Below are 57,671 nucleotides of genomic sequence, written 5' to 3'. Positions count from 1 at the left end.
ATATTTAGTTTGAAGTAAGGTACATTCCCGCTCTAGTAGGGCAAGACGTTGTTGGTTAATTTCTAACTGTGCCTTATAGTTCTCTATAACAGTTTCTTGAGTTTGCACTGTTTGTAGTGCAGTTTCCAACTGTTGATATAGGGATTTTATCTGTTCTTGAGCAGCATTTAGCTCTTGAGTCTGTTGGTTAAGCATAGATTCTGCAACAGCAGAACGCTTTTGCTGCCATTGTACAGCCCCTTGGGACTCAGACAAGGCAGTTTTTAAACCTTCTACTTGTTCATATAAATGATTGTTGGCAGAACGCAGTTCTTCATTTAATATCAACAGTTGCTTAAATTCAGAGTCAACCAGTGCTAGTTTTTCTTTTTCAGGCTCCGCAACCCAATCTAGCTCAGGTTTTAACTCCTCTAGTTGTTGCTGATTTAACTCTAATACGTATTCAGAATTACTTGTTTGCTCTATCTGTTGGTTCGTTTCTGTCATTGAGTCTTGACAAGATGCATCTTCCTGATACTCCTGATCTTCTGGCGCCGGGGCTAACAATGGCAATTGCGAAATTGTTCTGTTTTCGAGAGGTAAAACAGAATAAAAAGGACAACTTGCTTGTTGCGGTTGTGGCGCATTAGCAGGATTTTGGGGTTCATTAAAAGCCCCGTTGTTTGGGGTGTCTGCTTCATTCATTACTTTTCACCCACCAGCTTAAACTTATGATTGGTGACTGCGATCGCATTACGTATCAATGCTGTCTTATCAAAATCTACTCCATTCGGCAAGTTTGTCACCTACCCAAGGAGAATCATTCGTGATTATTTTGTTATAACTTTTTGCTACCCTACAGTGCGAAGTTGTTCAAAAATTAACAAGCAATAACTTTTCCTCCCCACCCGACTTATCTCAATCAAGGCAACCAACGAGGATAAAATCCTGTTAACGGTAGTTGTTCTGGTTTAAGGTCTGCATTGTCCTGGGCATCAGCTATTGGTAATAATGGCATTAACCACAAGTTGCTAGTAGCGATCGCCTCTCCATCATCAGTTGTCAACAAAGGTGCATTTATTGGTGGGTTTGGGTTTGTCTGGATCTGGTCAAATAATAAACCCAAACCATCAGGAGATAAACTCATTTGTATATTTCGTTGATCCGGAGGTAGCACCAATAATGGTTTCTGTTCCCCTGTTTTGAGATCAATGGCAATTAGATATGGTTGTTCTTGATAAGATTCCCCTGGTAATAGCTGTGTTAGCAAGCAGTAAAGCGTTGGGGACGCAGTATCAAATTGACAATTAACTATCGAACCTGTGGTGGATAGGAGTTTTTTCTGAACGCCCTGGTTGGTGACTAAAAACAAGTCTCGTGTATAGTCTGTATTAAACTTAACCATTGCTGCTTGTGAACCGTCTACAGAGAAGGCTTGTACTAAACCAAATTGTGGGAAAAAATCTAGGGGTTTAGTACCATCTTTTTGTAGGGGTAAAATAGCTGTTCCTTGTCCTTGAGCAAGCGCTACAGCTTTACTATCGGGTGTAATCATAAAATCTCCTCCCGGTTGACTTTGCAAGCGTTGAGGAGGTGTTTGTTGACCAGAACTATCACTGTTAACTGGCATAAACCACAGCCCAAAGTCGCCAGGATTGTCTTTCTTCCCTCTTTGGACAACAATGGTTTGTCCATCAGGCGATACATCAAATTTCAAGTTTTGATATTCTTTGTTGTCTAGAAGCAAGTCTACTTTAGCTGCTGCTTCTGCTGTTTTTTCATAAGGTGCATTAAAACCGGTTGTGACTATATACAATTGCGCTGATAGTAAGTCTTGACTATTTGCGGGGCGAGCAGCAAATAATATTTTTTGCCCATCTGGAAATGGCTTAAAGTCGGTAATTATAAGGTCTTTGGGAGTAAGTATCTTTTTTTGTTCTTCGGTTAAGTTGTAAAGAACTAATCTTCCTTGGTCTTCATTACTAGCGCCGATATAAAGAATTACGCGATCGCGTGTGCTAAATGTTGTTTGAAATGGTTGTATGACTTTATTAGTTTTTTCTTGGCTAGCGAATTTATCTTTTGCTCCCTCTAACTTCACTTTGTAAGTTGTTCCATAGGGTGCTGGTGTAATAAAACTGTAACCCATGCGTCGCCCCGCCCAACTGAATGTACCTGCTAAGGGAGGCTCTATTTTCAAATTTTCCTCTACACTTTTCGTATCCATGGGACGACTAAAACTGAGGATAAAGGCTTTGTATTCTGCCCCAATTTTTTGATTTTGGTTGGTGAGATTAGTCAAAGATATATCTTTTTCCTCACTTTGTAAGTGTTTCCAAGTAAATTCTCGGACACGAACTCTGACTACATCACCTTGGGATATGATTAGCCCAATTATTAAAATGAGCAGTAACATTAAGGCGATCGCAATGCGATCTAAGGGTTGGAAAAAATTTTTTTTCATGGTCATTAGTCATTGGTCATTAGTCATTGGTCATTAAGTCACTCACAAATGACATAGACGCTTTAGCGGTTTCTCGTAGAGTAAGACAAATGACTAATAACTATAGGGATTTTTTGGTTGAGGAATTTTTTTCAAGGAACTGGCTGCAATGGTAAGTTGACGTTTATCTGCTATTGTTTCGGTGGTCATTTCTCCCTCTACTTCTAACCAGGTATCTGCTGGGTATTGATCGCGAGTTTCTTTTAATTTGACTGGTAATCCTACAGGATAAGCATCGGCGGCGCAGCAAGTCAAAACAAAACGCGCTAAAAAGATATATTCTTTTTCGAGGTCTGGCGGATGGATAACAAATCCCTGTACCTTGACTTTATTACCTTGATATCTATCTGGTTCTGGATAGACGTTAAGCATACGTACCCAGTCTACGAGCGATCGCTCTTCAGGAGCAACAGAGGTGCGGAATGCTTGTGGTTTGACGCGTGTAGAACCTAATAATTCACTGAAATCTCGTTGTAGTGCTTTGTCACTAGCAAATACTTGTGGTGTAAAGGTCAGTCCCAAGATGGCTGCTACTAACAGTAAAGTACTACCCCATCCAGGCGGAAATAAACTGATATGTTGCATGTTACCAGTCATTTCATAACGACGCCGTTGCAAAAGTTCTTTGGCTTTGAAAAAACCGACAATTAACAAGCAGAATGCAGCCACCACAACTAATCCAAAATAATTCGGATGAATTAACAAATTAAGCTTGTCAGTCAACCAATATTTCAACAGCAAAATTCCCCAAGCTGTAATTGCTAATACATCAAGCCAGGGGAGTAATTTTTTTTGAATTCTATTTCTACGGTTTGGATTTTGAGTCATTACTTATTTAGTCAAGAGCCAAAATTTGAGAATTAGTACGCAATAGTCATTGCTTTAGACTATTGGCTTTAGACTATGAACTAAATTTTTAAAGAAAATGCAAATTAATAATCAGGGTGAACAAAAAAGTTAATAATGCAGCTAGACCAAATAGGTAAAAGATTGCTCTAGGTTTTAATATTGTTAACATCAAACCTATACCTTTAAGGTCAACCATTGGTCCAAATACCAAAAATGCCAATAAGGAACCACTTGTAAAAACAGAAGCAAAAGACAGAGCAAAAAAAGAATCAACAGTGGAGCAAATTGACACTACCGTTGCGAGTAACAACATGGTAGTAATTGAACTAATTGGGCCCGAACCCAAGCTGAGAATTAACTCGCGAGGAGCAAGAACTTGAATAGTAGCTGCGATCGCACTACCAATCACTAATATTGCTCCCAATTCCCGCAGCTCCTGCACAGTATTTTCTAATACTAAGCGCAGTTTTGCTCCTAATGGTTTACTCTGAGGTGAATTTGTGGTTGTAGCTTCAGCAGCAGCTTCTAAACGCGTAGTTTGCCCTGCTCCTAACAAAAACGTTCCAGACTGTAATAAAGTGGGTATATTTGCTGGCTGCTGTGCTTGGAAAAGTTGAAGGCGGCGTTTTGTGTTTGGATTCGGGGGTGGGTTAAATTTCAAGTAACGAGCGATCGCAGGTTGAACTATGGGAGTCAAGTCTTCTTGAAAGCTAAACACAAAGCCAATAATAGTGGCGATTAATAGGGAAAACACTACTCGTAATATTACTATTTCTGGCTGGTCGCGAAATGCTGTCCAAGTTGCCCAAATTACAATCGGATTAATTGTTGGTGCTGCGAGCAAAAAGCCAATTGCTACTGATGTAGGTACTCCCTGCATCAATAAGCGCCGTGCGACTGGCACGTTACCACATTCACAGACCGGAAACAAAAACCCGACCATACTACCGACTAAAGCACCTAATAAAGGATTTTTGGGCATTTTCTCTACCAATTTGCGCTCATCTACAAAAAATAGCAGCAAACTCGAGAAAAATACTCCCAACAGCAAAAAAGGCATCGCCTCGACTAGCAGACTCAAAAATAGAGTAAAACCATTGTTAAGTTGATTCATGGGCGTCGCTGTCAAAAGCGGTTTCTAATTATAAGCTTCTGCCACGTCATTTTATCGAAATGGGGATCAAAAATAGGTAAAGACTATCATAAGCGTTCATAAAACATTAAATTCACAATTAATTTGTATGATTGCTTTTGAAAGCTTGCAAACCATTACTGGTGACAGATAAGTATCTTGATTTGGGTTTGTCTATAGGTAATGAATCCTATTCCTAGATAGGTAAACTTCAAAAATAGTTCCAATTTTAGAATTTAATTACTTACCAGCACAATGATTGATCACATTTTTTGATAATTACGTTAAGTTTGCCTGATATGATGCTGTATTTTATGCTTCTTATAAAGTGTTCATAGTTTATTTAAGTTATACTCTCTGGATCTATGCCCAGGGTCCTTAGATGTTCCACAAGCATTTGCACTCGTTGTTCTGCTTCTTGAATGCGTTCTTCTGGCGTCAACAACCTTTGTCCTTGCTCGTTATACCAGTACAACCACTCTCGTGTAATTCTTTGATAGGTTCCCCGTTCTCTACCAAATAAATTGAGTGAGCCTCCAAAAAAAATACCCACACCTGAATTAGGGAGGGCAATATTACTTAAACTGGCAAAAATTTTGTTGTAAAAGTCACCTGTAAAAATACAGTGAATGCAGTTGGATTAAAACATAATCAAAATTGCCATTCGTGGTTTGGATCGTTTAATGCAGCGCGAACAGATGTTAAATTGGCAAGGTCTTTGAATGGGCTGGATTTAGCTATTTCTGTAATTGAATTCAAAGCAAGGGCTAATTGCTCATTATTACCGGATGCGATCGCACTATCAACTACAGCAAATAAAGCACGAAAGTTTTTGGCACGTTCATCAAACGAGTGATCAAGGTACGCCATCAGCAGTTCTCGCTGGGCGTTAGTTCTGGTAATTGTTTCTTTCTCCCAAGCTTCAATTTCGCGCCGCTTAGTCTGTTCTTGTTCGACAATCTTTAGGTAATCGGTGTAAGCTGTAACCATTTGCTGGAGGGATTCAGCAGGATTTAGCTTTTCGATTATTTTCTGTACTGACACTTTTAATTGCCTCCAAGAGTACGGTACTTGGCTTGAATAGTGGCAGTAGCAGGATTAAGCTGCCCTTCACTATCCAAAACAGGAGTTTTCATGATTTCTGCAAGTGCCTTAACTAGAAGTCCTATCTGTTGAAACTTACTAGCATCTCTGTTTTTGTTAAATGATGGCAGGGATTCAAGTTCATTCAAACCTAAAACAGCAAAGTTGTTGAGAGATTCAAGTAGATTTCTCAACTCAGTAATTCGCCGTTTCACTTGTTGCATGAAGTCTTTTGTAGCATCAATTTTAGCGATGGCAATTTTGACTTCTGCTTCGTACTCTCGCGCTTTTGTTAAAGCTTTTTCTCCCTCACTAGCAAGTACAAATCCACCAATTGCTAAGGCAGGTCCAACCGTAATACCCCCAAGTACAACAGTACCAAGAGCCATACCGCCACCACCAGCAGCTAGTGAACCACCACCCAGCCATGCTAGAGTCGCATTCCATGCTGCGGCACCGCTAAGGCTTCCTATTAATGTTCCCGTACTAGCTACTCCCACAGAGGTAGCAAGACCCATTGCACCCCCGTATCCAGCAGCAGCAGCCCCAACAGCTTTAACGCCTCCTTTGAAAAACTGTTCAGCTTCTAGTGCAGCAGTTTTATACTCCTTCATTTGCTGAACTGAAATTCCATCCAGCCCTTCTAAAAACTCCTTTTCACTTTGTTTAGCCTTACCAATATTCCTCTCAATGAAGTAGACAAAGCGTCCAATTGTACGCATCATTACATCTAGCTGGAAGTGACCATACTCTTCTGCCAACTTATTAGTGCCTTCCCAGTATTCTTTTAACTCGCTGACTGCATTCTCGTGCCGCTTTTGGGCGCGTTTACCAATTTTGCTTGCCTCATTCATGTTGCTAACGCCTTCAGTGCCTTTTAGCGCTCCAAAAGCCGCACTACCTATAGCAACAGCACCCAGTATGAGTGGAATCATTAAATACTCCAGATATTAATTACCTGTTAAAATACTTAAGTAGACTTCACAATTTCTGCTCTCCATTTCGGAAAAGAGTTTAATAAAAAAAGGGTAGATATAAAACCCACCCCTACAGAAATATTATTGTAAAATTCAAAACCTAATTTCCAATTTCCGGCGCACTTAACGATACTTCCGGTGTAATTTGCTGTGCCAATGTCGGTACTGCATCACGCAACCTTTCTGTTAGCTGTACTGTTGTGGCATCGTAAACCTGAGTCAAAATCTTAGGATACAAACCAATGCCAATTATTGGTACTAACAAGCAAGCGATAATGAAGATTTCGCGGGGTTCGGCATCGATGAGTTTTTGGTGAGAAACTAACTCTTTGTTCTCTTCGCCGTAGAAAATTTCCCGCAGCATGGACAGCAGATAAATCGGCGTTAAAATCACACCAACTGCCATCAAGAACACCACAATAATTTTGAAGGTAGAGCTATAGGCGTCGCTAGTGGCAAAGCCGACAAATATCATCAATTCTGCTACGAAACCACTCATTCCTGGTAATGCTAAAGACGCCAAAGAACAAGTCGTCCACATGGCAAAAATCTTACCCATTTTCTTACCGACACCGCCCATTTCATCCAACATCAGGGTGTGTGTGCGGTCGTAAGTTGCCCCTACTAGGAAGAATAAACTTGCTCCAATCAACCCGTGGGAAACCATTTGCAGCATCGCCCCATTCAAGCCTAAATCTGTGAAGGAAGCAATACCAATGGTGACAAAGCCCATGTGGGAAATTGAAGAGTAGGCAATTTTCCGTTTGAGGTTGCGCTGGGCAAAAGATGTTAAAGCGGCGTAGATAATATTAACTACACCTAAAATTACCAATACAGGCGCAAAATAAGCATGGGCATCGGGAAGCATCTGGGCATTCATGCGAATCAAGGCGTAACCGCCCATTTTCAACAAAATACCAGCCAGCAACATATGCACCGGAGCTGTAGCTTCACCGTGGGCATCTGGTAGCCAGGTGTGGAGTGGGAAGATAGGCAATTTGACAGCGTAGGCAATCAAGAAAGCAGCATATAGCCATAATTGTAGATTCAGGGCGATATTTTTCGCCGCGAGCGATCGCATGTCAAAGGTGACTGTATCGCCGTAAAATGCCATTGCTAAGGCAGCGACCAAAATAAACAGCGAACCGCCCGCAGTGTACAAAATAAATTTGGTTGCTGCATATTGACGCTTTTTACCTCCCCAAATTGCTAGCAGTAGATAAACCGGAATTAATTCCAATTCCCACACCAGGAAAAACAACAGCATATCCTGGACGGCGAATACAGCAATCTGTCCGCCGTACATTGCTAGCAGTAGAAAGTAAAACAGTTTTGGCTTGAGTGTCACAGGCCAAGCTGCTAAAGCTGCCAAAGTGGTAATGAATCCAGTCAAAATAATTAGAGGCATAGACAAACCATCTGCCCCTACTGACCAATTCAAATCCAGTTGTGGAACCCAAGGGTAACTCTCAAACAGTTGCAAATTGGGGTTAGAGAAGTCATACCCAAGGTAAAAAGCAGTAACAATTAGTGCAAAATCTATCAGCCCAATGATAAGGGCATACCAACGTACTGTTTTGCCGTCTTTATCTGGCAAGACAGGGATTAGCAGCGATGCTGCTATTGGTAACAGGATGATTGTAGTCAGCCAGGGAAAATTAGCTGTATTCATTGAAGTTGCTCTTAAGGTTCGGCTATCTGCTACTAGCTATTAACTAGCAGTTTTTTCGTGATTCGGTTGTTATTTGTTAGGTTGATTTAACAAAAATCAAAAAATATGAAGGCAGGTGAACCGCTTGCCCTGCCTTCATCTAAATAATCAGTTATCAGTTATCAGTTATCGGTTATCGGTTTGCACTGAAGGCAATGGTTGTGGATTTCATTTACTACCATCAGATCGTTTACTGATAACTGTTCACTGATTGTTAAGTGACACCAAAAACAATCACTAAGCCCAACACGGCGGCAAATACAATCAACGCGTAGAATTGAGCGCGACCGTTTTCGAGGTATTTCAAACCTTCGCCACTCACGAGGGTGAAAAAGCCTGTGAGGTTAACAGCACCATCAACCACTCGGAAATCAACTTCCATGACTTGTCTAGCTAACCGACGCAAGCCCAGGACAAAGACTTGGTGGTAAATGTCATCGAAATACCACTTGTTGAGGGACAGGTTGTAAAGTGGTTTGATTTTGGCAGCGATCGCCACCGGATTGATTTTACCCCACGAATACATCAAGGAGGCGATGGTAATGCCGATCAGGGAAATTGCCACCGAAACACCTGCCATAATGTAAAACTCATGCAGGTCAACCTCAGCAGCTTTGGCTACCACTTCTTCAAGGGTTTCGTTGGGAGAGTAAATAAACTCCTCAAAGTAGTTAGCAAAGGGCGTCCCCACCAAACCAATGAGTATCGAAGGAACTGCCAATAATACCAAAGGCAGGGTCATTGTCCAGGGTGACTCGTGAGGATATTCACTGTGTCCATGACCATGATCATGGTCGTTGTGGTGTGCGGGGTGGGCTTCTAGTTCTCCTTTGGTCATTGCACCAGGGCCAAAAGCAGGAGTTCTTTCAAAACCCGTAACTATGCCCATACCAATAGGAGATTTGAGTTTTTCCCATAACTGGGTTTTATTGCCCCGGAATTGACCTTCAAAGGTGGTGAAATACATCCGGAACATATAAAAGGCGGTAATTCCTGCTGTTAGCCAGCCAACACTCCACAGCACCGGGTTAGAAGCAAACGCTGCACTGAGGATTTCGTCTTTTGACCAGAAACCAGCAAAGGGCGGAATCCCGGAAATTGCTACACAACCGATGAAGAAGGTAATTGCTGTAATTGGCATATATTTCCGCAGTCCACCCATCAAGCGCATATCCTGCGCCAAGTCGGGGTCGTGACCGACAACTGCTTCCATGCCGTGAATTACTGAACCAGAACCTAAAAACAGCATCGCCTTAAAGTAGGCGTGGGTCATAAGGTGAAAAAGTCCAGCACTGTACGCGCCTACTCCCATAGCCATCACCATGTAACCAAGTTGGGAAATAGTGGAGTAAGCCAAGCCTTTTTTGATGTCGTTTTGAGTAATCGCAATGCTTGCCCCTAAAAAGGCCGTGAATGCCCCTGTGTAGGCAATTGTGTCCATTGCTGCTGGGACATGTTCAAATACGGGGTACATCCGGGCAATCAGGAAAACGCCTGCTGCCACCATTGTTGCTGCATGGATTAAGGCAGAAATGGGTGTCGGGCCTTCCATTGCATCGGGTAGCCAGACATGGAGGGGAAATTGGGCAGATTTGGCTACCGGGCCTAAGAAGACCAAAATTGCAAATAGGGCTGCCAGTATATTGCTCAGAGAACCCGTGTGGACGAGTTCGGTAAGGCGATCGCCCATAATCTGAAAATCAAAGCTTCCTGTTGCCCAGAATAGCCCTAGAATGCCCAACAACAAACCAAAGTCACCAACGCGGTTAGTGACAAAGGCTTTTTGGGCTGCGTCTGCTGCTGACTTGCGATCGTACCAGAAGCCGACCAGCAAGTAAGAACACATCCCTACCAGTTCCCAGAAGATATAAATTTGCACCAAGTTGGGGCTGACTACCAAACCCAACATTGATGAGCCAAATAAGCTGAGATAGGCATAAAACCTGACATAACCAGGGTCGTGGGCCATGTAGCCATCAGTGTAAACCATGACCAGGAAGGCTACCGTCGTCACAATCACTAGCATTAATGCTGTTAAGTGGTCAATTGTGTAGCCCATACTCAGATGAAAATTGCCAGCCGCAGCCCATTCTAGGGTGCGCTTAAAAGGGGCGTGTCCTTGTAGTTGGCTCCACAATATGGCAAACGACAGCCCCATAGCCGCTCCCATTAAGGAAATAATAAATGCGGCATTGAGCTGTCGTAGGCGGTTAGTCACCTGATTTAAAGAAATTAATCCCAGCCCTACCAGCATTGCTCCGAGGAGGGGCAATACTGGGATTAGCCAGGCATATTGATAGATTACTTCCATCACTGACGCCTACTTTTAGAATTCTTCATGAGCAAGGATGAAGGCTCAAGGATTAAGGATGAAAGAATGTACTAGTTGCAAATGGCTGTTGAGAGTGTCAACAAAGAGGAACTTTCACACCTTATGTTATGGCGAAGTCTTGTCTCTTGGGAACAGTACAAGTCTCTACATAACTAAGCAATCAAACATTCTTTCATACTTCAACCTACCTGCGGTTAGACGCCCATTAGGGTGTCTACATACTTCAGCCTTGAGTTGATTAACTTGTCGATCTGTTAATAATTGTGACACACACCCTTTAGGATAAAATACCCCACCTAATACTGATTAGGTGGGGTAATTAAGTATAGTTTTAGATTTTGCGATTGGTCATTGGTCATTTGTCAATTGTCCTTTGTCTAAATCCAATGACAAATTACCAATAACTAATGATCAATGACCATTATGCTGAACGGCACCCTAAATCCGCTGTTGTGGGGGTATTGTAACTACGGGAAGACTTGTCGTAGCTGAGTTTAATTTCTTCCAATGCTTGCAGCAAATCTTCACGACCACGAAAACCTTCCAAACGTTTTCTGACAATGCCGTTTTCGATCAAAAGTAAAGTTGGTAGTGATTTGAGCCGATATTTGGTAGACAATTTAAAATTGTCATCGGCATTCACATTAACTAATTTGATTTGCTCGTTGCATTTATCTTTAAATTGCAACAGTAATGGGTGTATGATGCGGCACAAACCACACCAAGGAGCTTCAAAATTTACTAAAACAGGAATAGGGGATTCTAAAACTTCTTGAGTAAATGTCCGCTCACTAACCGACAACACCATGATGCCTCTAATACTATAGGGTTTTTATATCCAACTTGCTATCAGCACAAGGGTAACGTAAGCCAGCAACTGCCGATAGATGCTCTGGTAGGCATAACAGAAGGTATGCAAACTTTCCAGCCTTTATCTTGGTAATTTTGCCGTTGACAAACAAGCCAGCACGGCGTTTACACGCAGTGGCATTTGGGGACTTTGAACTCCAATTTATGCCTCTGCGTGTGGAGGGAAATTAGATGTTCGGTATCATTTACTCCCAATGATGACAATTGACCAGCAACTACTAGGACAAAATCTCAAATTGATTTGACCTACACCTTCCACTGAACAGCTGTTTCCATTCATCGTACATTGATTTGGTAATCTACAGATTGGTCTAAATCCTCATCTGCTGTCTATTTTGTGCTGTTGTGAATTGGGTTTTAGTCTAGGCTACCATTGTACCTTACTAGTTGCCACCAATAAAAGGGGATGCGACCACCACAATAGCAGCACAAACATAGCAACTCCAATATAAGCAGGACGAAGGAATTCTTGCCACCGTAGAGATTGACGTCCATCTAAAATAGCTGCAAAAGGAATTATGCTCGTACGCTGCTTAACTGCTCTAAAAGCCTCGCTATAACGCCATTCAAGTCGGCGATCGCCATGCCATACCCCAAAAATATGATGCAAAATCAAGCCTAAAGAAGTAACAAAGGTAAAAGTCGTACCCAACCACAAAGTATGGGCAATACACCAAATAACCTGTCCAACCATTTGGGGATGACGGGTAATACGAATAATTCCTGTTTCGTAGAGATGGACTTGGGGCTTTTGAATAGCAGCAATTTCTAGTAGATTGAAAGTAGCAGGGTACAAAAAGAAAAAAGAAATTGCCGATAACACCCAAACCAATGGTTTTACCCAGGGTAGATATTGGACTTGCCACATTTGCAAACCATCATAACGGTGGTTAAAAAAGTAAACAATCAATATTACAGCTAAAGGTAAACTAACTAACGCAAAGATAATCCGATAAACTCGTGGGCCAATATATTTTTCTGCCCAAGGTCGCAATGCGGCTCCACCGCTATGAGCAATTGCAAAACTAAATTGTAGTCCCAACATTATAAAATGACTGGGGGTTAACCACGATGGCAGCATCATAATACACAGGTGAAGTAATTTAAAGAAAACTCAATTCAGTACAATCAATACCACAAAGTATTCAAAGGGGGACTTTAGTCAAGATGTTGTGTTACTGTCTTTTTCGGATAAATCCTCCGATTTTAATATGCAACAAATTATGCCCAGCCAGAATACTATGAATCACTGGTTTTTTGCTAATGCTGCTCCTTTCTTGTTTGTGGGTTGAGCCTATATGTCTGACCTTCCATTCACACTAGATCAGTTACGGATTCTGAAAGCGATCGCCCAAGAAGGGAGCTTCAAGCGCGCCGCAGACAGTCTCTACGTTTCCCAACCTGCCGTCAGTTTGCAAGTGCAAAATTTAGAACGGCAATTAGATGTTCCCTTGTTTGACCGTGGAGGACGTCGTGCTCAGTTAACTGAAGCAGGACATTTACTCCTGAGCTATGGAGAAAAAATTCTCAGTCTTTGTCAGGAAACTTGTCGCGCTATTGAAGATTTACAAAATCTCCAAGGCGGTACATTAATTGTGGGTGCTTCTCAAACCACCGGGACTTATCTTTTACCCCGGATGATTGGATTGTTCCGACAAAAATATCCTGACGTGGCGGTGCAATTACATGTCCACTCTACTCGCCGCACTGCTTGGAGCGTAGTGAATGGACAAGTTGATTTGGCAATTATTGGTGGTGAAATTCCTGGAGAATTAGGGGAATCTTTAGAGATTATTCCCTACTCAGATGATGAATTAGCGCTGATTTTACCTGTATTCCATCCCTTTGGCAAACTTGAAACCATCCACAAAGAAGACCTATATAAGTTACAATTCATTGCCCTTGATTCTCAATCAACAATCCGCAAAGTCATAGACCAAGTATTAGCGCGTCATGATATTGATACACGGCGTTTAAAAGTGGAAATGGAACTCAATTCTATAGAAGCAATTAAAAATGCTGTGCAATCTGGTTTAGGAGCTGCTTTTGTCTCGACTTCTGCCATTGCTAAAGAATTGCAAATGGATGTATTACATTGTGCTCCCATTGAGGGTGTTGTCGTCAAGAGGACACTGTGGCTGATTTTTAATCCCAATCGCTATCGGTCTAAGGCAGCAGAAGCTTTTAGCAGGGAAATTCTACCCCAGTTTGCTGCACCTGGATGGAATATAGATGTGTTAAAATCATCACAAAATCACAAGAGTTTAGCAATTAATACCACACTGGACTTAGACACTTCTCACTCAGATGAAAGTTAAGATTTAGTCATCTGTCATTAGTCACTTGTCATTGGTCATTTGTCCTTTGTGAAAAAGCTAATGATTAATGACTAATGGCTAAATGACTATTGACTATTGACAAAAATGGAAATTTACTGTACGCGTCCTGGTTGTCCCCGTCCACGCAACTATTTTCCAGATTTAGATGATCATTCCATTTTGAGAACTGTGCAGCAAAAATACTGTACCACTTGTGGAATGCCGTTGATTTTGGTTGGTCGTTATTTACCATCAAAATTATTGGGACGAGGCGGTTTTGGGGCAGCTTTTTTAGCCTGCGATCGCTATACTCCAGGAATGCGCCAGTGTGTGGTGAAGCAATTCCAACCAGCAGGTAATCTCAGCCCAACTCAACTGCAACTCGCACAAGATTTATTTGAGAGAGAAGCCACAGTCTTGGAAGAAATAGGCTCTCTACATGAGCAAATTCCTGATTTATTTGCTTATTTCCCAATCATAGTTTCTAGCTTTTTTCAACCAGGACAACAAGAACAATTTTTTTATCTGGTTCAAGAATATATTGATGGACAGAACCTAGAAGAAGAATTAGCGCATAAAGGTAAATTCTCTGAGCCAGAAGTATTAGATGTGCTGCAAGATATTCTCAAAATCTTGCAGTTTGTCCATCACAAAGGCATCATTCACAGAGATATCAAACCATCCAATATTATGCGTCATCGTAACGGTAAGCTTTACCTGTTAGATTTTGGCGCTGTGAAGCAGGTAGCAAAAGCACCCCCCGGAGGAGTTCATTCTTCAACTGGCATTTTTTCTCTGGGGTTTGCACCGCCCGAACAGATGTCTGGTGGACAAGTTTTTCCATCTACAGATTTATATGCTTTGGCTGTGACAATTGTGATGTTGTTAACTGGTGAAAAGGATGTAACGCAGCTATTTGATGTTTATAGTAACCAGTGGAAATGGCACGAACGTGTTTCTGTTAGTCCTTTACTGGCAAATGCTCTTGATAGAATGCTTTTACCTGCTGCTAATCAACGCTTTCAGTCAGCACAAGAAGTATTAGATGTTCTTAATTCAACTTTTCAGCCCATAACATCAACACACATTCATCCCCACCAACCCACACAATTACCATCACAAACAAAGTCGCAACCACAGTCTAGACATACTCAACCTCCACAACAAATTCCATTATCTGCGACTTTGCGGATTGCACCGTTGTCTACTTTAGAGTTACTGATAGGATCTGGATTTAGTGGTTTTGAAGGCGGATTGATCGCGATCGCTTTGTATAGTGTGCTGCGTTCGACAAATATGACTTTAGCTGCTTGTGCTGTGATTCTAGCAGTATTGCTTTTAGGACAAAAGCAACGCTGGATTGAAAAAACTGAGATGTTAGTGTTCGTAGCAGGAACATTCGCAGCGATATTTTTTTTCCCCTTTTTGCGAGCTGGTCTAACAATTGAGCAAGTGACGATCATATCTATTGCTGGGGGTTTAGTGGCGATCGCTGTCACGGCTTTATTCCGTCTTATTTATAAATTATTAACTCTATTTTTTTCTAAATAACTAAATAATGTAACTGATGCAAAGTTTATTTGCATTCGTATATTTAGCTAGGATAATCACCGATATAATTCTATGTGAAATTAGAAAATATTAATTTTTAATTGTCTATGTCCCAAAAAAACGAAACTGCTGTTCTATTCCTAGCTTTATTAATTACTGTGGGATTGGTAGGTGGTGGGGCATGGTTCCTAAAAGATAACATCTGGCCACAAAAGTCTCAGAATGGTGGCAATGTACTACAAACTAATAATAAGTCAGTTGCAGATAGGATTAGCTTTGGGGAAAAAACATTATCTCCAATAGAAGCTTCTCCTACAAAAAAAGAAGGTATCACGGCACTAGCATCAGGTAACTATAAAAGAGCAGTTTCTAACTTAGAAGCAGCCCTAAAAGTTAATAAAAATGACCCAGAAACATTAATATTTCTCAACAATGCTCGTATAGGTTCTGCCAAAACTTATACGGTTGTTGCATCTGTACCATTCGGAACTGATCCAAATGGTTCTTTAGAAATTTTACGCGGAATTGCCCAAGCTCAAAATGAAATAAATGCTGCCGGAGGAATTAAGAGAGTACTGCTAAAAGTAGGGATAGCAAACGACGATAATAATCCAGAAGTTGCCCAACAAATTGCCAATACCTTGGTTGAAAATCAGGAGGTATTGGGTGTCATTGGGCCTTATGCTAGTGACGTCACTTTAGCCGCAGGCAAAGTTTATACTTCTGGACAACTTGTGGCTATTTCCCCAATTAGCACTTCTGTCAAAATATCCAACTTTAGCCGCTATATTTTTCGGACGGTTCCTAGTGATTTTATGGCGGCGAGGGCATTGGCAAAGCACATGGTAGAAAATTTACAGAAAAAAAATGCGGCTGTTTTCTTCAATTCTCAAAGTAACTATAGCCAGTCCTTAAAGTCTGAATTTGTCTCATCTGTTTCCCTAGAAGGTGGACAGGTATCAAGTGAATTTGACTTATCTAAAGCCGATTTTAGTGCAGCTAAAAGTGTAGAACAAGCAATTAAACAGGGTGCAGAAGTTTTAATGTTAGCGGCTAGTACGAATACTTTAGATAAAGCATTGCAAGTAGTGCAAGTAAACCAAAAACGGTTAAGTTTGCTTGGGGGAGATGATATCTATACGCCCAAAACTTTAGAAATTGGACAACAACAAACAGTCGGAATGGTGGTGGCTGTTCCTTGGTACATTGATAGCAATCTCGGTGCTGATTTCCCGCAAAAGTCAAGACAGCTGTGGGGAGGTGATGTGAACTGGCGCACTGCTTTAGCATACGATGCTACGCGTGCTTTCATTGCAGCACTAGAACGTAATCCTACTCGTATAGGCATCCAACAAGCCCTTTCATCACCTGAATTTTCTACTAGAGGGGCTTCCGGTACAATTCGGTTTTTACCATCAGGCGATCGCAATGCCCCTGTACAATTGGTGCAAATAGTCAGCAAAAATCGTTCTCGTTCTGGTACTGGGTTTGATTTTGTACCAGTTTCAACGTTAGGTAATTAAAAATTACAGTTATCACTTATCAGCCAATACGCTTGGTGTTAAGCCCACAATCCTTTGTACCAGACGTGTAGCAAGATCCCACAGGGTAATTTCGCGTCTCTACAGACCAAATTTTTATACTAAAAATCCTTAACACCAACCGTATTGACTTATCAGCTAGTTGCAGCCTGTGACAATCTGCTATGCGTCTACACTCGTAACTGAATTTTCTCCTGATTTCTCGATAATTAACCAAATCTTAACCTGGATCGATTTAGATTAAAGTGAGAATTTGCTTTAAGAGCAATAACTAAAAATTTATCATGTCTCAAAAAAATGAAACCACTGTTTTGCTTTTGACTCTAGTAGTTACGCTAGGGCTAGTAGGTGGTGTCTTTTTATGGTTAGCGAATAGTTCAAAAATTAGATTCTTTAATGCTAAAAATAATTTACCTGAACCTATTAAACAGCCTACTACTGAGACTTTTGCACAATTACCAAATATTCCCTCTGGATTGTTTAACTATGGTGGTAGCACCACTTGGGCGCCAATTCGTAACAATGTTGATACAGCAATCCAAACTGTATTTCCGCAATTTCAACTACGCTATACTGATCCAACTATAGGCGCCCCAGGTTCTGGAACTGGGATAAAAATGCTTTTAGATAATCAGCTAGCTTTTTCTCAATCATCACGTCCAATAAAAGACGAAGAATACCAAAAAGCACAGCAACGAGGTTTTAAATTAAAAGAAATTCCAGTAGCAATTGATGGTATTGCGATCGCAGTAAATCCTAATCTCAATATTTCTGGTTTAACTGTTAACCAACTCAAAGATATATACATTGGCAAGATCACCAATTGGGAACAAGTGGGTGGGCCAAATTTAGAGATTACGCCTTACTCCCGCCGTTTGGAAGAAGGAGGTACGGTCGAATTTTTTGATCAGAATGTTTTAGAAGGAGAAAAATTTGGTGCGAACGTTCAATTTATTCCAACTACCACAGAAGCTTTAAAAGAAATAGCAAAAAATCCAGGTGGTATGTATTACGCTTCAGCGCCAGAAGTAGTCGGACAATGTAGTGTTAAACCTTTACCGTTAGGAAAAACAGCAAATAAATTTGTTCCACCCTACAAAGAACCATTTATTTCTCTGCAACAGTGTCCACAACAGCGCAACCAACTGAATGCATCTGCCTTTTCGAGTGGTGAATATCCCATTACCAGACGTTTATTTGTGATTGTCAAACAAAACAATCAAACTGATCAGCAAGCAGGAGAAATCTATGCTAGCCTGCTGCTGACAAACCAAGGTCAAGAATTAATTGCTAAAACTGGATTTGTCAGGATTAGATAATTTATTTAATTTGTTGTTTGTTGGTAGTTGTTTGTTGTTGAGAATGAACAGCTACCAACTACTAACTATCAATAGCTAAATTACTATGTCACAAAAAAATGAAACGCCTATTTTGATATTGTCTTTATTAATAACTGTTGGATTGATTGGGGGTGGCTTTTGGTGGTTTACCAGAAAAACGAGTTTTAACTTTAATCAAGTCACTAAACCTCAACCGATTAATTCTACTAGTCCCAATATCACTCAGCCAAAATCAAGTGGCAATAATTTTGCCTCTATTCAAAATGTCCCTACAGGATTATTTAATTATGGAGGTAGTACCTCTTGGGCGCCAGTTCGTAAAGATGTTGATCCAGTAATTCAAGCAGCACGGTCAGAGTTTCGCTTGCGCTATGTAGAACCTATCAGTGGTAATCCTGGTTCCAGTACGGGTATCCAAGCATTAATTGATGGTCAATTAGCTTTTGCCCAGTCGTCTCGACCAATTCTAGATGAAGAAGTGAACCGTGCTAAACAGCGTGGGTTTACTTTGCAACAAATTCCTGTAGCCATTGATGGCTTGGCAGTAGCAGTAAATCCTAACATTAATATCATAGGACTGACAGTAGAACAGTTGCGGTCTATTTACACAGGCAAAATCACAAATTGGAGTCAAGTGGGTGGGTCTAATATCCCTATAAAGCCATACTCTCGCCGCATCAGTGATGGCGGGACTGTAGAATTATTTGTCCAAGACATCTTGGGTGGTCAAGATTTTAGCTCTAATGTCGAGCTTGTTTCCACCACCACCCAAGCCCTAAAAAAAGTGGCTAGTAGTCCTGGTGGCATATATTACGCTTCTGCCCCTGAAGTTGTTCCTCAATGTTCAATTAAACCCTTGCCTTTGGGGCGAACGCAAGGGCAATATATTGCTCCCTACCAAGACCCCATTGTCCTCCATTCTGAGTGTCCTGGTAGACGAAACAAATTGAACATTGAGGCTTTCCAATCTGGAAAGTATCCGATTACCCGCAATCTGTTTGTGGTGGTCAAACAGAATGATCAAACCGAGCAGCAAGCGGGTGTCGCTTATGCCAACTTGCTGCTGACTGAGCAGGGACAGGAATTGATTTCCCAAGCTGGCTTTGTCAAAATTCGCTGACACCTGTCAAAGACAGACTACAAAGTGGCAAGATTGCCAATAGACACCCCTACAACCCTCTATCGAGATGGTTTTATTCTTTTAGAGGATTACGCCTTCCCGTCAGAATAGCGGTGGTGGACGCTATTCCTATCTGGTAGGGCGACTTCTCATCAAAGAATTTGGCAACTGTGCTTTAGCCGGCTCTGTTAATCGATTCTGCTGGCAAGCAAATCAAATTATCTCCCTGGGTGAGGATTAAGCCACGCTGACGCAACTTGCCCATCAAACGGGTGACGGTAACACGAGTCGAACCAATGGCGCTGCCAATTTGGGCATGGGTGAGGGGGAAAGGTAGACAATAGCCACGAATCACTTCTGGATCGGTTTCACTCATTGCTGGCTCTCCATATTCCTCAATCAACAATGTGAGGAATCCTAAGAGTCGGTCAATCGTGCGACGTTGTCCTAAGGCACTTAGCCACAGCAGTTTACGCTGGTGCTGATACCTAAAGGCATCCATAACTTCACGTCGGAAGTGAGGCCAGTTGTCTAAATCGTGCCAGTACATCCACAGCACCGCAGTTTGGTCCACATGGGCATAAGCCTGGAGCGTGAATGGTGATTGAGCAACAATTTCAAAGGGCTGTCCTGCACCCACAAATCCTAAGAAGGCTTCTTCTGGAGTTCTGTTGATGCGTCGGGACGTTAACTGACTTGCTGTTGCACTCACTTGGGCGGTTCCTACCATGCGGATTGCACCCCTTTGCACTAAATACAACAATCCAGGACGGGCTGGAATGCGCTCATCTTTGCTAAAGGTGCGGCAGCGGTAGTGTTCTTGAGCCCAATCAAGAATGCGTTGCCAAGTTAAGAAAGGGCGTGATGCCTCAGAAAAGGAGGATGGAGATTGCATAGGTAACAAAGAGCGTTCGGCTGAAGACAAAAGAGGTCATAACAAGGTGCAAGGAGTGTCTTCTCGTTGGCAGGTTAGGCTTAACACCTAAACAGTGCCAGCCATGCAAAGAGAGGAATTTTAATTCCTACTCTTTTGTTATACTTCCTACTGTACAATGATGGTAGTAAAATTTACTCAGTTTCAAAAAAAATTTGCATTCTTCTAATTTTTCTTTGATTAAATTAAACTTCAGTCTAAAGACAGATGACACAAAATTAATGGTTTTTGAGTAGATGTCTAACACCTGTATGATAAGTGCATAAAAAGCCACTAGTAAGTAGATATGTAGCTATCAAGCGTTTTTTGTGCAGTTACATAACGTTAAAACTAAGTATTTATACTAAGACTATAAAAAGAGAATGCCCAATAAATCAAAAATTTCCTCTCTCTAAAGGTAGAGATAAAAATCGGGTTTTTTACATCACAGGGTTAGCACTACAACTGGCAAAATATGAGAAAATTCCGTCGATGGAGATTGCCAATGCGATCGCTTCTCATTTATCGGCAAACTCGGCTGGAGTTTTCAGCATTCAAATAGTTCCACCTGGTTGGATTCATTTAAAATTGGCTCACCCTGTGTTGGCTGACTGGTTACAAAGCCTTGCAGAGAGTCGGTGGGGAGCTTATCCTCTTCAAGGGGGACAAAGGACAAAGGACAAAGGAGAGACAGAGAATAACCAATGCCCAATGCCTGATGCCCTATTCCCAGTTCAATATGCCCATGTACGCTGTTGCTCACTCCTGCGGTTGGGTGAGCAAGAGGGATTAATTACTTCTGATAAAGCTATACCTTGGCTTAACAATCAGCAAGAACTGTGTTTTCATCACCCAACTGAACTTTGCTTGATAAATGAGTTAGTAAAAGTAGTTGACGAATTGGAGTGTTCTGACTCTAGTGCTTTGGTGAAATGGGAAAAAGTAGCGCTTGCTTTAAGTCAAGCGTTTGAAAACTTCTGGCGCGACTGTCGGATTTGGGGTGAAATAAAAGCCAACTCACCAGAACTAGCCCAAGCTAGACTGGGTCTAGTTTTAGCCACTCAATCGGTTTTAAGACGACTGTTGGAAGAAAAGCTTAATATTTTTGCTCTTTATGAATTATGAAATTGATTTTGTTTGGAAGTAACAAACAACAAACAACTACCAACAAACATCAAAAAAACCTAAAAATGAAAGAAATCAAAACTTTTGTAACAAGTATTGACTGGCTTAATCACCTAAGATATATTAGCTGGTGTGTGAGGAGCGAACCAGCAAGGGTGCCGAGACGAAACACGGCCAGTCGTCGGCACCCTTTCTGATTTTTTAGTATTTTGTGAGTAGGGGCGTAAACGCGGTTTGCGCTGCTTCAAGGCAGAGTACGGCTGTTCGCCCCTACAGTAGTAGGTGATTCCAACCAAACAACTACTACGATAGCAAAAACTTTTCTATTGCCACTGCTGCCCCATCTTGGTCAATAGTGGGAGCTATCCAGCTAGCGATCGCCTGTATTTGGGGTGGTGCATTACCCATAGCGATACTAATACCAGCATACTCTAACATTTCTAAATCATTAAAGTTATCACCAATAGTCATGACGTCACTAGGTTGTAATCCTAGCAATTCTTCAGCTAGGTAACGCACAGCCATGCCTTTATTCGCAAAAGGATGAGTCGCTTCAAAAAACGTGGCAACGGATTTTGTCAAATATAACTCCGCAGGAGTATATTGAAGGCGTAAAGAACCTAATAAGTTATCAATAATGTCTTTGTCGTCGCACAAAGCCAGAATTTTTGTTGGTTCATTATCGGTTAAAATTTGACGTAAATCACCGACTGCAACGGGTTGAATAGCAGAACGTTGTGAATAGAGTTGAGTTTCGGTTGTGATTTCGCGGACGTAAAGTTGATCGTTGACGTAAAAATGAACAGATAAAAGCGATCGCAATTCTGGTTGTTCAAAATAGTCTAATAGCCGATGAGCCATTTCCCTAGAAACAGACAAATGTTGGTGCATCTGTTGAGAGGCTGGGTCTTGTATCCAAGCTCCTTGATAGGCTATTAAAGGCAGAGTAGAACCAATATCTTGATGGAAGCGCAAAGCAGAACGGAACATTCTACCAGTGGCGATCGCGACTTGAATCCCTTGTGCTTTTGCCGCAGTGATTGCTTCCTTGACTGGTTCATTGATATTGTTAGATTCGCCGGCAATAGTTCCATCTATATCTAGAACCAGCAGTTTAATTTCTTTTGTAGCCATACCCGCAACAGCAGCTGATTTTAATTGAGTAGCAGATGCTTCTTGCATAAATTTGGTGAGCAATAACTGTAAAGTCCCAGTAAGAGATTATCAGTCTCTGGTTAAGAAATCATCTGAAATCCTCCTACTGGTGAGATAAAGCAATCAAAGCTGCTGACTAAAATAATTTTATGTCCCAAACAACACCCTCCAATTCAATCACAACACGTCCCACCTTCATTTTGATAGATGGACACTCTTTGGCATTCCGTTCTTACTTCGCTTTCGCTAAAGGAAGAGACGGTGGACTGCGAACCAAAACCGGAACTCCTACCAGCGTATGTTTTGGTTTTTTAAAGTGTCTGTTAGAAGTAATGACAGTGCAACAGCCACAAGCAATTGCAGTGGCTTTTGATTTAGGCTTGCCAACTTTCCGCCACGAAGCCGATGATACCTATAAAGCTGATCGCCCAGGTACACCAGAAGATTTTGTTCCCGATCTAAAAAACTTACATGAGTTGCTGGATGGATTCAATCTGAAAATTCTCACCGCTCCTGGTTACGAAGCGGATGATGTGCTGGGAACAATAGCACAAAAAGCAACTGCTACGGGATATCAAGTCAAGATTCTCACAGGCGATCGCGATTTATTTCAACTCATCGATCCTGAAAAAGAAATTAGCGTTTTGTATTTTAGTCCAGATGCGCTGAAGCGCTCTACATCTACAAACGGGATCAGCGAATTTGGACCAGAAGAAGTTAAACAAAAACTTGGCATTTTGCCATCACAAGTGATTGATTATAAAGCTCTTTGTGGTGACAAATCAGATAATATTCCTGGAGTCAAGGGAATAGGTGAAAAAACAGCAGTTCAATTGCTAAATACCTACGGTTCCCTTGAGCAAATTTACGCTTCTTTGAGTGAAATTAAAGGCGCAACTCAGAAAAAATTAGAATTAGGTAAAGAAGATGCCGAAAAATCTCGATTCTTAGCTGCGATCGTTCTTGATGTACCTCTTGATATTAATTTAGAAGATTGTAAATTAAAAGGCTTTGATAGTAATGTTCTGACACCTATATTAGAAAACTTAGAATTTAAATATTTTCTAGGAAAAATTAACCAACTCCAGAAAAAGTTTGGTGGTAATGTTACAGAAACATCAGTCATAGAAACAGAAGATAGAGACGTGGAATTACCCTACGGGAACGCTAAAAGCGAACGCGTTTCTACAGATGATGAAGATTTGTGGTTTTTCAGCGCTGCTGAAACAGAACAAGTTCAACAGCAACAAAATACTTCGATAATTCAACCACGCATCATTGATACAGAAGCAAAGCTAACTGAATTAATAAACTTATTAAAAGAATTTACTGACGCAAATTTACCCATAGCTTGGGATACTGAAACTAATGATCTAGAACCACGCGATGCAGAATTAGTAGGAATTGGTTGTTGTTGGGGAACCAACTCAGATGAAATAGCTTATATTCCCTTAAATCATCAAATTGGAGAAAACTTAAATAAAGAAATTGCACTACAAGCCCTAAGCCCAATTTTTGAAAGTATTAATTATCCCAAAACTTTTCAAAATGCTAAATTTGATCGCTTAGTTTTCAAGTGCCAAGGAATTAAGTTAGCTGGGGTGGTATTTGACCCCATGTTAGCTAGTTATGTCCTCAATCCTGATAGTAGTCATAATTTAAGTGACTTGACTCAAAAACATTTAGGATTGACGATAAAAAATTATCTAGATGTAGTTCCCAAGGGAAAAACGATTGCTGATATTGAGATTAATAAGATAGCTGACTACTGTGGTTTGCAAGTTTGGGCGACATTCCAACTAGTACCAAAATTGCGTGCAGAACTGGATAAAATTCCAGCATTACATCAGCTATTAATGAATGTAGAACAACCATTAGAAGCTGTTTTGGCAGACATGGAATACAATGGTATTCATATCAATACAGCTTATTTAAACGAACTTTCACAACAATTAGAAACAGATTTAGCAAAACTGGAACAACAAGCTTATGAGATAGCCGGAGAAAAATTCAATTTGGGTTCTCCCAAACAATTGAGTCAAATATTGTTTGAAAAATCAGGATTAAGCACTAAATATTCCCGCAAAATTAAAACAGGATATTCCACAGACGCAGCTACCCTAGAAAGATTACGAGAGGTAGATACTACAGGTATTATTGATGCCATTATTGAATATAGGACTCTGGCAAAATTAAAGTCTACTTATGTGGATGCTTTACCAGCGTTAGTGCGTGCAGATACAAAGCGAGTCCATACCGATTTTAATCAAGCAGCAACATCAACAGGTAGACTATCTTCTTCTAATCCAAATTTACAAAATATCCCGATTCGGACTGCTTTTAGTCGTCAAATTCGTAAGGCGTTTCTACCAGAATCTGGTTGGTTAATGGTTGCTGCTGATTACTCCCAGATAGAGTTAAGAATTCTTACTCATTTGAGTCAAGAGCCAGTATTAGTTGAAGCTTATCAAAATAATGAAGATATTCATACTGTTACTGCGAGACTGATGTTTGAAAAAGAAGATATAACATCAGATGAAAGAAGGGTAGCGAAAACTATCAACTTTGGCGTGATTTATGGTATGGGTTCACTGAGGTTTTCCCGTTCAACAGGTGTGGATAGAAACCTTGCTAACGAATTTATCAAGCGATTTAGCAAACGTTATCCAAAAATATTTGAATATTTAGAAGGATTAAAAAAACAAGCGATCGCTCAAGGTTATGTAGAAACAATTCTTGGTAGGCGTCGTTATTTTGAATTTACCACCAATAGCTTACGTCAATTAAAAGGCAGCAACCAGAAAGATATTGATTTAGGTAAACTTAAAAACTTAGGTAATTACGATACTGGTTTATTACGTTCTGCTGCTAACGCCCCAATTCAAGGATCTAGTGCTGATATCATCAAAATTGCGATGGTGAGGCTGCATGAAATTTTGCAAAATTACCAAGCACGATTATTACTGCAAGTTCACGATGAATTAGTATTTGAGATTCCTCCACAAGAATGGGAAGAATTACAAATCCAAATTAAGTCAGCGATGGAAAATGCTGTGCAGTTAAGTGTTCCCCTAGTTGTAGATGTACGTGCTGGCGATAATTGGATGGAAACGAAGTGATGAGTGACGTGTTGAAAATAGGGATTGGGGATAAGAGATCGCAAATCGAAGACAAGGGGATTAACTTAGCATTGGTTGATTTTTCATTCACTTGTTGTAGGTACTAACGTCCGTGCGGGTATTGTACTTAATCTCACCTATCGCTTAAGTGCGTTTAAACCCACTTGAATCAAGAAAGACAGGTCTTTAGGTAGTTGTCTTATCAACATACTTATTTCTTTTGGGATTGAAATTATTAGTTAGTAAAACAGAAAAATATACTTTGGGTAAGTGGTTATTATTACTTAAATACTATAGAGTAAATATCATTGGTAAGTATGATCTTGGTAAGTATTCCAAATAATAGATGACAATCAATACTTAGTGATATGTGAATTAAAAAGTCTTAGTAATATTAATCTTTAATATATATTATCTTTCATAATCCATGAGTAGCTTTAGAACCAATAAATTTTGGTCTAGATTAAATAATCTCGTTTTAGTCAGATTTTTGCTTTTGGTTGCTTCTGGCTGGGCAGTTGTACAGCTTTTAGCATATTTTGAAACTGTAATTGTTATTTTTACCTTTGCTACTATCTTGGCTTTTTTGCTGAGTTATCCGGTAAAATGGCTAAAACGTTTTTTGCCTCATCATGTAGCAGTAATTGTGGTTTTTTTACTCAGTATTGTGATTATTGGTAGTCTGACAATTACTGTGGGTTTAACTATTTTATCACAAGGACAACAGTTAATTGATAGCCTGACAGTTTTTTTAAATTCATTAGCTCCTCTACTAGAGCGAATAGAATCAATTTTTCGTTCACGCAATATTCAGCTAGATTTAACTATTATTGAAGAACAGATACGCAATCAAGCAATAACTCAACTGGTTGCTAGTTTGACCATTCTCCAAACATTTTTAACTAATTTTGTGACTTTTATATTAATCTCAGTTGTTGCTTTTTTTATGCTGTTGGATGGAGACAAACTTTGGCATTTAACGATCAAAGTTATACCTAAACAGCGTCGTAGTAAATTTACTAGTATAATTCAACGCAATTTCTTAGGTTTTTTTCAAGGTCAATTGTTATTAACTTTATTTCTCACAGGTTCTACTTTTATTATTTTTTTATTATTAAAAGTTCCCTTCGCCTTGATATTGTCAGTTATAGTCGGGATACTTGACATTATTCCTGGTATAGGTGCAACATTAGGAGTTGGTATAATCAGTTTAATTGTATTATCTCAAGGTGCTTGGCTAGCTCTTAAGGTATTAGTTGCTTGCATCATACTTCAACAAATACAAGATAATCTCATTGCACCTCGAATTATGCAAGGTGCGCTAAATCTTAATCCTGTAGTAGTATTTTTTGCTTTATTAATAGGCGCGAGAGTTGCTGGTTTATTGGGAATTTTTATTGCAATTCCTATTGCTGGAGTGATAGTTTCTATATTTGAAATTGATGAAATGAAATCAGAAATTTAGTTAGGATTATTAGTAACTAATTAAAAATAGGATAAGGAAAAATATTGTAAGATATATAATATAATTTAGTGGGATTATTATTTAACATAGTAAAAAGTTCCTAGAAATAATGACTAATGACTAATGACTAACCCGAATTTAAGAGCAGAATTAACAGAAAACTTAGATGAGGCGGAGTGGGAGTGGCTAATTCCCCATGCGCAAAGAGATGCAGTAATTGTGGTAGAAATAGGATTAGATATATTGGATGTAGGGGTAGCGATCGCTAGCGATAAAGTTTTAGAAGTCCAAAACTGGATTGATGAACAATTGATTGCTAAACCATCTTTAGATCAATTGGGTAATTGGAATAGCGATCGCACTAAGCGATTTCATACTTTAATAGTCCAACCATTTGTATTAGTGCAAGAAAAATTGGCTGTTTAAGAAATATTTTGTAGGGTAGCACAGCTATACTACCCTATATTTAGCAAATTACTAATTACCAAATTAATCAAATCCTTTCTGTATTTCTATATCTCGGTTGCGCTGTGTTGATCTAAATTCCAAATTTACAAGTGTTACTGTTTTATCTCCATTGGCTGTTGCTATTATCTTCCCATCTGGACTATAAGCAACACAATAAATCGCACCTTGATTAACAGCAATATTATTAAGCTCTTCACCCGTATCTACTTGCCAAAATTTCAGATTTCCGTTGTAACTTCCACTGGCTAAAGTTCTTCCATCTGGGCTAAATGCAACAGAATAAACTTCCTCATCATTCTCAGTAATGCAATTAATTTCTCTACCAGTTTCCGCATCCCAGAATCTGATTTTTTTATCTTGATGACCACTAACTAAAGTTGTACCATCAGGACTAAAACAAATAGAATAAATTCTTCCCATCGAACTAGATTTACTTTTAAGAGTCAGGAATTTATCTTGAGTGAGATGCCAAATTTTAATAGTTTGATCCCGATCACCACTACCGCTAGCGACTAGTTTACCATTAGGGCTAAAAGCAATGCATAAAACTTCATCTACATGTCCTGTCAGGGTATCTATCTCTTTTTGATGACCAACAGACCAAACTTTAATAGTTTTATCTTGACTACCACTAGCTATTATTTTGCCATCAGGGCTAAAAGCCACAGCATAAACTTTCTCTTTATGTCCAACAAAATTACAAATTTCTCTTTCTGTATCTACATCCCATAATTTAACTGTTTTGTCGTCATGACCACAGGCTAAAATTTTACCATCAGGACTAAAAGCAATTGAATTGACTTTTCCAGAAACTGTAAAGGTGCGACTTTGGTGAGTATCTAAACGCCAGAGTTTGACGCTTTTGTCATGGCTACCACTAGCTAATATTCTGCTGTTTGAATCAGCAAAAATCGGATTAAAAGCCACAGAAACTACTCGTTCTGAATGTTCTTTTAAAGTAGGGAGAGAATTGGGTTTTTGTGTTTCCGTTGTCGGTGATTTTGTCGGTGCGATCGCCACTGGTGGTAAAGCTGGTGGTGTCTCAGTTTTCTTTACTTCTGGCGGTTGAGGATGGAGAATTGTGTTTTGAGGTTGAGGCTTTACTGGTGTTGGGATTGTAATATTTACTTGGGGTTGTTTGATTTTTGTTGCGACTTCTTGACTCAGACGTTGTTCTGTTTGAGTTAAAGACTCTGCTAAATTCTGGATTTCTGTTTGCAGTAGTGCGATCGCGTATTTAAATTCCTCTATTTGTTTTTCAGTATTTTTATTCACACCTTGTGTATAAGCATTTAGTTGAGTCATGTATTGTCTCAACGGTTGAATTTGCTGTTCAGTATTTGTATTTACCTGTTTAGCGAAATTTTCTAGTTGTTCTAAGCGCTGACTAAAAGCATCCAGATTTGGTACTTGTGGTTGAGGATTGGTACTGATTTTTTTAGTCTCAGTATCAAGTTCTACTACTTGTTGTCTTAGAATTTCAAATTGCTTTTGAGTACTAGCATTTAACTGTTGAGTGAAATTATCCAGTTGAGCAAAATTTTGTTTAAGAGGTTCTATTTGTTGAATACTTGTATATAACTGTTGAGTATAAGTGTTCAATTGGGTAAAATTTTGTTTAAGAGGTTCGATTTGTTGCTGAGTATTTGTATTTAACTGTTGGATATAGGCATTGAGTTGAATCAAATGTTGTTTGATTGGTTCGATTTGTTGCTGAGTTGTTGTATTTAATTGTTGAGTATAGGCGTTGAGTTGAGCAAAATTTTCTTTGAAAGGTTCTATTTGTAACTCAGTTGCTTTCATCAACTGTTGTCGAAATGCATCAAATTGTGCCAAGCGTTGTTGATTAGAATCAGTATTTTGCTCTTTTTGGTTTTGTCGTAATTCTTCTATTTGTTGTTGAGTTGTTTGACTTAATCGTTGTGTAAAGTCATCAAAATTTTCTAAGCGCTGTCTAAAAGGATCAACTAATTGATCAAATTGGGCGATCGCATTTTGTCGATATTGATCATTTAAACGCTTCAACCGTTCCCGGTTTGTGATATTCAAACCAAGGGCTACAGTTAAAGGAAATGCTGCGTAGACAACTTGTTGAGTGACTGTAGCAGCCAAGCTTCCAATTGCGGAAGCGTATAGGGAAACGTATTCAGTAACTTCTAGCCAGTGGAGTTTGGTCATATTTGGTGGAATGCTGTACTTGCGGCTGGGAGGTAAAACAGCTAGAACGCGCAACGTAGTTTTAGGACTTATCTTCATCTTCTGCCAAGAAAGTTCTCCAATCTGTGCCTAGAAATCCTCATTACCCACAACAGATAAATAAAGGTACTGCTTAAGGCAGGAGAATGGATTAGTTTGTAGGGGTGTAAGAGTGTAGAGGTGTAGGAGAAAAACCTTTTTTATATTTGGCGATGAAACTTGTTTCATTGAGACTGCCAACAAGTGAGTGCGATCGCCCATACTAAAAAAGGGTGTTAGGTGAATTTAAATGCGATTTCCTAACATCCATCTCCTTTTACACTCCTAAATCCCTGTCAACAGAAATCATGCTTGATTTTCTCAGCAATCCTTTTGACACCACCCAAACTCCTCACAGTGGTTATCACTGGGATCACAGTAGCCGTCGCTTTTTTGAAGGTTGGTACTACCGCGTGACTTTACCTGATGAAAATCAATCGTTCGCCTTTATGTACTCTATCGAAGACCCCATTGGCGGTAAACCCCATAGTGGTGGTGCAGCCCAAGTTTTGGGACCGAATGATGAGTATTTGTGTCGTACTTTCCCGGAAGTCAAAAATTTTTGGGCAAAGCCAGATGTGCTAGCTTTGGGTCATTGGGGTCAAAGTAATCTGGATATTCAACCTTGTTACTTGGAACCAGAAAAATTTGAGGGTCATGTTCAACAAGGCTATCAAGCCACAGCTACTTTAAATCAAGGCATAATCAGCGATCCCAGCACTGGTCAATATTGTCGTTGGCAATATGAAATTCAACCCGTGTATGGTTGGGGAAATTGCCGCAGCATACAACAATCAACCGCAGGCTGGTTGTCATTTTTGCAGATTTTTGAACCCGGTTGGCAAATTTTGATGGCCCATGGCTTGGCTAGCGGTTGGATAGACTGGAATGGCAAACGCTACGAATTCACTAACGCACCTGCTTACGGTGAAAAAAATTGGGGTGGCGCTTTTCCTCAAAAATGGTTTTGGGCAAACTGCAATAGTTTTTCACAGATTCCTGACTTAGCCCTAACTGCTGGCGGTGGTAGACGGGGGGTGTTGTGGTGGATGGAATCTGTAGCAATGATTGGTATCCACTATCAAGGCAAATTTTACGAGTTTGTACCTTGGAACTCCCAAGTTAGCTGGAATATTCAACCTTGGGGTCAATGGCAAATGCAAGCTAGAAATTCTGACTACGAAGTTGAATTAACAGGAATCACCGATTTACCAGGAACTCCCTTACGTGCGCCGACAGAAAATGGTTTGCTATTTTGCTGTCGTGACACTTTACAAGGGCAATTAAATATAGAACTGCGAGAAAAAAAGAATAATGACAAAGAAATTATCCTGAAAGCACACAGTTCAGCTTGTGGATTAGAAATAGGCGGCGGGCCCTGGAATGATGCTTGGCAGTCTCATTAAAACAGTGAACAGTCATTTTATGCGTATGGTGGGGAATTTCCATCCAAGCAAAAAAATGATAACTGATAACTGGTAACTGATAACTGTTAAAAGTGGTATCATGAGGAGTGATATCCATTATTTTGGGGCTGTAGCTCAGTTGGATAGAGCGAGCGCCTCCTAAGCGCTAGGTCGCCGGTTCGAGTCTGGCCAGTCCCGTCGTCTAAAAAGTTTAATATTTAAGGTTGCACAAACACTTTGCATCTGCCTCAATAGCAGCTAAAATCTAGCAGCAAGTTGATCGATGCCTTTTGTTTCTTGGCATTTGCGATCGCCTGCCAAATAGGGAAATCACCCAAAAATCAATTTGGGATAATTTCTCAAATTTTGGCTGATCTAAATTCTTTTTCAAGAAAAATTGTTGAAGCTGACAAACTGATAGAACCTTGAAAAAGCCACTATTCAAAAATCTATCTTCTCGGTTGATGATTCTTACCCTACCACTAGTCACGTTGTGGGGTTATAAGGAAATCCAAGGTCAATTTACACAACCGCAAGCAATTTTAGTCTTGGGTGGTTCCACAAAAAAATTAGAACGAGAAAAATTTACGGCAGATTTTGCCCGTAAGCATCCTAACCTACCGATTTGGATTTCTGGAGGTAGTCCACCAACAGCAACAAAAAAAGTATTTGCCAAAGCGGGGATTAATCATCAACGCTTACACTTGGATTATCGAGCCAATAACACAGTAGAGAACTTTACCACTCTAGTGGAGGATTTAGAAAAAAATAACATTAAAAATGTCTACTTAGTTACTTCTGACTATCATATGAGACGCGCCACAGTTATCGGTGAGATTGTTTTGGGTAGTCGAGGAATTAATTTTAAACCAGTGTCAGTTCCTTCTAGTAGTTCTCAAGCAGAACCCATTGGCAAATCTATCCGCGATGGCGTGAGATCATTAGTTTGGGTGGCTACTGGTTATACAGGTAAAAATGAATTACCAGATAACAATAGAATTAGATGAACGCTACCATTTTGGATTTTGGATCGTAAAAAATAAATGGTAGCGATCGCTTCCTTATTTCGTAACATGAATCACGCTCAAATTCAGTCTGGAAAAAAACTCAATAGGGAATGTAAATAGCTTCATCTTTGTCCCATCTTGAACCTTGACAAAAGTCATCTACCCAAGAAGCGAGTTTATAGTTTTGCTTGGTAGGGGCTGAATTGACATTATCTACGAGGTCTTGTGGTGGTATCAAGGCTAACTTAGTTTTGCTGTCCATCTTGCTAGTAGCGATGACATATGAGATTGACTGACTTTCCTTGTTGATGTTACTGCTCATGAGGAGCGATCGCACAGATTTACTATTATTACTACTATTTTCGGTTTTGCTAACCACTGTCAGCAGTGGCGTAAGCGTCGGTTTACTGTTGCTTTCAGCTTTACCAATAACAGCAAGTGCAGGTAAAGCTTTACCATTGTTAGTTCTATTAATCACCGCTAACGTAGGTACTGATGTACCCCTACTTTCCAATTTATTTACCACAGTCGGCGATGATACAGATTTTTTTTGATTGTGTACTTGCGTACTTATCCTACTACCAGTATCCTGCTTAACAACTCCATTGGTTTCTAAGCGTTTTTGGGATGGATGTAACTTATTTGATGAAAGTGCAGAGCGAGGTTGGGAATCAACTTTGCCGTTAGTTGATATTTCAGGAAGTATTTTTTCCTCAATTGTTTCTACTTCTGCATCATTATTATTATCTTCTTCAAGTAAATGGAGTTGTTCTTCAGGATTAAAGTTTAAACCCAAAGCTGTAACTATACAATCCGGGTTATTATTTAATTCCAAAAGTAAAGGTAATATTTCATCCAATTCTGGTTCTAAAACAGATAAAGTTGCCAAAATAAAGCCAGAAGAAGGGCGACGTTCACCATCATATGTACCCCAGATTCGCATTTTTACTAACCAGGGACGATTTTGAAAATAGTATTTCACCCACTTTAGTTTTAAGGATTCACGTAGCTGCTGAATATTCATGAAATATCTCGCTTCAGTCAACAAAAGTCCTGGCAGAAATTCCTACAGACAATGAATAAAAAACTTAGTTATTGTTTTTGTCCTTGAGGATGAAACCGATGATAGAGCATCTTAGTTACAATTTGATTACCTAATAAATGCTGTTCAATTATTAAAGGTACTTCGCTGGGATAAACGCCACTGTACCAAACCATATCTGGCACAACCAATACCATTGGCCCATTACCGCATTGTCCCAAACAACCGCTACCCATTACCGTTACATCAGGGACAGATATAACCTCAAAAGCTGCTAATACTTTAGCAGCTCCTTGCTTACGACAAGTACGATTTTGGCAGACGCGAATACATTTCATCAGTCATTAGTCCTTAGTCATTAGTCAAGTTTGAATTAAGGGTTTGTAGTAAGAATGCGCGTGCTTAAAAAATAAGGACTATAGCAGTTCTCATTTGAATCAAATACACCGCCACAAACAATGTAGAGACGTTACATGTAACGTCTGGGCGCAGCGTATTGCACACAACCGAGAAGCGCTATAAAGAAGTCTAATGACCAATGACCAATGACCAATGACTATTCTGGTAAAAGCCCTTTTGATTGTAGCCATTCGTTGTTAAATATACGTGATTGGTAGCGAGAACCACTGTCACACAAAATGGTAACTATGGTGTGTCCTGGCCCCATCTGTTTTGCTAAGGCTACAGCTGCGCCGATATTGATACCTGTAGAACCACCCATAAATAAACCATCTTTCCGTAGTAGTTGATATACTACCCGTAGGGCTTCCTGATCGTGGATTTGAATCGCGTCATCAGCTGGTGCGCCTTCCATGTTCGCGGTTATCCGACTATTACCAATACCTTCTGTAATGGAATTTCCTTCCATCTTGATTTCACCAGTTTTGATGTAGCTGTAAAGTCCACTACCCATCGGGTCAGCAACTACACATTGTATATCTGGATTTTTTTCTTTGAGAAATAGAGACACACCTGCATAAGTACCACCTGTTCCAGTTGCTACTACCCAACCGTCTATTTTTCCTTCTGTTTGTGTCCAAATTTCTGGGCCTGTGGTTTCGTAGTGGGCTTGACGATTAGCTAAGTTATCAAACTGATTTGCCCAAATCGCATTTTCCATTTCACTGGCAACTCTACCAGATAATTTGACGTAATTGTTGGGGTCTTTATAGGGTACAGCAGGAACGGGGCGAACTTCAGCACCTAATGCTCTCAAAGCATCCATCTTTTCTTGAGATTGGGTATCAGGAATAATAATTAGGCATTTGTAGCCTTTAGCGTTACAAATGTGTGCTAATCCAATCCCAGTATTACCTGCTGTTCCTTCTACAACTGTGCCACCGGGTTTTAGTAAACCTTTTTTTTCTGCATCTTCAATAATATAAAGCGCAGCGCGGTCTTTTACGGAACCGCCAGGATTGAGAAATTCTGCTTTACCAAGAATTTCACAACCCGTCTCTTCACAGAAACTGTTTAAGCGAATGAGTGGTGTGTTACCAACAGTACCGACAAAGCCGTTTTTGATATCCATCTTGAAATTTACCTAGTTTCTTCTTCTTATAAAAATTCTTACTTATTGTGGTGTTAATGTTGCATGTCGCGATCGCGCGATCGCGCTCCAGAGTTTCTCGAAAACAGCCAAGACAAGCGTGAGGTGAAACGAGCAAACGTAGTCAAAATGTTGCTCTGTGGAGATAAACATGAGGCTCCAACTGCCAATACTGGGCGTTTCGTCTGGTTTTATCAGGTAAGTGGAAAAAGGCGTTTTTCCAAAACGGAATTGAGTGTTTAAAGCTGGCGTAAAAATTACTCTTCCGTTTATACGGTTATATTTGCGGTGAATCGCTGTTTATACAGCATATCAAAACTCAGAGAGTTATGCTTTGACTAATTTTTATTCCTGCGATTTGTATTTATTTAATAACTTCTATTTATTATTTCCAAAAAAAAGAATATTTGCTCTTGTTTGCAGAAACACATAATATTCATAACAAGCTGAGTTTAAAGAAAATCTCAAATCTAATTAATGGCGATCGCCTAGATATAAAAACATTTCAACTATCTCCTGAACTGCCTTCACTTCTTAGTAGCAGAGAAGGATTAAAGAAGTAATTTTAAACTTTTGTGAGCAAAAACTATGAGTTGGCTAATTGGTACTTTAATTATTGGCATCTCTGCCGCTTTTGCAACTACCTTTGATGACAATATCTACTTGACAGCTTTTTTTGGAAAAGTTAATCACACCTTTCATCCTAAGCATATTATCATCGGTGAATTTGTTGGATTTACAGCATTAGTATTTGCGAGTTTACCTGGTTTTTTTGGCGGTTTATTTCTTCCAGAAGCTTGGATTGGGCTTCTAGGCATTTTACCAATTATTATTGGTATCAGTAATCTCATGAGTCAATATGACAATGGCAACACCATACAAAATGTGTCAGTTAAGTTTAGTAATTCGGTCAAACCTAGACGTCAGCAACAATCATTATTAGCAACTCTACACGATCCTCAAACTTACCGTGTTTCAGCAGTAACTATTGCTAATGGAGGAAACAACATTGGTATTTATGTACCTTTATTTGCTACTACTAATTTGCCAAGTTTAGGAGTAATTTTGTGTGTTTGCTATTTGACTGTTGGGCTATGGTGCTTACTCTCTTACAATCTGACTCGTAATCCTCTCATTGCTCCGCTTATGGCTCGCTATGGTCGAAAAATCTTCCCCTGGGTGTTAATGTGGCTAGGATACTCGATTATGATGAAGAGCGGTACTTTTCAACTTGTTCCCAATGTGGCAACTCTTTTCAAATACATATAGTTATTTATTGAAATTTACAAGCATAATTAAATAATTATGAAATAAAACTAAAAGCAGCTTTTAAGTGAAAGTAAATACCTTAAGAAAATCATCATTTTTGTTTATTATTAGGAAAAATAATAATATTTGCTTTCAGAGTTTTTTTAGTTTTATCTTGAAATTAACGTGAACTCAAAGCAGATAAAAAAGATTACCAAGTTTAAGAGGAATAAACTAATGAACAAACTATATTCCAAAAAATTAACTTCCTGGATTGTAACTGCTGTATTTATTGTATTGGTAGCAGGGTTTTCTTTAATTAACCAGCCCAACGCCTTAGCTCAATCAGAAACATTACCTGCACCTACAGAATCCACACCTGCTCCACCAGCCACACCACTAACAACATGGTTTGTAGATCCTGTAGCAGCAAATGTTAGACGTTTATTAACAACTAATGAATGTGTTGGATGCAACCTAGTTGAAGCACAACTAGAAAGGGTAAACTTGATGGGAGCGAATTTGGAAGGTGCAAACTTACTAAAAGCAGAATTAGAAAAAGCAAATTTACAGGGAACTAATCTACAAACAGCTAATTTGCAAGGAGTAGATTTAAGCAAAGCAAACCTCTCTGGAGTAAATCTCTCTGGAGCAAACCTATATGATGCAGATTTAGAGGGAGCTAATTTACAAGGAGCAAATCTCTCTGGAGCAAACCTACAAAAAGCTGATTTACAAAAAACAAATCTTACAACAGCGAACATAGAAGGAGCAAACCTGCTAGGGGCTGATTTAGAAGATGCATTCTTACCCCAAGGAATCGTAACTCAATATCAGTATCACTAAATCAGCGCCGACTACATGAGTATTTAAGCCAGGGATAGATCCCTGGCTTATTTTGTATGAAATTACTGATATAAAAAACCTTACTCAAGTATGATAACTTAAAATTTTATACTGAGTAACTTATTTAACTTGTGACTAATGACTTTTTAGAGGGGTAATTGATTTCCGTCATTCCTCACTGTGTTGTTTGATCATGGAATCAGTGTAATATTACAATATACGGTAAACCAATCGACTTAAAGTAATATTCTTAAATATTTAAGCAAGTATGAAAAAGATAACACTGATGAATAGTGCTGGTAAATTCACTGCGATTTTATTTTTAATCACTATTATTTTGACACCTTTTGTAATTATAAATGCGGGAGAACGTGGTGTATTAATGGAATTTGGCAAAGTAGATCAAATAGTATTAGATGAAGGTATTCACGTTATTATACCAATCGTCAATACAGTTAAAAAAATTAGTGTTAGAGTTCAAAAACAGCAAATAGCTGCGGAAGCTTATGCTAAAGATTTGCAGGATGTTTTTACAGAGGTTGCACTTAATTGGCATATTTTACCAGGAGAAGTAAATTTAATTTTTCAAAAAATTGGAACTGAAAAAGAAGTTGTTGAGAAAATTATTAATCCAGCTGTAGAAGAAGTTTTAAAAGCCGTGATCGCAAAGTACACAGCAGAAGAAGTAGTAACTAAGCGAGGAGAAGTTAAATTAGGAGTAGATGAAGCACTGACAAAAAGATTGCATGATTATTACATTGCAGTTGATGATATTTCACTAGTTCACGTCAATTTTTCCGACAAATTTAGTGAAGCAGTAGAAGCAAAACAAATTGCAGAACAGGAGGCAAAACGAGCAGAATTTATTGCACTCAAAGCAGTCAAACAAGCAGAGGCTCAAGTTAATTTAGCTAAAGGAGAAACTGAAGTTAATAGATTATTGCATCAGAGTTTGACACCGGAAATTTTGGAAAGACAAGCAATAGAAAAATGGAATGGAAAATTACCTCTGATGGTTAGTGGCGATACTCCAAGATTTTTGAATATCAGTGAACTATTGAAAATATCTGAACAATAAAAAAACAACCCCGACATATTTCATCAATCGGGGTTATGAATCTTATATTTGCTAACTATTCGAGAAAAAATTGGGTGTATCAAGAATCTTAAATTGAATTAATAATAGGATTATCAAGGTATACACGGTTGAAGAAACTAAACCTGTCAATAATTCTTTCTTTATGTTACGTTCTTGGGGTTGTTTTTGGAAAAACTCAATTGCACCTGCTTGCATCAAGATAATACCAACAATATTAGATAACCAGTAGCCAATAATGGCACAAGGCATAAATAATTTAGGGGCGAAAAGACTACAGATATAACCAAAAAAATAAGCGATCGGTAGATTGAAAACTAAATCGTTCCACCAACATAATGGTGACAATAAATATCCAATAACTAAAAAGAATCCTCCTCTGAGCTTTTGCAAAAATGTTTTGGGTAAGTCTTTTATGGTCGTTTGTGGTGTCTGTTTTGTACCGACTTTTTCAATATTCAGCATTTTAGTACTTATTTTCTATCGATATACCGTATTTTATGACACAAAATAAAAAAAGTATAGACTCAAGCTTTAATTTTTACTCAAATATTTCTCAATTAGCGATTTTATTGTTATTTATTTACCTATTAATGATGGTTAGCTTAAGGTTGGCTTATGCCAAATAATTGATTTAGTATTTTATCAAGCTTAATAAGCTAAACGTACCTCTTTCATACATTATATACAAACCTAAAATAATTAGTACAAAAGGCACAATTTTACTACCATAGTGACTTAAAAAAGATGCTATTGTTGCTTGCCGAGCAAATAGATAAGTTACAGCACACCAAACACCAACCATAATAAAAAATACTGCCAGAGTAATTAGTAAATTATTAAACTTAATGCCAGCAAAAAATGGAATATAGATACTAATATTGTCACCACCATTAGCAAATGTGACTGCTGCAACTTTATACGTTTGAGGACTGATAAGACTAGAAATAAAGGATAACAGAGGGTTAGCATTTCTAGATGATGTAAAATCGCTAGTCACTGTTTGAAGTTCTATTTTTTCTGTTTCTTGATTAAATAATTGTTTAATCCCAATTGTGATCGGTAATATTCCCAATAGACCGATCCAGGCTCGCGGTACTACTAAACCACCAAAGAAACCTGGTAAACTAGCAATAATAATAATAGTAAAACCAAGATATTGACCGACAACAATATGCCGGCGACGAAAATTAGTATTTATCTGGGAAAAAAAGAGTAGTAAAATGAGGATATCGTCAATATTAGTAGCGATAAAAGCAATTACACTCTGAGTAATAATAGTGATAGTATTATTCATAGGGAACTGTCAGTGATAGTATTTTACTAAACAATAGATTTATTTTTCATGCATCTTGCTCAAGAAATAGCTCAGGATATATGAAATGAGTGAGTTTATTCCTACACTCTTAGTTGGTATTTCAGCCTTCATCGCAACAAATATTGATGATATCGTCATTTTACTAATTCTTTTTTCTCAAACTGATTCTAGCTTCCGATGTCGGCACATTATTGCTGGTCAATATCTAGGCTTTACAGTATTGTTAATTGCTAGTCTTCCTGGCTTATTTAGTGGATCAGTCATAGCACCGCATTGGCTCGGATTACTAGGATTAATACCAATAGCAATGGGTATTAGCAGTTTAATCAATCAAGAAGAAAATATATCTGAAGAAATTGCAATCACACATGTAGATGATAAAAATTCAGATACTGCAAATTTTTTCAATCCACATACTTACAGCGTAGCAGCTATTACCATTGCAAATGGTAGTGATAATATCAGCGTTTATGTCCCGTTATTTGCTAGCGGTAGTTTAAATAATTTTATTATTATTGTGATTGTATTTTTTCTGTTAATAGCAATTTGGTGTTATCTAGCTTATAAATTTACTTCTTACTCTCAAATTGCAAATATATTAAGTAAATATGGGAATTATATATTTCCTATAGTATTAATAGGAATTGGTAGTTATCTTCTTTTAAAGAATCAATCTTTAAGCTTATTTAAGTTAGCAGTTAGTTGCTTTTGTTTAGTAATTATTCTAAACAAAAATAAGTAAAGTTCCCGTTCAGAGTTCCCTGTTATATCTAAGCCACTTGTGCATCATCTTCCCTGAGTAAATTTTCAAAAGCTATGACTACCTGTGTTTGAAAACGTTGACGATGTTTCAACTTCCAAATAGGTTGGACAATTTCTAGTCTTTTGCGAGATCCTCTTAAAGAATCGATAATTTTTATGGCGTGTAATGTTTCTAATTGTAATTCTTTTTTGACTATAGATTCAGGAATAGCAGCTGCACCAACACCGCTCTCTACCACTGCTCTCACCATTTCGCTACTGTTTAAATTTAGTACAACATCTAATTGGCTGGGTTCAATTCCCCAATTTTGTAAGGCTTGTTCAAACATCTGTTGCGCGCCAGAACCAGATTCACGCATTACCCAACTAGTATTGAGTAAGTCATCAAGGTAAATTTCTAGATGCTCAAACCAAGGATGAGATTTACCAACAACTATTTGTAGGCGATCGCTCCCAATCTCTTCTTGTTCTAAACTTTGTTGTAAGGTAGGTTTGATATCTCCTGTCACAAACCCCAAATCATACATCCCCACAGCAGTCCCCTCACAAATTTCTTCGGCATTTCCGAGTGTACAGTTGACAAAAATACCAGGATATAGTCGTTTAAATTGGCTAATTTTTTTGGGGAGAAAATAATTCCCTACTGTTAAACTTGCACCTAGCTTTAACTCTCCTCGTTGCAGATTATTTAATTCTTTCAAACCACGTTCAGTTAATCGGACTTGATCAATAATTTTCTGCGCTTCACCTTGCAATAATTTTCCAGCATCCGTGATTTCAATATGACGACCAATCCGATGAAATAACTTCAAACCGTATTCTGTTTCTAAACATTGGATCGCAGCACTGACAGCTGGTTGGGTGATATAAAGTGCTTCTGCGGCGCGAGTAAAGTGCAACAGTTCCGCAACAGCTAGAAAAATTCGCAACTGCTCCAATGTCATTTTAGCTACTTACCGACTAGTTAAGTGGTGATTTGAATCATAACAAAAGTATTATACGGTAAATCAATCGAAAAACTGTACTTCTTACAAATAGTTATTAAGCGTATGGTTGGCAGACATTTATAACTTCCATCTATGGATTTGAAAAAAAAGACTGTTTGCTTTCAATAGTAGTGAGCCATAAAGTAAAACTATGCAGTTATCAGTTACCAATTATCCAGTTATCACTTCTCAAAAACCAATAAGCAATAACTGCTGACACCAGCACGGAGATACTATGTAATGAGCGGATTACTAACTGCTATTCCTACAGGACTGACTGCTTTTGCTGCAACTAATCTCGATGATATTGTTGTTTTGTCACTGTTTTTTTCCCAAGTAAGTAGTTGCTTTCGTCGTCGCCATATTCTTATTGGTCAATACTTGGGTTTTAGTGCGTTAGTAATTGCAAGTTTACCAAGTTTTTTGGGTAAATGCATCTTACCAGAATCCTGGATTGGTTTACTCGGTATGGTTCCAATTGCGATCGCCATCAGTCGCTTACTACATCCAGATACTGAAAATGAAGACACAGCAGCAGATACCCAATCTTCAAACTCATCTCAATCTTGGTTATCAAGTTTACTTGCTCCCCAAACCTATGGTGTTGCAGCGATAACGGTTGCTAACGGTGGCGACAACATCGGGATCTATATGCCATTATTTGCCAGTACCAGTTGGGATAACTTGCTCATCATTGTTGGAGTGTTCTTCTCGATGGTGGGTGTGTGGTGTTATCTTGCTTACTGTTTGACCAAAGTTGGTGCGATCGCTTCTGCAATTACTCGCTATGGTAATTTTCTGATTCCCTTTATCTTAATCGGATTAGGCATCTCAATTTTGATGGGAAGCCACACTCTAGAAACACCTATGTTGGCTGTCATAGTTTGCATAGTTCTTGGTTCGTATCTTTTAATTGCAAGCCGGAATATGTGGCGAGAAATTTACGGGTTTTCTTTAGAAACATCTAAACCGCAAGTGTTACATAAAGTTGAAAAAATTTGAGTCTAAATATAGATGAAAGATTGCTGAGAACGGCATTAAATATTCAATTATTTAGTTAACAGCTAGCCAAAAAGTTTGAAGTTTTACTTTGAACTTTTGCAAGGATCAACTGATGAAAATTTTCAAGATTAATCTGCTTAAAATCACTATTGTCTGCGTAATATTGCTTGTAAATCTAATGATTACTCAACCATCTTGGGCTGGTAAAAAGTACACTTCTAATCCAGATTATATCGAAGTGACTGAAGCACTAGATGCAGCTTTACAGGAAAAACAAACCCAAGGTTCAACTCCAGAAATTCTCGAAAATATTTCTAATCTAAAATTCCAAAAATATATCTTGGAAACTGGTGAAAGTTGTGGTGTATGTCGCAACGAAACTGGAAAGACACTGTTAGTCTACGCTCAAAAGCCTAAAAAATCTAGCTCAACCTACGACAATCAATTGTATCTTCTACCTAGTGGTGCAGAAACTGATGAAGACTTAGATTGTGATGGTGTTTATATTCCTGGAACACCTGCTACAGAAAATCAAGCAGCCAAACCTGCGACAGCTTTTAAGATTGTAGATGGAACTCGTTTAGTCGCTACAAACAACCCCAAAACTGGTGAAATAGAATTTAATGTTCCGCCTGCAAAAGTTTTTCAAGCTGGTGAGGCTAACTGGTTTATTCCTGATACTGTCAAAGCAGCATTAGATGCAGGTATTACGACTGTAGAAATTAACGATTAAATAACTAAAGCTGGCTGAAAAATATCCCCGAATTTTCTCAAAAATCGGGGATCTATATGTGAACAAATCAACAATAATAATATTTTTAATATATCAAATAAGTAGGTAGGTGTAATTAAAGATAAAATAAAACCTCACCCTGCCTCCGGCTTCCCTCTCCTTACTAAGGCTGCGGTGTACACAGAAGTCTTATAAAGTTGCCTAGTAGCGTTTTGATCCCCCCTAACCCCCCTTAAAAAAGGGGGAACTAGAATCAAAGTCCCCCTTTTTTCTAGCGTAGCGGCGCGCCAGCGCGGGGATTTAGGGGGATCAGAGGATTTATGTGTACACCGCAGCCTTACTAAGGAGAGGGATTGAGGGTGAGGTTTTATATTTAATTTGACCCACTTACTTATATAAAACCTATGAATATGCAAGTAGATAAATTAGAAAAATCACAAGAAAAATCAAAGAAATACAGATCAGATCGGGTACGGGATCATTTAGCAAATGAACGTACCTATCTAGCATGGATGCGGAGTGGGATTGCACTCATGGGTTTTGGTGTTTTAATTGTGCGCCTGCGTATTATTCGTCCACCCTTAGCACCGCAACCTCCTGGTAACGGTTGGAAGTTGGGTTTAGCCTTTGCTTTGGTGGGTATATTGACTGTATTGCTTTCAACTCAACATTATTTCGCTGTTCGTCGAGATATTGATGAGGACAGCTATCAACCGCCAGATCGTTGGGTGATTATTTCGAGTTTGGCTGTAACTCTGCTAGGTGTGGGAGTGATCTATTATGTCTTTACGGTTCCCTTAGATTATTTACAAACTTTTTTGCTGGAATAAAAAACCTCACCTTGTTTGACGATCAATTAAGGTGAGGTCTTGTGAATAAGTCAATTATTTATTTGGCTGGGGAGTCATCCGCAAATAAGACTTGACTTCCTGATAACCTTTGGGGAATTTTTCCTTCAGTACTTCAGGATCTTTGAGTGAAGGAACAATCACGCAATCATCGCCATCTTTCCAGTCAGCTGGAGTAGCGACGCTGTAGTTATCAGTTAGTTGCAGCGAATCAATTACTCGCAAAATTTCATCAAAGTTACGTCCAGTGCTGGGAGGATAAGTCAGAGTCAGACGTAACTTTTTGCTGGGATCAATGATAAATACTGTCCGTACCGTCACGCTAGCATTAGCGTTGGGGTGGATCATGTCGTAAAGGTCAGAAACTTTACGATCTGGATCTGCCAAAATTGGGTAGTTGAGTTTAGTACTCTGTGTTTCTTCAATGTCTCCCACCCAGCCTGTGTGGGATTCAACATCATCAACACTCAGGGCGATCGCTTTAACATTGCGCTGATCAAATTCTGGTTTGAGTTTGGCAACAGTTCCTAACTCAGTGGTGCAAACTGGTGTATAGTCTGCGGGGTGAGAGAACAGCACTACCCAGCTGTCACCCGCCCACTCATAAAAATCAATATCGCCGTGTGTTGAGGCTTGGGTAAAATTCGGTACTGTATCACCTAGACGGAGAGCCATGCTTGATTCCCTGTGGATAAAAAAGGATACGTGTTCTATTGTGACATGATGACATAGAACACCGGTTCCCCGATAAAGCTATTGTGGTTCGCAACAAAAATTTAAGTTACTAAATCAAAATTTAGCCAAACGTTAAGTGCAAAAGTAACTAATTTTAAAAGTCCTTAATAATCTCTATTGAAACCCTTATCAATGATTAATGACAAATGACGAATGACTATCCCCCTCTACCTAATTTCATAATTTGAAATTGATGTACAATCAGCGCTAGCGTCAACATACCTAAAATTGTCATCAATCCCGCAGGCATAAACTTACGTGTTTTAGCTAATCTAAATGCAAAAACAACTATTAATATGGCTGTAACAATAGCTGCTAGAGTCAAACCCCAGTTTTGACCTTGAATTTGTATTAAAGCCGAAAATATGAGTATTAAACCACTGATACTGCCACTAAAAAGTGACATATTACTACCAGCCGTTATGTAACCTACAATACCACCCACTACTGTCAAGATGCCGTAAGCAAGGGCGGCAACAATACCTAAATTCATAACCTATGTAGATTTTAATTTTCTTGCAAGCCCCGGTAGACAATTTAGCATAGCTGTTTCGCTAAATAACCCAATTGATAGATGGATAATCAAGTTATGCCTACGGCAAGTAATTCGTCTTACGCAAAGATTCAATTTCTCCAACGCCAAGCAGCTTCTCTTTTACTCTACCAATCTGTCCTGCAAACGGAAGTAGGTATAGCGTTTCTTGATCTGTTACAAGCTATTCGTTACAGTGAAGCAGATGCTAGGAGTTGTCTGCAAGCTTATGGCAGTTACTTTCGAGCCTTAGCAACAAAAAATCAAAACTGGGAAGAATATCTAATTACTCAAATTCTCAAAGCTGAGAATCCTTTTACAAAACAAGCTCAACAGCAAGAGTTTGAGAATTTACCAACTGCTTTGGTAGCAGCAGCCAAACATGATTTACTCGCACTCCAAAATTTATATGAATGTAGCAGCGCTATTTTGAGTGAATGGGTACAGAATATTGCTCATTTACCTGTTTCACCAGTAGTGTGGTATTTAGAGCAGGATGGGATAGCGGGTGTAGAAACACAGTTTATTAGTTCTCTACAACAGTTGGAAAATTGGTCAGACGCTGTAGAATATTTGGCGACATACTATCAGCAATACGGTACGGGTTTATTTGCAGAGTACAAAGCCCTACGTTGGCAAGATGGGCAGTTTGTGGGTATAACTTATCCTGATACAGTTAAATTAAGCGAACTTGTGGGTTATGAGTCGCAAAAAGAAGCTTTGTTGAAAAATACGGAATTTTTGTTGTCGGGACAAGTGGCTCTACACGTATTACTTTATGGTAGTCGTGGTTCTGGTAAATCTTCTTTAGTTAAAGCTTTGCTGAATGAGTATGGAGAGAGTAACTTGCGACTGTTGGAAGTGGGAAAATCACGACTACAAGACTTACCAGTGATTGTGGAACATTTGCGAGGAGTACCGCATAAATTTATTATCTTTGTTGATGATCTTTCATTTGAGGAAGATGACGATGCTTTTAAGGCGTTAAAAGTCGTGTTAGAAGGGAATTTAACTGCACGTCCACAAAACATCGTGGTGTATGCTACTTCTAACCGTCGCCACTTAGTACGGGAGTTTTTCGCTGATAGACCTGCTCCCCGCGATCATGATGAAGTTCATGCCTGGGATACAATGCAGGAAAAACTTTCCTTTAGCGATCGCTTTGGTCTGACTCTCACTTTTGAAGGATCTGATCAAAAAACTTATTTAAAAATTATCCGGCATCTTGCGGATTTAGCAGGAATTAATATCAGTCAGGAAGATTTAGAATACAAAGCTTTACAATGGGCAACTCGTCATAACGGTCGTTCTGGAAGAACAGCACGACAATTTGTAGATTTTTTAAAAGCAGATATGAATCTTGCTGCAATCCAAGTTAAAAATTAAAAGTCAAAAGAAAGAAATATGCTCAAAACCAGCAATATGCAGTCAACAACAGTAAGTAATCGACTTATTCTCGGTGTAGTTGCCTTTGGTGCGAGTTTCGGACTTGGTTTAGTCTTTAGTAATTGGGATGTTAAAAATGCCTTTTTCACAGGCATCATCACAATATTTTCTACCTATCTTGCAGCCTTGTTTATAGACAAGCGACGCCGAGCTAGTGAAATGCTAGTTCTAGATTCTCTCCACAGACGTATTAAAGAACTGGAGGGTTTGAAATCTCGTGTAGTTGCAGAAGTCAATGAATTAGAAACTCAACATTCTTTATTGTATCAAGAATCGAATAAATTACAAAATCAAATAAATGAACGTCGAAATCAAAGAGACAGTCTTAACCGTGAGTTAAGCAGTTATGTAATCGAAAAAAAACAGTTGGAATCACAAATTGTTCTTTTACAAAATGAAATTACCGAACTAGAAAAAGCGAAATTAGAACATAATAATTCTTTGTCTGCTATCAATGCAGAAAAACGCCGATTAGAATTAAATTGTAGTGTTTCTAAAGCTGAGATCAATCAGTTACATAATCAACTGTGTGAACTGTTGCAGCAAAGGCAAGACCTAGAAAGTAACTTAACTCTTCTAGAAAGGCTTAAACCTCAACTAGAAGAAAAGTTACATGAAATGAGACTTCAAGTTCAAGAAATAGAAGCAGAATATCAGCAACAAAATCAATTGTTGCTTGACAAAAAGCTAGAAACAGAAAAGACAGAAATTAATCTAAATTCATTAAAAGTACAATTAGCAGAGCAGCAAAACCAACTCCAACAATTGGAAAGTCAAATTTCCTTATTGCAAGATGAACGCGATCATTTACAAAATCAAGTATGGGAATTATTACAGCAAATAGAAAATTTAGATTCCAGTAATGTATTAGAAAATAATCAGGAAGAAGATGTAGACCTTTTTCCGTTTGCTGATTTACTTGATACAGTAGATGAGCTAGAGACATCCAATAATCTAGAAGTATTTACCTCAGAATGGTCTAGCTTACTCAATCATTTGTCTGACTCAGAAATTCAAGTATTAAAAGCAATTATTGAAGAGGAGAATCCAAATGTAGCTATAAAAAAAATAGCTGAAGCTAATATTACTATGCCAAATTTATTAATTGATTCTATCAATGAAAATGCTAATAACACGATTGGCGAATTGCTCATTGATCCAAATGTAGCAACTCCAGAAATTTATCCAGAGTATAAAAGTGACGTGGAAAAAGCGATCGCAATCTACAAAAATATTAAGTAAGAGCGAAGCCTCTGGGCAATAATTATAGAGTTGCTTCTTAGAGGTTGTTTGAAAAGCCCTCTTGTCGGTGTAGCAAAACGTTTTAGATCCCCCAAAGTCCCCCTTACAAAGGGAGACTTTGATTCTATTTCTCTTCCTTTTTAAGACGTCCTTTCCCCTGCACCCCTATTTCTTGACCTTACTCCATGTGAAAGCAAAGCTCACCTTCAAGCTAAAATACATGGAAGTGAGGTAAATTTACATGGCAAAGCTCAAAATCTCGAAAAAAGTCTCCACTGCTATCATCAATTCTCTTGGCGCGGGTGTTGTACCAAGGGTAGGACTAGAACATATAGCAGTAGGTCGGGAAAAAGAACTACAAAGCCTATTACAAAACCTCAATGACATTGCAGAAGGAGTAGCAGCTTTTCGCTTCATAATTGGGAACTATGGTTCAGGTAAAAGCTTCATGCTACAGTTACTTCGCAATCGTGCTATGGAGCAAGGTTTTGTAGTTACTGATGCGGACTTGTGTTCAGAACGCCGACTAGCAGGAAGCAACAACGAAGGTTTAGCAACTTATCGAGAATTAATGAGTCGCCTTGCTACAAAAACTCGCCCTGATGGCGGTGCTTTAGTAGCAATTTTAGAGGGATGGATTAGTAAAATTCAACAAGAAGTTGCCAAAGAAACTGGAATGCGTCCCAATGATGATGGCTTTGATGACCAAGTAGAAAACAAAATTAGGGAAGTAATTCAGTATATAGAAGACTTAGTTCATGGTTTTGACTTTGGCAATGTGATTATTGCTTATTGGCGTGGTTATCGCCTAGATGATGATGAGCTAAAAAATTCTGCTTTGCGTTGGCTGCGAGGAGAATATAGCACTAAGACAGAAGCTAAAGCAGCTTTAGGAGTGCGGGTAATTATTGATGATGATAGTTGGTATGATTACATTAAATTAATTGCTAAATTTACTGCGGAAATTGGCTACAAAGGGCTTGTATTGTTACTGGATGAAGCAGCAAATATATATCAAATTCCCACTACTGTAACTCGCGAAAAAAATTACAACAGGTTACTAGCAATCTTCAACGATACTATGCAGTGTAAAGCCGAAAATCTCGGAGTATTTGTAGGTGGAACAACAAAATTTTTAGAAGATCCAAATCGTGGGCTGTTTGCTGATCCTGCCTGGCGTCGAAGAACAAAAGAAAGCCGTTTTGTGACTCAAGCTGGTGTACAAGAATTTTTAGGGCCTGTGATGCGGCTCAATCCTTTGAGTCAAGAAGAAATTCTGTTACTTTTGCAAACATTAACAGAAATTCATGCTCTGAATTTTGCTTATACACAGATATTAAAAACTTCTGATTTAAAAGAATTTGTCCAAGAAATTGTCAATCGTTTGGGTGCAGCAGCTTTACTAACTCCGGGTGAAATTGTTAGGGATTTTCTGAGTGTTTTAAATATAATTTATCAAAATCCTAGTAAGCCTTTTAATGAGTTAATTCATGGTGCTGATTTTAAGCCTACTGCCGTGGGTAAAGATCTAGATATGGGTGAAGATGATGTTGCGGAGTTTAGTTTATAGTCATGTAGAGACGAGAAATTTCGCGTCTCTACACATAACTTCGATGCAATGAACCATCAGCAGGAGCCGAGCCAAGCAAGACGCGCCTTTAGGGGAGGACTGGAGCCAGAGGAAACCTCCGGCTATGGAAGTCCGTCGCTGTACCACTACCAAGGGTAAATCACGCAGCTCGTTGAATATACATAAAGGCTCGGCTCCTGCATTAGGAGGAGAAAACTGTGACTAGAAAAGTGTTTGAGTCCGTTTTAACGGACTTATGCTATTAGCCTCAGAATTAATTCTGAGGCGAGATACGGGTTTGGTGCAAGATATCAGTTACGCCCCTATAAAAAATCCAATATGTATGAGGATTTTCGTCAAACAATATTATGCTGGATAAATCCGCAGACGCCGATTTGGTTCTTCCCCAAAGCTATTGGATTTTAAGCGGTAGTGTTCCACCAACTCATGCTGCATTTTCCGCACTTGAGCAGAACGGGGTAATAATTCCACAGGTTGTCCTTTAGGAATGACAATATTTTCGACTGCTAATCTGGCTTCCTCTAACGCGTCAATTTCATCATCAGTAGCGCTGTGGAGGAATAATTGCAGTTCGCGATCGTCCGTCACTTCCGGATCATCAATGTTGAGTAACCGCCGCAAACCACGGGTAATTTGCGGTATGGTACTAGATTTAATCATGTGGATTGGCACTTGTCTGGCTTTGGCCATTTGCCGCAATTTAGCATGGTTTTTGACGTGCGATCGCAATGCCAAAATTGAATCAGCACTATCGATATCTTTTGTCAAGACCACTGGTAAATTCAACACTTCAACTACTTGTTCTAATTGACTACGACTGACACCATAGGGATAGATATGCAGTGGTAAATCTTCACCATTGGGCCCTGCTAGTTTACTATCAGCATCATCGAAGCCACCAAAATAGTTGAAAGATTCATCTAGTAAGCGGTCAAATTCATTATGCCTACTCAACTTATTTGGTTGGGTAGTAGGTAACGGTAATGCTTGCATTTGTCCAGATGAGCGCCAGCCGTTTGACTGTCGTGCTGGTACAAATGACTCTTCTTTGGCGAGAGTTTGGGAACGGCCATTCAAAGGTGTTAACTGGCGTGTAATCTTAACCTTACCTTCTTCGTCAACAGTTCTCACCTGTGGAGTAGGCTGATACCCTCTTAGTAAACTATCTACTGTGTCAGCTACACTCTCATGAACTACCCAGCGTTGTCGTTCCAGCATTTCCACGGCAATCTCGAAAGTGGGAGGTGCTTTGCGTTCCAAAACAGTTTTTTGACTGCCTCGGCGTCTGGCTTCATCATCGCCTAATGTTACAGCTTGGATACCACCAACCAAATCCGCAAGAGTTGGGTTTTTGATTAAGTTTTCAATTTGGTTTCCGTGGGCAGTACCTACTAACTGTACACCTCGTTCGGCAATGGTGCGAGCGGCTAAAGCTTCTAGTTCTGTGCCAATTTCATCAATGACGATCACTTCTGGCATGTGGTTTTCCACAGCTTCAATCATCACTTGATGTTGTAATTCGGGATGAGCAACTTGCATCCGCCTGGCTTTCCCAATTGCTGGATGGGGAACATCGCCATCACCTGCGATTTCATTGGAGGTGTCAATAATTACTACACGTTTGTTCAACTCATCCGCTAAAACACGGGCAATTTCTCGTAAGGCAGTGGTTTTACCCACACCTGGGCGTCCCAGCATCAGAATCGATTTACCAGTTTCTACTAAATCGCGAATCATGCCGATAGTTCCAAACACCGCTCGACCAACACGGCAAGTTAAGCCAATAATTTTACCGCTACGGTTACGGATGGCACTGATTCTATGCAAAGTTTGCTCTATTCCGGCTCGATTATCTCCGCCAAAGTTCCCCACTCGCTGAATACAATCATCGATCACGTTCTGAGTGATGGGTATTTCGCTCAGATACTCAGCTTGATGAGGGAAGCGGGCTTCTGGACGACGGCCCAGATCTAAAACCACTTCCACTAAACTATCTCGTTGGGGATGCTTCTCTAATATTTGCCGCAGGTCTTGGGGCAAAATATCTAACAATTTTTGGAGATCTTCTGTAATCGTCATGCTTATTATGGTGACGTTTTTAGAGATAGCGATATGCTTTTCTGGACACGAGGTTTGCCCGTACCCTACTGCTGTGACTTGAGCTGGGAAACAAGAGAATGAGCAAGTCCAACAGCTTGCCAGAGCAATTCTGGTTCATTTTCTAGGCGGACAGTTGTTTTGACACTGGTGTCATTCACCTCCTTTGCTTCTAACTGCTCTAGAATTGGTGACAGCAATACACGAGCGTAGCTGCCGTAGGCTATCCCAGAAATGTGAGACAAGGCAGACAAGGAAGAGGGGGGAGATATGGGAGAAATTCTTCCTTGTCCTCCTTTCCTCAACAATCCCATCGCCCTTAACTTGGCAACGGTATAACTGTTCGTGCCGCCTGCTAACTGCACGTATCCAGGTAATTTTGCTGCCAAGACTTTTTGCCCTAATTTGACTGCGGCTGTGGTGGTGCCATCGCCAATATCACCACTCATTGGCCGTCCGTCGGTTTGCCAAATCAAGGCATAATTATGGATCGCGATCGCATCATACAGGGCATGTAGGTAATCAATCATACCCTCCCCGTCTGGACAACTAATCGCTACTAACTTCAATTGCTCAACCCAGGGTGCTATCGTTTGCCACAATCGCTGAAATTCGGTCAAACGTCCTACTTGTGTATGAATTTCTATCGCATCTACCCCAGATGACAAAATTAATGGTGCGATCGCTTCTGGTTTTATTACGTAAGAGCTTGTATTAATTATACCATAAGGGCAGATTGGTATGCAACGACCACAACCGTAGCACTTGTTGGATATCACTCCTGAAAAATGCTCTGGTGTGTTGCTAAATTCTATTGCCTGTGCAGGGCAAATTCTTTCACATGGTCTATTGCAATTTGCAGGACACGCTGTAGAATCAAATTTTGCTTTGCGAAAATGTGGATCTTCTCCATCATTAAGGCTAACCATCAGAAAAGGTGACTTTCCTTTGTTGGCAAAGCCTCGTGCTTGTGCGTCTTCGGCAAACTCAACTGCAATTTGTAGCGCCTCTCGAACTGCGGTAATTACAGCCGGATCAGCAGCCACATCTATACAGTCAGCACCTGCTAGTGTATAGGCCAATGTTAAACTTCTGACCGCAGGCAGGTGTTGAAAGCTGGCTCCGCAAATGAGCTTGAACCAGTGACCTTCTTTAAGGGATTGCAAGGGGTTGAGGTGATCAGTCACATTATCTATTATGCTATGTGACAGAAAAATGTTGTAGGCATTTGCCTAATTTAATTCGCTTTGTTGGAGAGGAATTTCGATGATAAACTCTGCACCTTGCCCTGGTAGTGAGTTACAGGTGAGTTTTCCTTGATGTTTCTGCACAACAATCTGATAACTAATTGCCAATCCTAGTCCACTACCTTTGCCTGGTGGCTTTGTAGTAAAAAATGGGTCAAACATTCGCGATCGCACGGATTCAGATATACCCGGTCCATTGTCAGCGATATAAATATTTACAGTATCTGAGTTTGTTAGCATCGTGCGAATGTGAATTTCTCCTTTGTCCTTTGCTATTGACACTTGACTATTGACACTTGACTCATCCAAGGCATCGATCGCATTATTCAATAGATGCATAAACACTTGGTTTATTTCACTGACATAACAAGCAACTAACGGTAAATCACTATACTTTTTTAATATTCTAATTGCAGGACGATTAGTTGTTTTATTGAGTCGATGTTGCAACATCACTATAGTACTATCTATACCTTCGTGGATATTTACACGCTTCATTTGCGCTTCATCGAGTCGAGAGAAATTTTGTAGTGCTTCAACAATAGAACGGATGCGTTCTGCTCCCCTATACATTGCATCCATAAGGTTTTGTTGATCGTTGATCAAAAAATTTAAGTCCATTTGTTTAACTATTTCTTGAATTTTTAATGTGGGGGATGGATATTCTTGTTGATAGGCTTCAATTAAATTGATTAAGTCTTGTACATATTGACTAACATGTTCAAGGTTTCCGTAGATAAAACTAATAGGGTTGTTAACTTCATGAGCAATCCCTGCTACCAACTGCCCTAATGCTGCCATTTTTTCTTGTTGAATCATTTGAACTTCAGAAGTTTGCAAATCATCAAGAGCTTTTTGCAGTAATATATTTTTATCGTGTAATTTATTTTGTAATAAACATAGTTTTAGCTGATTTTCTATTCGCAATACAACTTCTACTCCATGAAATGGTTTAGTAATATAATCTACACCACCCACATCAAAAGCTTTAACTTTATCTAAAACATCATCAAGAGCGCTAATAAAAATAACTGGAATTCGACAAGTTCTATCATTAGTTTTTAACTGTCTGCAAACTTCGTAGCCATCGATTTCTGGCATGTTAATATCTAACAAAATGACATCTGGCAAAACCATTTGACAAGCAGTAAGCGCCATTTTGCCACTTAAGGCTTTACGAACTTCATAGCCTTGTGCAGTAAGCATTGCTGACAAAAGTCGCAGATTATCAGGGGTATCATCAACTACCAAGATATTTGCTTTGGAATCTCTTTTTGGAGTCAAATGCATTTTAGGAATCTAGCTAGAAAAAGGTGGGGTGTGAGGGTGTAAGTGAGCGTCAGCTTTTGACTGAGCGCTCAGGCCGAAGTCCGAACGAGTTTAGGGATGTGTAGGAGAAAATGTATTTTCGTGTTAGTTAGAGGGATTTTTCCGTGATTGATTCTCTTGAAAATTGGTGCAGGGATCTAATCATTTAACTTTTTTGATCATACAAATATATGGCAGAAGGGCATACAGTTGTACGCCCCTAGAATAAATCCAATATGTATCAGGTAATTTTGATTTGTGTCATACTTTTACTTGATCACCAATTTTGAAATCGGTTTTTCCTGCTAAAGGTGATAATTGCGTATTGACACTTAACCGATAAAAGTGATTAAAACGGGATGAAGCAACCCAAGCAGGTAATGTTTGCTGGCGCTTTGCTACAAACACTTTCTGAAAGTTTGTATAAACTTTTCCACTCAAAGAATCACGTGTTGGTACAATACAACGTTGACAGGGATTTATCCCTAACAGGTGTATATCTCCGACTCGAAAGGGAACAAAATCATCTTGTTCGCCAAATAATCTATCTTCCCAAAATGCTGATACACCGTCGATCTCGATATTGGCACGTATACGACGACGCATTTCATCTACACTCACACCAGTAAACCAGGAGGCCACTTCTGTTAAGGTTGCTGTACTAATGATCGTTGGACCTGGTGAGACAGTATCATCAGGAAAACCCATCAGAAGATTTTGTTTTAGTTTAACGGCAAACCCAAAAAATTTACTTAACCAATCTTCCAGCATCTGCTGTTCATGATCTAGATGAAAAACTTGTTGTAAGTTATTCTCTGAGATTTTTAACAATACAGTTCTATTTTCTAAATTATATTGCGATCGCAACAAATGAATTTTGACATGACGCTTACCATTGACAAACCTATCGTGTTCATCAACAATCACAAACTCACGATCATACTGTATAGCACCACTAGATAGGAGTCTTGCTGTCTCTACTTCAACACCATCTAGTGATTTAATCGGGTAGATTAAAATCTTAGCAACGTATGGCATGAGTTTTCAGTTGATTGTTGGTCAATGGTCATTAGTCATTAGTCATTAGTCATTAGTCATTCGTCATTCTCCTCATTTCTCTTGTCCCCGTTTCCCGATTCCCTTACTTATACAATGGTGACTTATCAATACCACCGACGTGATCTAGAGGCCAAAAACGAATTACAGCACGACCAATAATATTTTCTCTGGGAACAACACCCCAACAGCGACTATCGTAACTGCTGTTACGGTTGTCACCTAATACTAAATAGGAATTGGCAGGTATGGTTACAGGTTTAGCTAAAAAGGGTGGTTGTGGACCGGAAGTGCAAACATTAACGACTGTCTGCTGTGAAGGCGAAAGATATTTGTTTTCTGGAAGAGGTTGATTGTTGATAAATACTTTACCGCTTTTGAGTGATACTGTTTCTCCTGGCAAACCAATAATACGCTTGATAAAAGCATCTTGATATTGTTCTTGCTGTAGCTCTTTTGTGGGTGAAAATACTACAATATCTCCCCTTTGGGGATTAGAAAATTTATAACTTAACTTATCAACAATAATCTTATCTGCTTCCCACTGATTAGGCGAACCATGTAAGGTTGGTTCCATTGAACCAGATGGAATCCAACGGGCTTCAGCTACAAAGGTACGAATACCCAAAGCCAACACGATACTTAATACAATTGTTCTACCTAGTTCTGCTATCCAAGAACTATCCGGTTTTTGACTAGAGTTGTTGTTATCAGACACTTGATTTTGCATGAAATTACTTGACTAAAAGCACAAGATACTATTTCTATTTTTTCTGTTTAGGAACGCGAACTAAATAAAAAACACTATCTCATCCTCTGCGAGGGAGTTCAAAGGGGTGTTGTAGTTGGTGCGAGGTAAATATATAAATTAGTTGCATGTTATTTAATCCACAATCCTTAAAGATGCCATACCTGTAATCTTAACCGTAGAAAGCGAGTTTTTCAGTTACATTGTCCAATGTACAAGCTTGCAATAGAAAGTAGGAGACAGAAACTTAGGAGTTTAGGTATTTCATAACTGAATTATTTATTTATGCTTAAAAAAATAAACTTGTTTTTGATAAGTGACAAAAATTTATCATTAACAGTCAAATAAAGTTTAACCTAAAAAAAAGAATAAGTTAACCGCAAGTATTACTGTAATCATGATCTGATTTTTTCTTTTACACTCCTATAGACTGCCTCTAAAATGGGCTTTGTGAAAAATACCTCTTGCTTTAACACTTGAATATCCATGTCATCTTCAACTAGTTTACTAATTCGGCACGCTCGCATAATTTTACCCAATGGAGAATTAATAATTGGGGATGTGCTGACGCGCGATCGCCTGATCGTGGAAATTGCACCAGAAATATCCACAGAACAAACAGCAATCACAGAGATTGACGCAGAAGGGTTAACTTTGTTGCCAGGAGTTATCGATCCACAAGTACACTTCCGGGAACCAGGATTGGAACACAAGGAAGACTTGTTTACTGCAACTTGTGCGTGTGCCAAAGGCGGAGTGACTTCGTTTTTGGAAATGCCAAATACACGTCCTCTGACAACTACCCAGCAAGCACTTGATGATAAACTGCAACGCGCCCAGAATAAATGCCTAGTGAACTATGGCTTTTTTATTGGCGCCACAGCAGAAAATCTCCCAGACTTGCTCTTGGCAAATCCAACCCCAGGGATCAAAATCTTTATGGGGTCGATGCATGGGCAGTTGTTGGTGGATGAACAAGAGATTTTAGAAGCAATATTTGCTAAAGAAAAACGTTTAATTGCCGTTCACGCCGAAGATCAAGCCAGAATCAACCAAAGACGCCAAGAATTTGCTGGTATTCATGACGTTGCAGTCCATTCTCAAATCCAAGATAATCAAGCAGCACTCTTGGCAACGCAGCAAGTATTGAAATTGTCACAAAAATATCAGCGACGTCTGCATATTTTACATATGTCTACGGCTGAGGAAGCAGAATTACTGCGTCAACAAAAGCCAAGTTGGGTGACAGCAGAAGTCACACCACAACATTTATTATTGAATACAAGTGTCTATGAAAAAATTGGCACATTGGCACAGATGAATCCACCTTTGCGATCGCCCCACGATAACGAAGTTCTCTGGCAAGCTTTGCATGATGGCATTATTGATTTTATTGCCACCGATCATGCACCCCACACCTTAGAAGAAAAAGCGCAACCTTACCCCAATAGTCCCTCTGGAATGCCAGGGGTAGAAACTTCTTTACCTTTAATGTTAACAGCCACAGACCAAGGACGATGCACTCTCGCTCAAGTTGTTAACTGGATGTCTACTGCTGTCGCCAAAGCATATAATATCCCCAACAAAGGAGCGATCGCACCTGGTTATGATGCTGATTTAGTGCTTGTAGATTTGCAAAATTATCGTCCTGTTTTGCGCCAAGAATTATTAAGTAAATGCGGTTGGAGTCCCTTTGAAGGTTGGAATCTCACAGGATGGCCCGCTTACACAATTGTTGGTGGTGAGATTGTGTATGAAAAAGGCAAATTGCATACACAAGTACGGGGACAAGCTTTAAAATTTGGTGAGTAAAGGGATTGGGGAAAGGAGACAAGGGAGACAAGGGAGACAAATTGTTCCCCACACTCCCCACACTCCTTTGTCCCCTTCAGGGTGGTTTCATACGAAAAAATAAAAATATGGAAGTCTGTATTTCTTGTTTTGAAGCATAGATTTTTACCCCTCTCCAAACCTCTCCCCTTATTCTGCGGTGTACACAGAAGTCTTATAAAGTTGCCTAGTAGCGTTTTGATCCCCCCT

49 protein-coding genes, 1 tRNA gene and 1 pseudogene (1 of these 51 running past the window's edge) are annotated in these 57,671 nt (G+C 39.4%); 24 read left to right on the top strand and 27 right to left on the bottom strand.

The window, feature by feature from the left end; all coding sequences use genetic code 11:
• From AC5JMK_RS08270 to AC5JMK_RS08220, 11 genes are all read right to left on the bottom strand, one after another.
• Nucleotides 1-684, bottom strand: the 5' portion of a protein-coding gene (locus AC5JMK_RS08270; protein ID WP_495909845.1) for a hypothetical protein. Its footprint begins 873 nt before the window's first position; only the first 684 of its 1,557 coding nucleotides appear in the window; it begins with the start codon at nt 682-684; its stop codon lies beyond the left edge, outside the window.
• Between the two features lie 217 nt (nt 685-901).
• Nucleotides 902-2,449, bottom strand: coding sequence for a TolB-like translocation protein (locus AC5JMK_RS08265; protein ID WP_096675074.1), 1,548 nt, complete (start codon nt 2,447-2,449; stop codon nt 902-904).
• An 87-nt stretch (nt 2,450-2,536) separates the two neighbouring features.
• Entirely contained in the window at nt 2,537-3,310 is a 774-nt protein-coding gene (locus AC5JMK_RS08260) for a TIGR03943 family putative permease subunit (RefSeq protein ID WP_096675075.1), read from the bottom strand.
• A gap of 88 nt (nt 3,311-3,398) precedes the next feature.
• The gene (locus tag AC5JMK_RS08255) at nt 3,399-4,445 is read right to left on the bottom strand and encodes a permease (protein WP_096675076.1); all 1,047 of its coding nucleotides are present in this window, start codon (nt 4,443-4,445) and stop codon (nt 3,399-3,401) included.
• Between the two features lie 361 nt (nt 4,446-4,806).
• The gene (locus AC5JMK_RS08250; RefSeq protein WP_096675077.1) at nt 4,807-5,016 is read right to left on the bottom strand and encodes a hypothetical protein; all 210 of its coding nucleotides are present in this window, start codon (nt 5,014-5,016) and stop codon (nt 4,807-4,809) included.
• A 98-nt stretch (nt 5,017-5,114) separates the two neighbouring features.
• The gene (locus AC5JMK_RS08245; protein WP_495909844.1) at nt 5,115-5,507 is read right to left on the bottom strand and encodes a hypothetical protein; all 393 of its coding nucleotides are present in this window, start codon (nt 5,505-5,507) and stop codon (nt 5,115-5,117) included.
• A 2-nt stretch (nt 5,508-5,509) separates the two neighbouring features.
• A complete protein-coding gene (locus tag AC5JMK_RS08240) occupies nt 5,510-6,481 on the bottom strand; it encodes a hypothetical protein (RefSeq protein WP_096675078.1) in 972 nt (323 codons plus the stop codon).
• Between the two features lie 142 nt (nt 6,482-6,623).
• The gene (gene ndhD1, locus AC5JMK_RS08235) at nt 6,624-8,195 is read right to left on the bottom strand and encodes a photosynthetic/respiratory NAD(P)H-quinone oxidoreductase subunit D1 (protein ID WP_096675079.1); all 1,572 of its coding nucleotides are present in this window, start codon (nt 8,193-8,195) and stop codon (nt 6,624-6,626) included.
• A gap of 253 nt (nt 8,196-8,448) precedes the next feature.
• Nucleotides 8,449-10,545, bottom strand: coding sequence for an NAD(P)H-quinone oxidoreductase subunit 5 (locus AC5JMK_RS08230; protein ID WP_096675080.1), 2,097 nt, complete (start codon nt 10,543-10,545; stop codon nt 8,449-8,451).
• A gap of 442 nt (nt 10,546-10,987) precedes the next feature.
• Nucleotides 10,988-11,374 (bottom strand): thioredoxin family protein, encoded by a 387-nt coding sequence (locus AC5JMK_RS08225; RefSeq protein ID WP_096675081.1) that lies wholly within the window; start codon nt 11,372-11,374, stop codon nt 10,988-10,990.
• Between the two features lie 429 nt (nt 11,375-11,803).
• Nucleotides 11,804-12,520, bottom strand: coding sequence for an NnrU family protein (locus AC5JMK_RS08220; RefSeq protein ID WP_495909843.1), 717 nt, complete (start codon nt 12,518-12,520; stop codon nt 11,804-11,806).
• A 214-nt stretch (nt 12,521-12,734) separates the two neighbouring features.
• Between AC5JMK_RS08220 and AC5JMK_RS08215 the strand changes: the two genes are divergently transcribed.
• From AC5JMK_RS08215 to AC5JMK_RS08195, 5 genes are all read left to right on the top strand, one after another.
• Entirely contained in the window at nt 12,735-13,754 is a 1,020-nt protein-coding gene (locus AC5JMK_RS08215) for a LysR family transcriptional regulator (RefSeq protein WP_096675083.1), read from the top strand.
• Nucleotides 13,755-13,859: 105 nt separating this feature from the next.
• A complete protein-coding gene (locus tag AC5JMK_RS08210; protein WP_096675084.1) occupies nt 13,860-15,305 on the top strand; it encodes a serine/threonine-protein kinase in 1,446 nt (481 codons plus the stop codon).
• 107 nt (nt 15,306-15,412) lie between these two features.
• Entirely contained in the window at nt 15,413-16,828 is a 1,416-nt protein-coding gene (locus AC5JMK_RS08205) for an ABC transporter substrate-binding protein (protein ID WP_495909842.1), read from the top strand.
• Between the two features lie 302 nt (nt 16,829-17,130).
• Nucleotides 17,131-18,165: a PstS family phosphate ABC transporter substrate-binding protein gene (locus AC5JMK_RS08200; RefSeq protein WP_096675086.1), complete on the top strand. Its 1,035-nt coding sequence runs from the start codon at nt 17,131-17,133 to the stop codon at nt 18,163-18,165.
• An 85-nt stretch (nt 18,166-18,250) separates the two neighbouring features.
• The gene (locus tag AC5JMK_RS08195) at nt 18,251-19,306 is read left to right on the top strand and encodes a PstS family phosphate ABC transporter substrate-binding protein (RefSeq protein ID WP_495909841.1); all 1,056 of its coding nucleotides are present in this window, start codon (nt 18,251-18,253) and stop codon (nt 19,304-19,306) included.
• Nucleotides 19,307-19,481: 175 nt separating this feature from the next.
• Here the strand turns inward: AC5JMK_RS08195 and AC5JMK_RS08190 are convergent, their stop codons facing one another.
• Nucleotides 19,482-20,201 (bottom strand): Crp/Fnr family transcriptional regulator, encoded by a 720-nt coding sequence (locus AC5JMK_RS08190; RefSeq protein ID WP_016863057.1) that lies wholly within the window; start codon nt 20,199-20,201, stop codon nt 19,482-19,484.
• A gap of 297 nt (nt 20,202-20,498) precedes the next feature.
• Here AC5JMK_RS08190 and AC5JMK_RS08185 point away from each other — a divergent pair, with 297 nt between their 5' ends.
• Complete coding sequence (locus AC5JMK_RS08185; RefSeq protein ID WP_495909840.1) at nt 20,499-21,344, top strand: DALR anticodon-binding domain-containing protein; 846 nt, start codon at nt 20,499-20,501, stop codon at nt 21,342-21,344.
• Between the two features lie 303 nt (nt 21,345-21,647).
• Here AC5JMK_RS08185 and AC5JMK_RS08180 read toward each other — a convergent pair whose 3' ends face one another.
• Nucleotides 21,648-22,526, bottom strand: a complete 879-nt coding sequence (locus tag AC5JMK_RS08180) for a Cof-type HAD-IIB family hydrolase (protein WP_096675089.1) — start codon at nt 22,524-22,526, stop codon at nt 21,648-21,650.
• A gap of 122 nt (nt 22,527-22,648) precedes the next feature.
• Between AC5JMK_RS08180 and polA the strand changes: the two genes are divergently transcribed.
• From polA to AC5JMK_RS08165, 3 genes are all read left to right on the top strand, one after another.
• Nucleotides 22,649-25,618 (top strand): DNA polymerase I, encoded by a 2,970-nt coding sequence (gene polA, locus AC5JMK_RS08175; protein ID WP_495909839.1) that lies wholly within the window; start codon nt 22,649-22,651, stop codon nt 25,616-25,618.
• A gap of 427 nt (nt 25,619-26,045) precedes the next feature.
• Nucleotides 26,046-27,083 carry an AI-2E family transporter gene (locus AC5JMK_RS08170; protein WP_096675091.1) on the top strand — a complete coding sequence of 346 codons (1,038 nt, stop codon included), beginning with the start codon at nt 26,046-26,048 and terminating at the stop codon, nt 27,081-27,083.
• A 123-nt stretch (nt 27,084-27,206) separates the two neighbouring features.
• Entirely contained in the window at nt 27,207-27,509 is a 303-nt protein-coding gene (locus tag AC5JMK_RS08165; protein ID WP_096675092.1) for a DUF2288 domain-containing protein, read from the top strand.
• Nucleotides 27,510-27,572: 63 nt separating this feature from the next.
• Here AC5JMK_RS08165 and AC5JMK_RS08160 read toward each other — a convergent pair whose 3' ends face one another.
• A complete protein-coding gene (locus AC5JMK_RS08160) occupies nt 27,573-29,807 on the bottom strand; it encodes a WD40 repeat domain-containing protein (RefSeq protein WP_495909838.1) in 2,235 nt (744 codons plus the stop codon).
• A gap of 287 nt (nt 29,808-30,094) precedes the next feature.
• On the opposite strand from AC5JMK_RS08160, the gene AC5JMK_RS08155 reads away from it, so the two are divergent.
• The 3 genes from AC5JMK_RS08155 (at nt 30,095) to AC5JMK_RS08145 (ending at nt 32,199) form a co-directional block, all read left to right on the top strand.
• Nucleotides 30,095-31,192 (top strand): tocopherol cyclase family protein, encoded by a 1,098-nt coding sequence (locus AC5JMK_RS08155; protein ID WP_096675093.1) that lies wholly within the window; start codon nt 30,095-30,097, stop codon nt 31,190-31,192.
• A 124-nt stretch (nt 31,193-31,316) separates the two neighbouring features.
• Nucleotides 31,317-31,390: transfer RNA gene (locus tag AC5JMK_RS08150), tRNA-Arg, on the top strand.
• A 266-nt stretch (nt 31,391-31,656) separates the two neighbouring features.
• Nucleotides 31,657-32,199 (top strand): YdcF family protein, encoded by a 543-nt coding sequence (locus AC5JMK_RS08145; RefSeq protein WP_096675094.1) that lies wholly within the window; start codon nt 31,657-31,659, stop codon nt 32,197-32,199.
• Nucleotides 32,200-32,299: 100 nt separating this feature from the next.
• Here the strand turns inward: AC5JMK_RS08145 and AC5JMK_RS08140 are convergent, their stop codons facing one another.
• From AC5JMK_RS08140 to AC5JMK_RS08130, 3 genes are all read right to left on the bottom strand, one after another.
• Nucleotides 32,300-33,223: a DUF5331 domain-containing protein gene (locus tag AC5JMK_RS08140; protein WP_495909837.1), complete on the bottom strand. Its 924-nt coding sequence runs from the start codon at nt 33,221-33,223 to the stop codon at nt 32,300-32,302.
• Nucleotides 33,224-33,291: 68 nt separating this feature from the next.
• Nucleotides 33,292-33,579, bottom strand: a complete 288-nt coding sequence (locus tag AC5JMK_RS08135; protein WP_096675096.1) for a (2Fe-2S) ferredoxin domain-containing protein — start codon at nt 33,577-33,579, stop codon at nt 33,292-33,294.
• Between the two features lie 218 nt (nt 33,580-33,797).
• A complete protein-coding gene (locus AC5JMK_RS08130; protein WP_096675097.1) occupies nt 33,798-34,772 on the bottom strand; it encodes a cysteine synthase A in 975 nt (324 codons plus the stop codon).
• 63 nt (nt 34,773-34,835) lie between these two features.
• Here AC5JMK_RS08130 and AC5JMK_RS08125 point away from each other — a divergent pair.
• The 4 genes and pseudogenes from AC5JMK_RS08125 to AC5JMK_RS08110 all read left to right on the top strand — a co-directional run.
• Nucleotides 34,836-35,038, top strand: a pseudogene (locus AC5JMK_RS08125) (helix-turn-helix domain-containing protein); the annotation flags it as partial.
• 340 nt (nt 35,039-35,378) lie between these two features.
• Nucleotides 35,379-36,059, top strand: a complete 681-nt coding sequence (locus AC5JMK_RS08120; protein WP_495909836.1) for a cadmium resistance transporter — start codon at nt 35,379-35,381, stop codon at nt 36,057-36,059.
• 216 nt (nt 36,060-36,275) lie between these two features.
• Complete coding sequence (locus AC5JMK_RS08115) at nt 36,276-36,884, top strand: pentapeptide repeat-containing protein (protein WP_495909835.1); 609 nt, start codon at nt 36,276-36,278, stop codon at nt 36,882-36,884.
• Between the two features lie 268 nt (nt 36,885-37,152).
• Nucleotides 37,153-37,962 (top strand): prohibitin family protein, encoded by an 810-nt coding sequence (locus AC5JMK_RS08110; RefSeq protein ID WP_096675101.1) that lies wholly within the window; start codon nt 37,153-37,155, stop codon nt 37,960-37,962.
• A gap of 51 nt (nt 37,963-38,013) precedes the next feature.
• Here the strand turns inward: AC5JMK_RS08110 and AC5JMK_RS08105 are convergent, their stop codons facing one another.
• Nucleotides 38,014-38,445: a DUF7980 family protein gene (locus AC5JMK_RS08105; RefSeq protein WP_495909834.1), complete on the bottom strand. Its 432-nt coding sequence runs from the start codon at nt 38,443-38,445 to the stop codon at nt 38,014-38,016.
• A gap of 169 nt (nt 38,446-38,614) precedes the next feature.
• Nucleotides 38,615-39,277 carry a cadmium resistance transporter gene (locus AC5JMK_RS08100; RefSeq protein WP_096675103.1) on the bottom strand — a complete coding sequence of 221 codons (663 nt, stop codon included), beginning with the start codon at nt 39,275-39,277 and terminating at the stop codon, nt 38,615-38,617.
• A gap of 85 nt (nt 39,278-39,362) precedes the next feature.
• On the opposite strand from AC5JMK_RS08100, the gene AC5JMK_RS08095 reads away from it, so the two are divergent.
• On the top strand, nt 39,363-40,040 hold the full coding sequence (locus tag AC5JMK_RS08095) for a cadmium resistance transporter (protein ID WP_096675104.1): 678 nt from the start codon (nt 39,363-39,365) through the stop codon (nt 40,038-40,040).
• A 28-nt stretch (nt 40,041-40,068) separates the two neighbouring features.
• On the opposite strand, the gene AC5JMK_RS08090 is transcribed toward AC5JMK_RS08095, so the two are convergent.
• Nucleotides 40,069-41,004 carry a LysR substrate-binding domain-containing protein gene (locus AC5JMK_RS08090; protein ID WP_495909833.1) on the bottom strand — a complete coding sequence of 312 codons (936 nt, stop codon included), beginning with the start codon at nt 41,002-41,004 and terminating at the stop codon, nt 40,069-40,071.
• 282 nt (nt 41,005-41,286) lie between these two features.
• Between AC5JMK_RS08090 and AC5JMK_RS08085 the strand changes: the two genes are divergently transcribed.
• The 3 genes from AC5JMK_RS08085 to AC5JMK_RS08075 all read left to right on the top strand — a co-directional run bounded on the left by AC5JMK_RS08085 (nt 41,287) and on the right by AC5JMK_RS08075 (nt 43,611).
• Nucleotides 41,287-42,048: a cadmium resistance transporter gene (locus tag AC5JMK_RS08085; protein ID WP_096675106.1), complete on the top strand. Its 762-nt coding sequence runs from the start codon at nt 41,287-41,289 to the stop codon at nt 42,046-42,048.
• Between the two features lie 178 nt (nt 42,049-42,226).
• A complete protein-coding gene (locus tag AC5JMK_RS08080) occupies nt 42,227-42,781 on the top strand; it encodes a hypothetical protein (protein WP_495909832.1) in 555 nt (184 codons plus the stop codon).
• A gap of 404 nt (nt 42,782-43,185) precedes the next feature.
• Entirely contained in the window at nt 43,186-43,611 is a 426-nt protein-coding gene (locus tag AC5JMK_RS08075) for a YidH family protein (protein WP_096675108.1), read from the top strand.
• 54 nt (nt 43,612-43,665) lie between these two features.
• On the opposite strand, the gene AC5JMK_RS08070 is transcribed toward AC5JMK_RS08075, so the two are convergent.
• A complete protein-coding gene (locus AC5JMK_RS08070; RefSeq protein ID WP_096675109.1) occupies nt 43,666-44,304 on the bottom strand; it encodes a peroxiredoxin in 639 nt (212 codons plus the stop codon).
• Between the two features lie 217 nt (nt 44,305-44,521).
• Nucleotides 44,522-44,857 carry a TMEM14 family protein gene (locus tag AC5JMK_RS08065; RefSeq protein ID WP_096675110.1) on the bottom strand — a complete coding sequence of 112 codons (336 nt, stop codon included), beginning with the start codon at nt 44,855-44,857 and terminating at the stop codon, nt 44,522-44,524.
• Between the two features lie 81 nt (nt 44,858-44,938).
• On the opposite strand from AC5JMK_RS08065, the gene AC5JMK_RS08060 reads away from it, so the two are divergent.
• The 3 genes from AC5JMK_RS08060 (at nt 44,939) to AC5JMK_RS08050 (ending at nt 49,154) form a co-directional block, all read left to right on the top strand.
• On the top strand, nt 44,939-46,282 hold the full coding sequence (locus AC5JMK_RS08060; protein ID WP_096675111.1) for an ATP-binding protein: 1,344 nt from the start codon (nt 44,939-44,941) through the stop codon (nt 46,280-46,282).
• A gap of 18 nt (nt 46,283-46,300) precedes the next feature.
• Nucleotides 46,301-47,584: a tellurite resistance TerB C-terminal domain-containing protein gene (locus AC5JMK_RS08055; protein WP_495909831.1), complete on the top strand. Its 1,284-nt coding sequence runs from the start codon at nt 46,301-46,303 to the stop codon at nt 47,582-47,584.
• A gap of 241 nt (nt 47,585-47,825) precedes the next feature.
• Entirely contained in the window at nt 47,826-49,154 is a 1,329-nt protein-coding gene (locus AC5JMK_RS08050; protein WP_096675112.1) for an ATP-binding protein, read from the top strand.
• 366 nt (nt 49,155-49,520) lie between these two features.
• On the opposite strand, the gene AC5JMK_RS08045 is transcribed toward AC5JMK_RS08050, so the two are convergent.
• The 5 genes from AC5JMK_RS08045 to lepB form a co-directional block, all read right to left on the bottom strand.
• Nucleotides 49,521-51,254 carry a R3H domain-containing nucleic acid-binding protein gene (locus AC5JMK_RS08045; RefSeq protein ID WP_495909830.1) on the bottom strand — a complete coding sequence of 578 codons (1,734 nt, stop codon included), beginning with the start codon at nt 51,252-51,254 and terminating at the stop codon, nt 49,521-49,523.
• Between the two features lie 65 nt (nt 51,255-51,319).
• Entirely contained in the window at nt 51,320-52,459 is a 1,140-nt protein-coding gene (gene ldpA, locus AC5JMK_RS08040) for a circadian clock protein LdpA (protein WP_096675114.1), read from the bottom strand.
• Nucleotides 52,460-52,504: 45 nt separating this feature from the next.
• On the bottom strand, nt 52,505-53,809 hold the full coding sequence (locus AC5JMK_RS08035) for a hybrid sensor histidine kinase/response regulator (RefSeq protein WP_096675115.1): 1,305 nt from the start codon (nt 53,807-53,809) through the stop codon (nt 52,505-52,507).
• 279 nt (nt 53,810-54,088) lie between these two features.
• Entirely contained in the window at nt 54,089-54,865 is a 777-nt protein-coding gene (locus tag AC5JMK_RS08030) for an MOSC domain-containing protein (protein WP_096675116.1), read from the bottom strand.
• A gap of 103 nt (nt 54,866-54,968) precedes the next feature.
• Nucleotides 54,969-55,613, bottom strand: a complete 645-nt coding sequence (gene lepB, locus AC5JMK_RS08025) for a signal peptidase I (RefSeq protein ID WP_096675117.1) — start codon at nt 55,611-55,613, stop codon at nt 54,969-54,971.
• Nucleotides 55,614-56,117: 504 nt separating this feature from the next.
• On the opposite strand from lepB, the gene AC5JMK_RS08020 reads away from it, so the two are divergent.
• Nucleotides 56,118-57,443 carry a dihydroorotase gene (locus AC5JMK_RS08020; protein ID WP_495909829.1) on the top strand — a complete coding sequence of 442 codons (1,326 nt, stop codon included), beginning with the start codon at nt 56,118-56,120 and terminating at the stop codon, nt 57,441-57,443.
• Nucleotides 57,444-57,671 lie beyond the last annotated feature (228 nt).

The sequence above is a fragment of the Pelatocladus sp. genome (genome assembly GCF_059505505.1).
This window is presented reverse-complemented; position numbering and strand designations above follow the sequence as displayed.

Excerpts from the sequence above, each read along its gene's own strand:
- AC5JMK_RS08265 (WP_096675074.1), bottom strand. The coding sequence starts at position 2,449 with ATGACCATGAAAAAAAATTTTTTCCAACCCTTAGATCGCATTGCGATC.
- AC5JMK_RS08260 (WP_096675075.1), bottom strand. The coding sequence starts at position 3,310 with ATGACTCAAAATCCAAACCGTAGAAATAGAATTCAAAAAAAATTACTC.
- AC5JMK_RS08255 (WP_096675076.1), bottom strand. The coding sequence starts at position 4,445 with ATGAATCAACTTAACAATGGTTTTACTCTATTTTTGAGTCTGCTAGTC.
- AC5JMK_RS08240 (WP_096675078.1), bottom strand. The coding sequence starts at position 6,481 with ATGATTCCACTCATACTGGGTGCTGTTGCTATAGGTAGTGCGGCTTTT.
- ndhD1 (WP_096675079.1), bottom strand. The coding sequence starts at position 8,195 with ATGAATACAGCTAATTTTCCCTGGCTGACTACAATCATCCTGTTACCA.
- AC5JMK_RS08230 (WP_096675080.1), bottom strand. The coding sequence starts at position 10,545 with ATGGAAGTAATCTATCAATATGCCTGGCTAATCCCAGTATTGCCCCTC.
- AC5JMK_RS08225 (WP_096675081.1), bottom strand. The coding sequence starts at position 11,374 with ATGGTGTTGTCGGTTAGTGAGCGGACATTTACTCAAGAAGTTTTAGAA.
- AC5JMK_RS08220 (WP_495909843.1), bottom strand. The coding sequence starts at position 12,520 with ATGATGCTGCCATCGTGGTTAACCCCCAGTCATTTTATAATGTTGGGA.
- AC5JMK_RS08215 (WP_096675083.1), top strand. The coding sequence starts at position 12,735 with ATGTCTGACCTTCCATTCACACTAGATCAGTTACGGATTCTGAAAGCG.
- AC5JMK_RS08210 (WP_096675084.1), top strand. The coding sequence starts at position 13,860 with ATGGAAATTTACTGTACGCGTCCTGGTTGTCCCCGTCCACGCAACTAT.
- AC5JMK_RS08205 (WP_495909842.1), top strand. The coding sequence starts at position 15,413 with ATGTCCCAAAAAAACGAAACTGCTGTTCTATTCCTAGCTTTATTAATT.
- AC5JMK_RS08200 (WP_096675086.1), top strand. The coding sequence starts at position 17,131 with ATGTCTCAAAAAAATGAAACCACTGTTTTGCTTTTGACTCTAGTAGTT.
- AC5JMK_RS08195 (WP_495909841.1), top strand. The coding sequence starts at position 18,251 with ATGTCACAAAAAAATGAAACGCCTATTTTGATATTGTCTTTATTAATA.
- AC5JMK_RS08190 (WP_016863057.1), bottom strand. The coding sequence starts at position 20,201 with ATGCAATCTCCATCCTCCTTTTCTGAGGCATCACGCCCTTTCTTAACT.
- AC5JMK_RS08180 (WP_096675089.1), bottom strand. The coding sequence starts at position 22,526 with ATGCAAGAAGCATCTGCTACTCAATTAAAATCAGCTGCTGTTGCGGGT.
- polA (WP_495909839.1), top strand. The coding sequence starts at position 22,649 with ATGTCCCAAACAACACCCTCCAATTCAATCACAACACGTCCCACCTTC.
- AC5JMK_RS08170 (WP_096675091.1), top strand. The coding sequence starts at position 26,046 with ATGAGTAGCTTTAGAACCAATAAATTTTGGTCTAGATTAAATAATCTC.
- AC5JMK_RS08165 (WP_096675092.1), top strand. The coding sequence starts at position 27,207 with ATGACTAACCCGAATTTAAGAGCAGAATTAACAGAAAACTTAGATGAG.
- AC5JMK_RS08160 (WP_495909838.1), bottom strand. The coding sequence starts at position 29,807 with ATGAAGATAAGTCCTAAAACTACGTTGCGCGTTCTAGCTGTTTTACCT.
- AC5JMK_RS08155 (WP_096675093.1), top strand. The coding sequence starts at position 30,095 with ATGCTTGATTTTCTCAGCAATCCTTTTGACACCACCCAAACTCCTCAC.
- AC5JMK_RS08145 (WP_096675094.1), top strand. The coding sequence starts at position 31,657 with ATGATTCTTACCCTACCACTAGTCACGTTGTGGGGTTATAAGGAAATC.
- AC5JMK_RS08140 (WP_495909837.1), bottom strand. The coding sequence starts at position 33,223 with ATGAATATTCAGCAGCTACGTGAATCCTTAAAACTAAAGTGGGTGAAA.
- AC5JMK_RS08135 (WP_096675096.1), bottom strand. The coding sequence starts at position 33,579 with ATGAAATGTATTCGCGTCTGCCAAAATCGTACTTGTCGTAAGCAAGGA.
- AC5JMK_RS08130 (WP_096675097.1), bottom strand. The coding sequence starts at position 34,772 with ATGGATATCAAAAACGGCTTTGTCGGTACTGTTGGTAACACACCACTC.
- AC5JMK_RS08120 (WP_495909836.1), top strand. The coding sequence starts at position 35,379 with ATGAGTTGGCTAATTGGTACTTTAATTATTGGCATCTCTGCCGCTTTT.
- AC5JMK_RS08115 (WP_495909835.1), top strand. The coding sequence starts at position 36,276 with ATGAACAAACTATATTCCAAAAAATTAACTTCCTGGATTGTAACTGCT.
- AC5JMK_RS08110 (WP_096675101.1), top strand. The coding sequence starts at position 37,153 with ATGAAAAAGATAACACTGATGAATAGTGCTGGTAAATTCACTGCGATT.
- AC5JMK_RS08105 (WP_495909834.1), bottom strand. The coding sequence starts at position 38,445 with ATGCTGAATATTGAAAAAGTCGGTACAAAACAGACACCACAAACGACC.
- AC5JMK_RS08100 (WP_096675103.1), bottom strand. The coding sequence starts at position 39,277 with ATGAATAATACTATCACTATTATTACTCAGAGTGTAATTGCTTTTATC.
- AC5JMK_RS08095 (WP_096675104.1), top strand. The coding sequence starts at position 39,363 with ATGAGTGAGTTTATTCCTACACTCTTAGTTGGTATTTCAGCCTTCATC.
- AC5JMK_RS08090 (WP_495909833.1), bottom strand. The coding sequence starts at position 41,004 with ATGACATTGGAGCAGTTGCGAATTTTTCTAGCTGTTGCGGAACTGTTG.
- AC5JMK_RS08085 (WP_096675106.1), top strand. The coding sequence starts at position 41,287 with ATGAGCGGATTACTAACTGCTATTCCTACAGGACTGACTGCTTTTGCT.
- AC5JMK_RS08080 (WP_495909832.1), top strand. The coding sequence starts at position 42,227 with ATGATTACTCAACCATCTTGGGCTGGTAAAAAGTACACTTCTAATCCA.
- AC5JMK_RS08075 (WP_096675108.1), top strand. The coding sequence starts at position 43,186 with ATGAATATGCAAGTAGATAAATTAGAAAAATCACAAGAAAAATCAAAG.
- AC5JMK_RS08070 (WP_096675109.1), bottom strand. The coding sequence starts at position 44,304 with ATGGCTCTCCGTCTAGGTGATACAGTACCGAATTTTACCCAAGCCTCA.
- AC5JMK_RS08065 (WP_096675110.1), bottom strand. The coding sequence starts at position 44,857 with ATGAATTTAGGTATTGTTGCCGCCCTTGCTTACGGCATCTTGACAGTA.
- AC5JMK_RS08060 (WP_096675111.1), top strand. The coding sequence starts at position 44,939 with ATGGATAATCAAGTTATGCCTACGGCAAGTAATTCGTCTTACGCAAAG.
- AC5JMK_RS08055 (WP_495909831.1), top strand. The coding sequence starts at position 46,301 with ATGCTCAAAACCAGCAATATGCAGTCAACAACAGTAAGTAATCGACTT.
- AC5JMK_RS08050 (WP_096675112.1), top strand. The coding sequence starts at position 47,826 with ATGGCAAAGCTCAAAATCTCGAAAAAAGTCTCCACTGCTATCATCAAT.
- AC5JMK_RS08045 (WP_495909830.1), bottom strand. The coding sequence starts at position 51,254 with ATGACGATTACAGAAGATCTCCAAAAATTGTTAGATATTTTGCCCCAA.
- AC5JMK_RS08035 (WP_096675115.1), bottom strand. The coding sequence starts at position 53,809 with ATGCATTTGACTCCAAAAAGAGATTCCAAAGCAAATATCTTGGTAGTT.
- AC5JMK_RS08030 (WP_096675116.1), bottom strand. The coding sequence starts at position 54,865 with ATGCCATACGTTGCTAAGATTTTAATCTACCCGATTAAATCACTAGAT.
- lepB (WP_096675117.1), bottom strand. The coding sequence starts at position 55,613 with ATGCAAAATCAAGTGTCTGATAACAACAACTCTAGTCAAAAACCGGAT.
- AC5JMK_RS08020 (WP_495909829.1), top strand. The coding sequence starts at position 56,118 with ATGTCATCTTCAACTAGTTTACTAATTCGGCACGCTCGCATAATTTTA.